Source organism: Paracraurococcus ruber, assembly GCF_004353985.1.
Taxonomy (GTDB): Bacteria; Pseudomonadota; Alphaproteobacteria; order Acetobacterales; family Acetobacteraceae; genus Paracraurococcus; species Paracraurococcus ruber.
Genome location: NZ_SMOA01000012.1, coordinates 1 through 57671 on the forward strand (window position 1 = coordinate 1; position 57671 = coordinate 57671).

Consider the following 57671-nt stretch of genomic DNA (forward strand, 5'->3'; position numbering starts at 1 on the left):
CCTGCTGCGGGCGCTGGGCATCGGCACCGCGGCCGCGGCGGCCGGCGCCGGCGGCGCCCTGGCCCAGCGCGCGGATGCCGTGCCGGCCCGCGATGCGCGGAAGGAGCGGGAGGCCGAGCGCGTCGCCGCGCGCTACCGCGAGACCGAGCATGTGCAGTCCTTCTATCGCACCAACGCCTACGAGCACTGACGCTCCAAGACCAAAGGGACCACGGGGATGCTGATCAAGCGCGCGGAGGCGCAGGCCGCAAGGCGGCGCCTGTCATCAACCTATGATGGATTGTCCGCCGGCGGCTTCGACCGCCGCGCCTTCCTGCGCAGCGCCGGGATCGGCGGCATGGGCCTGGCGACGCTGGGCACGCTGGCGCCCGGCCGGGCGCGGGCCAGCGGCGCCGCCACCGGCGTGCTGGACCATGCCAGGCCGGTCACCCGCGTGAAGAACATGTGCACCCATTGCTCGGTCGGGTGCAGCGTGATCGCCGAGGTGCAGGAGGGCGTGTGGGTCGGGCAGGAGCCGGCCTGGGAATCGCCCATCAACCGCGGCACGCATTGCGCCAAGGGCGCGGCGGTGCGCGAGCTGGTCCATGGCGACCGCCGGCTGAAATACCCGATGAAGCTGGTGAATGGGCAGTGGCAGCGGATCGGCTGGGACACCGCGCTCGACGAGATCGCGGCGAAGCTGGGCGAGATCCGCGGCCGCGCCGGCCCCGACAGCGTCTTCTGGCTGGGCAGCGCCAAATTCACCAACGAGGCGGCCTACCTGTACCGCAAGCTGGCGGCCTTCTGGGGCACCAACACGGTCGATCACCAGGCGCGCATCTGCCACTCCACGACGGTGGCGGGCGTCGCCAATACCTGGGGCTACGGCGCCCAGACGAATTCCTACAACGACATCCGCAATGCCAAGACCATGATCATCATGGGCGGCAACCCGGCGGAGGCGCATCCGGTCAGCCTGCAGCATGTGCTGTCCGGCAAGGAGATCCAGCGCGCCAACCTGATCGTCATCGACCCGCGCTTCACCCGCACCGCGGCGCACGCCACCGAATATGTGCGGCTGCGGCCGGGCACCGACATCCCGCTGATCTGGGGCATGCTCTGGCACATCTTCCAGAACGGGTGGGAGGACAGGGAATTCATCCGCCAGCGGGTCCACGGCATGGAGGAGATCCGCGCCGAAGTCGCCAAGTGGGTGCCTGACGAGGTGGAGCGCGTCACCGGCGTGCCCGGCGCGCAGCTTCGCCGCGTGGCGCAGATGTTCGCCACGCAGAAGCCGGCGACGCTGATCTGGTGCATGGGCGCGACGCAGAAGACCGTCGGCACCGCCAATGTCCGGGCCTATTCCATCCTGCTGCTGGCCACCGGCAATGTCGGCAGCGCCGGCACCGGCGCCAACATTTTCCGCGGCCACTGCAACGTGCAGGGCGCGACCGACATGGGCCTCGATGTCACCACGACCTCGGGCTACTACGGCCTGGACGAGAATGCCTGGCGGCACTGGGCGCGCGTCTGGGGCGTGGAGTACGAGTGGCTGCTGTCCCGCTTCGGGTCCAAGGCGCTGATGGAGATGCCCGGCATCCCCACCACGCGCTGGTTCGACGCGGTGCTGATGCCCGGCGAGGCCGAGAAGAAGGACAGCGACGGCCAGGCCTTCGTCGGCCAGCCGCACAGCCTGAAGGCCATGATGGTCTTCGGCCATGGCGGCAACACCGTCACCCGCATGCCGGAGATGGTGAAGGGCCTCGAGAAGCTGGAGTTGCTGGTCGTCGCCGACCCGCATCCCACCACCTTCTCCATGATCTCCGGCCGGCGCGACGGCACCTATCTGCTGCCGATCTGCACCAGCTTCGAGATGGACGGGTCGCGCACCGCCTCCAACCGCTCCCTCCAGTGGGGCGCCAAGGTGGTGGAGCCGATCTTCGAGAGCCGCAACGACTACGACGTCATCCACGCCCTCGCCCGTCGGCTCGGCTTCGCCGACCGGATGTTCCGCGACATCGAGGTAAAGGACGGGACGGTCGTCGCCGAGAGCGTGCTGCGGGAGATGAACCGCGGCCTCTGGAGCATCGGCTATACCGGCCAGTCGCCGGACCGCCTGAAGCTGCACATGGCCAACCAGCAGCATTTCGACCTGGTGACCCTGCGCGGCAAGCCGGGCACGCCGGTGGCAGGCGACTATTACGGCCTGCCCTGGCCCTGCTGGGGCACGCCGGAGATGAAGCATCCCGGCACGCACATCCTCTACGACACCTCCATGCACGTGAAGGAGGGCGGCGGCACCTTCCGCGCCCGCTTCGGCGTGGAGCGCAACGGCCAGACGCTGCTGGCCGAGGGCAGCTACAGCAAGGGGTCCGAGATCCAGGACGGCTACCCGGAATTCACCGTGGCCGTCCTCAAGCGGCTCGGCTGGTTCGACGACCTGACGGCGGCGGAGAAGGCGAGCCTGGAGCGGCATTTCGGCGCCAATATCGACCGCGCCGCCTGGCACACCGACCTGTCGGGCGGGATCATCCGCGTCGCCATGGAGCATGGCTGCGTGCCCTACGGCAATGCCAAGGCGCGGGCGGTGGCCTGGAACCTGCCGGACCCCGTGCCGGTGCATCGGGAGCCGATCTACACCGCCCGGCCCGACCTGATGGCCAAGTACCCCACCCTGCCGGACCGCCGCGGCTTCCGCATGCCGCATCTCGGCCAGTCCGTGCAGGCGCGCAGCGCGACGGTGGCGAAGGACTTCCCCATCATCCTGACCAGCGGCCGCCTGGTGGAATACGAGGGCGGCGGGGAGGAAACGCGGTCGAACAAGTGGCTGGCCGAGCTGCAGCAGGACATGTTCGTCGAGATCAACCCGGCGGATGCGGCCGAGCGCGGCATCCGGGATGGCGGCTGGGTCTGGGTGAGCGGGCCGGAAAGCCAGGCCCGCACCCGGGTGAAGGCGCTGGTGACGGAGCGCGTGGCGAAGGGCGTCGCCTTCATGCCCTTCCATTTCGGCGGCTGGATGCAGGGTGAGGATCGCCGCCGGCACTACCCCGCCGGCACCGACCCGATCGTGCTGGGCGAGAGCGTGAACACCGTGACCACCTATGGCTATGACCCCGTGACCTTCATGCAGGAGACCAAGGTCACCCTCTGCCAGATCCGGAGCGCCTGATCATGCCCCGCATGAAATTTCTCTGCGATTCTGATCGCTGCATCGAGTGCAACGCCTGCGTCACCGCCTGCAAGAACGAGCACGAGGTGCCCTGGGGCATCAACCGCCGGCGCGTCGTCACGCTGAACGACGGCAGGCCGGGGGAGCGCAGCATCTCCATGGCCTGCATGCACTGCACGGATGCGCCCTGCGCCGCGGTCTGCCCGGTGAGCTGCTTCTACACCACGGCCGATGCCATCGTGCTGCACGACAAGGACCTGTGCATCGGCTGCGGCTACTGCTTCTACGCCTGCCCCTTCGGCGCGCCGCAGTACCCGAAGGTCGGCAATTTCGGCGGCCGCGGGAAGATGGACAAGTGCACCTACTGCGCCGGCGGCCCGCAGCAGGACAATACCGGCGTCGAGTACATCCAGTACGGCAGCAACCGGATCGCCGAAGGCAAGCTGCCGCTCTGCGCCGAGATGTGCTCGACCAAGGCGCTGCTCGCCGGCGACGGCGACATCATCGCCAGCATCTACAAGGAACGGGTGCAGCGCCGCGGCTACGGCTCCGGCGCCTGGGGCTGGCGCACCGCCTACAAGGCGGATGTCACGGCATGATGCGCGCCCTGTTCGCGGCGCTGCTCGCGCTGCCGCTGCTGGCGGGCGGCGCCCTGGCGCAGCCCGCGCCCTCCGTACGCGGCGCGATCAGCGCGGAGGAGATGGAGCTGCAGCGCATGCTGCAGGGCGGTCGCATCGAAGGCCGCGTTTCCATCCCCGACCGCCAATCGGCCAGCCTGGTGCAGCCGGCCGGGAAGGAATGGCGGGATTTCCACAACCGGACGCTGGCCTGGGTGGGCGGCGTCGCCGTGCTCGGCATCCTCGCCGCGCTGGCCGGCTTCCTCGGCCTCAAGGGCCGCATCCGGATCGCCGGCGGCGCGTCCGGCCGGACGATCACGCGTTTCTCCCTGCTCGAGCGCGCGAACCACTGGATGGTGGCGTCGAGCTTCATCGTGCTGGGGCTGACCGGCCTCAACCTCACCTTCGGGCGGCACCTGCTGCTGCCGCTGTTGGGACCGGAAACCTTCACCGCCATCAGCATCGCCGGCAAATACGCCCACAACTACCTCGCCTTCCCCTTCACCCTCGGCATCGTCGTCATGCTGGTGCTGTGGGTGCGGGACAACATCCCGAATGCGCGGGACATCGACTGGCTGAGAAAGGGCGGCGGCTTCCTCGGCCTCGGCCATCCGGAAGCGGCGCGGTTCAATGCCGGGCAGAAGGTGGTGTTCTGGATCACCGTGCTGGGCGGCGGCGCCGTCGCCGTCTCCGGCTACGTGCTGATCTTCCCCTTCGCCGTCACCGACATCGCCGGGATGCAGCTGGCGCATATGGTGCACGGTATCATTGCGGTGCTGATGATCGCGGCCATGCTGGCGCATATCTATATCGGCTCCATCGGGATGGAAGGCGCCTTCGACGCCATGGGCTCCGGCCAGGTCGACTACAACTGGGCGAAGGAGCATCACGGCCTCTGGGTGCAGGACGTGGCGAAGGGCCACCGCGCCCCGCCGCCCGGGGATGCCCGCGCCTACGGCGCCGACTGATCCTGCCCGGGGGCCTTGGGTGCGGCGTGGCGGCGCGGGCGGCCACCGGCGTCCTTGAAGGCCCGGGGCAGGCCGAAGGCGGGATCGATCCGCCCTGCCGAGGCGGCGGTGGTGCCGCCCCGGCGCCACCTGCCCTATATCCCCTGCCATGAAGCTCATCGGCCTCGCGGGCTGGAGCGGGGCCGGCAAGACCACCCTGCTCACCCGCCTCCTCCCCTGCCTGGCGCGCCGCGGCATCGGCGTCTCCACCCTGAAGCACGCGCATCACCGCTTCGACGTGGACCAGCCGGGCAAGGATTCCTGGAAGCACCGGGAAGCCGGGGCGCAGCAGGTCCTCGTCGCCTCCGGCCAGCGCTGGGCGCTGATGACGGAACTCCGGGGGGCGCCGGAGCCGGACCTGCGCTTCCTGCTCGGGCGGATGTCGCCGGTGGACCTGGTGATCATCGAAGGCTTCAAGCGCGACACCCACCCGAAGATCGAGGTCCACCGCGCCGAGAACGGCAAGCCCTGGCTGCACCCGGAGGATCCGCAGATCATGGCCGTGGCCAGCGATGTCCGCCCGCAGGTCGACCTGCCATGGGCCAGGCTGGACGAGGCGGAGGCGGTGGCCGACCTCGTGCTGCGCTTCGCCGCCGATGCCGCGGCCTGGCGGGGCTAGCGCGGCATGGCCCAGCTTTCCGACGACTGCTTCGCCTTCGGCGGCCCGCTGCTCTCGGTGGAGGCCGCGGAGGCGCTGATCGCCGCGCGGGTCCCGGCGCCGGCGGGGGAGGACATGGTGGCGCTGGGCGCGGCGCTCGGGCGCGTCCTGGCGCGCGACCTGCCGGCGCCGCTGCCGCTGCCGCCCTTCTTCAACAGCGCGGTGGATGGCTATGCCTTCCGCCATGCCGACCTGATGGGGGAGGGGCCCACGCGACTCGTCCTGGCCGGCCGCGTCGCCGCCGGCCAGCCGGCCGCGCCCCTCGCCCCCGGCACGGCCGCCCGCATCTTCACCGGCGCCCCCATGCCGCCCGGCGCCGACACGGTGCTGATGCAGGAGGATGCGGCGCTGGCCGAGGGCGCCGTGCTGGTCCCGCCTGGCCTGAAGCCCGGCGCCAATGCTCGCCCGGCGGGGGAGGATGTGGCGCGGGGCGCCCTCGCCCTGCCCGCCGGCCGCCGCTTGCGGGCGCCGGAGATCGGCCTGGCCGCCGCACTCGGCTGCGCCAGCCTGCCGGTGCGGCCGCGCGTGCGGGTGGGCGTCTTCTCGACCGGGGATGAGCTCGCTTCCCCCGGCGCGGCGCTGGGGGCGGCGCAGACCTATGACAGCAACCGCTTCACCCTGCTGGCCCTGCTGGCGCGGCTGCCGGTGGAGCCGGTGGATCTCGGCATCCTGCCCGACCGGGCGGAGGCCTGCGCGGCGGCGCTGGCGTCGGCGGCCGGGGCGCATGACCTGCTGCTGACCTCGGGCGGCGTCAGCACGGGGGAGGAAGACCATGTCCGTGCCGCCATCGAGGCGGGCGGGCGGCTGGTCTTCTGGCGGCTGGCGGTGAAGCCCGGGCGGCCGGCGGCGCTGGGTGTCCTGCGGGGGGCCGGCGGGGCCAGCATCGGCGGCACGCCGGTGCTGGGGCTGCCGGGCAACCCGGTGGCGGCGGTGGTCACCTTCCTGCACCTGGCGCGGCCGCTGGTGCTGCGCCTGGCCGGCGCCCTGCCGGAGCCGCTGCTGCGCGTTCCCGCCGAATCCGGCTTCCGCTACCGCAAGAAGTCCGGGCGGCGGGAATACGTCCGGGTGCGGCTAGCGCCCGGCGCGACGCTGCCGGTGGCGGAGAAGTTCGAGCGCGAGGGGGCGGGGCTGCTGACCTCGCTGACGGAATGCGACGCCTTCGCGGAATTGCCGGAAGACGTGGTCACGGTGGCGCCGGGCGACCCGGTGCGGGTGCTGCCCTTCGCCGCGCTGTTCTGAGGGAGGCTCAGCCCGGCCTGGCGCAAGGCGCGAAGTCGCGCGCCAGCACCGTGTAGATCTCGCGCTTGAAGGCCACGGCCAGGCTCGGCAGCTCCTCCAGCCTGGCCCAGCGCCAGGCGTCGAATTCCGGGTGCGGGTCGAGGTCGAGGCGGATATCGCCGTCCTCCCCCAGGAAGCGCAGGGCGAACCAGCGCTGCTTCTGGCCGCGGTACTTCCCGCCCAGGGCCTTGCCCAGCAGCGACGGCGGCAGGTCGTAGTGCAGCCAGTCCGGATGCTCGGCGATGACCTCGGCCCGGGCGGTGCCGATTTCCTCCTCCAGCTCGCGGAAGATGGCGACGCGCGGATCCTCGCCGGCGTCGATGCCGCCCTGCGGCAGCTGCCAGCCGCCCGGGGCGCCTTCGGCATTCGGCAGGTCGGCGCGGCGGGCGACCAGCACTCGGCCTTCCCGGTTGAACAGGGCGGCGCCGACGCAAAGGCGATAGGGCAGGTCCATGGCAGGGCTCCGAGGCGATGCGCCGATTTACCCGCGGACGGGACGCCGGGCGATGCCGTCCTGTACGGGGTGCCAGACCTGGCCGAGCGGCCGGGTCATGCCCGGGAGCCTCGGTCATGACCCGCAGCGCCGAGCCATGGCGGCGCACAGGCGGCCTGGCGCCCGCGCACCGTCATGGCGCGCAGGGTTGCCGGGTTCCCTCGCGGCAAAGCCGTGATGGGACCCAGTGTGGCGGCTGCGCGCCAGGGCGCATCATCGTGCCGGCCCGCACCTGGGCCGACCGGCATAAGGCATTCGCCGACGCCATCTTGTTCGGTATTTGCATTGCATTACATGATTGAAATTCCTGGCCGGCGAGGAGGATAAGCTTGCGGCCAGAGCAAGCGCGCGCGACCGCATGAACCGCCTGGGGGCGGGATGCCGGTCCGGCGACGAGGACGCGCAGCGGAGTGGACGCGGAACGCATGGCGTCTTCCGCCGCGGCCAGACGATGATCCGAGGGAGGCAAGAATGACCCGAGTGCTGATCCGCAACGCGCAGGTCTTCGACGCGACCGGCCGCGCACCCTATCCGGCCGATGTCCTGGTGGAGGGAAACCGCATCAAGGCAGTGGCGACCGACCTGGGCGTGCTGGAGGCGCCGGAGGTGATCGACGGCGCCGGCATGACGCTGATGCCCGGCATGGTGGAAGGCCATTCCCACCCGACCTTCACCGGCGTGTCGGAGCCGGCGCAACTCGGCGAGATCCCGCCCGAGGAGCACCTGATCCTCACCATCAAGAACACGCGGCTGATGCTGGACCACGGCTTCACCGCGCTGTTCGAAGCGGCATCGGCCAAGCTTCGCCTCGGCGTCGTCACCCGCAACGCCATCAATGCCGGCGACTTCATCGGCCCGCGCATGCGCGCCGCCAGCCCCGAGATCACCACCACCGCCGGCCTGGGCGATGAGCGGCGGGTGCATATCTACCGCGAGAGCTTCGCGCTGATCGCCGACGGGCCGGAGGAGATGCGCAAGGTTGCCCGGCTGTGCATGCGCGAAGGCGTGGACAACCTGAAGATCAACGTCTCCGGCGACGATTTCGTCACGAACGCCCGCGCCGCCTGCACGCCGATGATGCGCGACGAGATCCGCACGGCGGTCGAGGTCGCGCATGAATTCGGCCGGATGGTGGTGGCGCACAGCCGCAGCGCCGAAAGCGTGAAGCGCTGCGTCGAGGCGGGGGTGGACTGCATCTACCACTGCGATCAGTCGGACGAGGAGGCGCTGGACCTGCTGGAGCGCAACAAGAACAGGCACTTCGTCGCGCCGGCCTTCGGTATCCTCTACAACCTCGTGCATGAGACGGAGAAGACCGGCGTGCCGCGGTCCTTCATCGAGGAACGCGGCTTTCGCAAGGCCTTCGACGTGTCCTGCGAGACCTACCATCAGATGCGCAAGCGCGGCATCCGCGTGGCGATCGGCGGCGACTACGGCTTCGCCTTCACCCCGCAGGGCCAGAATGCGCGGGACATCCACCATTTCGTCCGCTTCTTCGGCTATTCGCCGATCGAGGCGCTGCAATGCGCCACCACGGTCGGTGCCGACCTGATGGGGATGAAGCACGAGCTGGGGCTGGTGAAGGAAGGCTACCTGGCTGACCTGCTGCTGGTGCGCGGCGACCCGACGCAGGACGTGACCCTGCTGCAGCATCCGGACAACCTGGCCATGGTCATGACCGATGGCCGGCTGTGGAAGGATCCGCGCCGCGAGATCCGGCGCGAGAAGCTGCCGCTGGCGGCGGAATAGGTGTCAGTGCCCTGGGGGGCGCCCCCCGGGGCATGCGGACTTCGGTCGGGCGGCACGCCCGGCCACCCATGGCCGGGCATCGTCACCTGCCCGCCTGGGCCCGGCCGGCGAGGATGGCGCCCTACCGCGCGAAACGCGCGTTCAGCGTATCGAAGGCCTTCTGGAACACATCGTTGTGGACCAGGGGCATCAGCGCCGCATCGTCATGCGGTGCCGCATGCCAGTCGGCGGTCCAGACCGCGAAGGTGCGGTTACCGTCGACAATGGGATGGAGCGTCGGCCCGGCCGAATAGCGGGTCCAGGGCATGGGCGACATCGTGATCCGGTAGCGGAAGCTCATCGTCCGGTCGCAGAGCTGCGTGAGCTGCTCGTGCAGCCGCCCATCGCCGACATAGAAGTCGCGGGTCGCCCCCACCTCGTCGCTGCGTCGGCCATCCAGCATATGCATGCGCGTGATGTCCGGGTGCCAGCCGCCCATGCCGGCGAAGTCCCGCATCACCGCCCAGACCGCGGCCGGCGGCGCGGCGATGACGTCCGAGCAGAAGACCTTGGCCGGCGGGCCTTCCGGCCACAGCTCCCGCGGGGCCGCCATCACCGGGCCTGCCAGCCGCGTCGCCAGCGCGTCGAAGCCGGCCTTGAAGACGCCGTCGCGGAACAGCGGCGTCAGCTCCGCCTCCTGCCCCGGGTCGCAGTCATAGGTCGCCCACCATTCGGCGAAGGTCCGGTGGCCCTTCGTCACGGGCGTCAGCCGCAGCGTCGCCAGGTAGTTGCGCGCCGGGATCGGGCTGGTCTGGAAGTCGTAGGTGACGCTCATCGCCTGCTCGTCCAGCGCGAGCAGCTTCTCGCGGATATGCGCGCCGTCCTGCAGGTGGAAGCTGCGGACACAGCCGACGCTGTCCGGCGCGCGGCCTTCCTCGATCAGGCTGTCGCGGATGGCGGGATGCCAGGCGGGCAGCGCATTGAAGTCGCGGATCAGCGCCCAGACCAGGCCGGCCGGTGCGTCCAGGACGGTGCTGTAATAGGCCTTGTGCTGGCTCATCGTTCTCTCTCCCCTCAGAAGGCCAGCGCCTTGAAGCGGCGCGTCTGCTCCGTCAGCGCGATCTCGGTCGGCAACCGCTCCATGGACGAGGCGCCGTAGAAGCCGTGGCAGAGCCTGGCATGCTGGAGGACATAGGCCGCATCCTCCGGCATCGCGATCGGGCCGCCATGGCACAGCACGATGACGTCGCGCCGCACGCGCAGCGCCGCCTCCGCCCAGGCATCCATGTCGCGCACGCAGTCCGGCAGGGTGCGGGCGGTCTCGGCGCCGATGGCGCCGCCGGTGGTCAGGCCCATATGGCAGACGATGACGTCGGCCCCTGCCTCGGTCATTGCCACCGCCTCCGCCGCGCTGAAGACATAGGGCGTGGTCAGCATGTCCTTGGCGCGGGCGGCGCGGACCAGGTCCACTTCCAGCCCGTAGCCCATCCCCGTCTCCTCGAGATTGGCGCGGAAGACGCCGTCGATCAGCCCGACGGTCGGGAAATTCTGGATGCCGGAGAAGCCGAGCGCCTTCAACTCGTCCAGCAGCAGGTCCGGGATCATGAAGGGATCGGTGCCGTTTACGCCGGCCAGCACCGGCGTGCGCTTCACCACCGGCAGCACTTCCCGCGCCATCTCCTTCACGATCTCGTTCGCATTGCCATAGGCCAGCAGGCCGGCGAGCGAGCCGCGTCCGGCCATGCGGTAGCGGCCGGAATTGTAGATGACGATCAGGTCGATGCCGCCGGCCTCCTCGCATTTGGCGGAAAGCCCGGTGCCGGCGCCGCCGCCGATGATGGGCTGGCGGCGGTCGATCATGTCGCGGAAGCGGGCCAGGATGTCCTGGCGGGCGAAGCGGGGCATGGCAGGCCTTTCAGGCGGTGATGGCGCGGTACTGCTCGACCAGCGCCGCGGCGAAGGCGGGATCGTTCACGGCATGCGGCAGCTCGATCAGCTGGCGGTCCGGCGTGCGCACCAGGGTCGCGCGGATCGCCTCGAACAGCGCCGCATCGGCCTCCGGGTCGTGGAAGGGCGCGCCGGGCACGTCGATCGCGGAGACGCCGCCGAGCGGCAGCAGGAACCGGACCTTCCCCTCGCAGCGGTTCAGCCGCGTGGCGATCCATTCGCCGATCGCCTTGTTCTCGGCCGGCGTGGTGCGCATCAGCGTCACCTGCGGGTTGTGCACATACAGCTTGCGGCCGGCATACTTCGCCGGCACCGTTTCCTTCGCGCCGAAATTCACCATGTCGCAGGCGCCGACGCTGCCGACATAGGGCAGGCGGGTGCGGGCGATGGCGCCGAAACGGTCCTCGGTGCAGGGGAAGACGCCGCCCATCAGGAAGTCCGGCACCTCGGTCGTCGTCACGTCGATGATGCCGCGCAGCAGGCCGCTATCGGCCAGCTTCTCCAGGCTCTGCCCGCCTGTGCCGGTGGCGTGGAAGACCAGCACCTCGTTCTCCGCCTCCAGCGCCTCCCGCGCCATGGTGACGCAGGCGGTGGTGACGCCGAACATGGTCATGCCGATGGCCGGCCGGTCGCCACTGCCCGTCGGAACCGCCCAGCGCGCCATGCCGGCCGCGGCATGCGCGGCATTGCCCAGCACGCGGCGGGAGATGCCGTTGATGCCGGCGACATCCGTCACCGAATACATCATGCCGATGTCGGTCGGCCCGACATAGGGCGCGGTGTTGCCGGACGCCACGGTGGAGACCATCAGCTTCGGCACGCCGATCGGCAGGCTGCGCATCGCCTGGGTGACCAGTGCGGTGTTGCCCGACCCGCCGAGGCCGAGCACCGCGCCGATGTCGCGCCGCGTCGCCAGGAAGGCGGCCAGCGCCTCGGCCATCGCCGCTACCGCCGCGCCGCGATCCCCCTGGCCCAGCACGGCATCGGGCCCGCGTGGATGGTGGGCCGCCACCTCGGCCGCCGTCACATCCGGCGCCCGGCCGGCGGCGCGCGTGCCGACATCCACCAGCAACGCCGGCACGCCGGCGGCGCGGATCAGCCCCGCGGCATAGGCCAGCTCGGCTTCCTTGGTGTCGCAGGTGCCGATGACGTAGACGGTTCCCATGATCCCCTCCCTCAATGCTGCGCGCCCGTGCTCACGCCCAGGAAGCGGCGCTGCGCCGCCTCATCCGCCAGCAGGGCGCGGGACGGCATGGTGGCGGCGATGCGGCCATTCACCATGACCGCGACGGTCCCGCAGACATCGGTGGCGACGCCTAGGTTCTGCTCCACCAGCAGCAGCCCGATCCCCTCGCCCGGCAGGGCGCGCAGCACCTCCACCAGGTGGTCCACGATGACTGGGGCGAGGCCCTCGCTCGGCTCGTCCATGATGACCAGGCGCGGGTTGGTCAGCAGGGCGCGGCCGATCGCCAGCATCTGCTGCTCCCCGCCCGAAAGCTGCGTGCCGCCATTGCGGCGACGTTCCGCCAGGCGGGGGAAGGTCTCGTAGACCCGCTCGATGGTCCAGCGCGCGCCGCGGCCGCGCGAGACCAGGCGAAGGTGTTCGTCCACCGTCAGCGAGGGGAAAACGCGCCTTCCCTGCGGCACCAGCGCGATGCCGGCGCGCGCCACGCGATTGGCCGGCCGGCCCAGCATCTCCTCCCCGCCCAGGCGGACGCTGCCGCCGCTGGCCGGCAGCATGCCCATCACCGCCTGGCAGAGCGTGGTCTTGCCCATGCCGTTGCGGCCGATGACGGCGACCGGCTCCGCACCCAGCGACAGGCTGACGCCTTGCAGCACATGCGCCTGGCCGTAATGCACGTCGAGCCCGGTGATCTCCAGCATCAGTGGGACCTCCCGTGGCCCAGGTAGATCGCCTGCACCATCGGGTCGCTCTCGATCCGGTCGGGCGGGCCTTCCACCACCACCTGCCCGTCCTTCATCACCGTCACCAGGTCGGCGATGGGCAGGGCGATGTCCATGTCGTGCTCGATGACGATCAGCGTCAGGTCGCGCGGCAGGCTGCGCAGCAGCGCGACCAGTTCCGGCCGCTCCACCGGGGACAGGCCGGCCGCCGGCTCGTCCAGCATCAGCAGCCGCGGCTCGCAGGCCAGCGCCATCCCGACCTCGAGCTGGCGGCGCTGGCCATGCGACAGCGCCGCCACCGGCGTATCCAGCAGCGCGGCGATCCGCACCCGTTCCGCCAGAAGCTGCGCCGCGGCACGGTCGGCGGTGGGGGGCAGGCGCCAGGAAAAGCGGCCGGGCCGCGCGCCGCGCAGCGCGACCAGAAGGTTGTCCCGCACGCTCAGCCCGTTGAACAGCAGGGAGGTCTGGTAGGTCCGGCCGACGCCGCGCCGCGCCCGGTGGTGCGGGCGCAGCGCGGTGATGTCCTCGCCGAACAGCAGCACGCGCCCGGCGGTCGGGGGGAAGTCGCCGCAGATGAGGTTGAACAGCGTGGTCTTGCCCGCGCCGTTCGGACCCAGCACCGCCCGCCGCTCCCCGCGCGCCACGGCCAGCGACACGTCGCTGACCGCGGCCAGCGCGCCGAAGCGGCGGCCGACGCCCTGCAGCAGCAGGGCCGGCGTCTCCTCCCCCCCGGGCCGCATCAGGCGACGCAGCCGGTATTGTCGCGGCTGGGCGCGCCAAGCTGCAGGAACTGTGCTTCCGGCACGCCCAGCGTCTGGTTCACCGCATTGGTGCGGCCGAAGGTCACCGTCGCCGCCTGGCCGCCGCGCTCCTCGATCCGGTTCAGGAAGATGTCGCTGATGGCCTGGCGGTTGTGGTCCAGCTTCACCTGCGCGCCCATGGCGTTCTTGAATTCCAGCCGCACCAGCGCCTGCTGGAAGGCCTGCTGGTTGCCCGAGAGGTCGCCGCGGACCTGTTCCAGCGCCAGCAGCGCCGCCTGCTGCGCGGTGTAGAAGTTGAAGCCGTGGATGGACGGGCTGCGGAAGCCGCCCTCGTTCGACCAGCGGCGGCGGTAGCGCTCGACGAACTCGTTCCAGGTGGGGTCGTCATGCACGTCGGCGATAGGGCCGCCGCTGACCATGCCCAGCATCAGCCGCCGATGCGGGCCGCGGGCCGAGAGCATGGACTGGTCCGCCATGATCGACCCGCCGATCAGCGGCAGGCTGCCGCCGGCCTGGGCATATTGCGTCATGAAGGCCAGCCCGTCGGTGCCGCCATGGATCACCACCAGCGCGCCGGCAGTCCGCGGGATGCGGGCGATGATGGAGGAATAGTCGGTGGTGCCGAGCGGCGACCACAGATAGGTGGCGCGGCCGCCAGCGCGGCAGAACTCCATCGAGAAACCGAAGACCTGCGCATAGGGGAACGCGTAGTCGCCGGCGACGATCGCCACTTCCTGCACGTTGAGCGTCCGGCGGACATAGTTGCCGAGGCCCGCCATCCACTGCACGCCGTCCGTGTTGAAGCGGAAGAAGTTGGGCGACGGGTTGCGCAGCGTGGTGTCCGACGCGCCGGAGGACCCGTTGATGATCGTCTTGCCAGTCAGCGTGCGGGAATAGTCGCGCAGCGCGATGCCCTCGGCGCCCGACAGCGGGCCGAGGATGAAGTCGACATTGTCCTGCTCGATCAGCTTGCGCGCCCGGGCCAGCGCGACGTCGGCCTGGGCGTTGCTGCTTTCGCGCACCACCTCGATCCGCCGGCCGCCGGCCTGGTTGTTGTGCTGTTCCAGCAGCATCTGCATGCAGCGGAAGCCGTCCTGCCCGCCGGTGGCGAAGGGGCCTTCCAGCGTCGCCAGCCAGCCGATGCGGATCGGCGCGTTCTGGGCGATGGCGGGCGCCGCCAGGCCGGTGGCGGTCGCTGCGGCGGCGGCGCCGGCCCCCAGCAGCAGGCGACGGCGGTCGATGCGTGGCTCCATGATCTTGCCTCCCTTGTCGTTCAGGCGCCGTTGCCGGATGCGGGCGGCCCGGCGCTGGCCGCCCGCGAAGTCGCGATGCCGTCCGCGCGGCCCTGCGGCCGCGGCGCCAGCGCGTCGCGCAGGCGTCGCGCCATGCCCAGCACCCCGTCCGGGGAGGCGAGCACGATCGCCAGGAAGACCACGCCGACCAGGGTGTTGAAGCGGTCGCGGTCGTAGAGATCGGCCGCGAAGGTATCGAACAGCGTGAAGATCACCGCGCCGATGAAGGCGCCGACCGGGTGCCCAAGGCCGCCGATCACGCTCATGACCAGGATGTTCACCGTGGCGCCGAGCCCGATGGTGCCGGGGGAGATGCCGATATTGTAGAAGGTGACCAGGATGCCGCCGGCACCGGCGATGAAGCCGGCGACGCCGAAGGCGGCGATGCGGTGCAGCGGCGCGTCGTAGCCCAACGCGCTCACCCGGCGCGGATTGTCGCGCAGCGCCTGCAGCGCCAGGCCGAAGGGCGTGCGGACCAGGTAGAGCACCAGCGCATAGAGCAGCGCCGCGGTCGCCAGCGCCGTGTAGTAGAAGACGAAGGTGTCGCGGAAGGGCAGGCCCAGGATCTCGGGCCCGACCACGTTGCGGATCCCCTCATAACCGTTGAACCAGGCGATGTTGGCCTGGACGAAGAGGTGGACGCCGACGCCGAGCGACAGCGTGATCATCAGCAGGTAGATGCCCTGGGTGCGGACGGAGATCAGGCCGACCAGCAGCCCCATGGCGGTGGCGGCCAGCAGGCCGGTCGGGATCGCCAGCGCATAGGGCACGCCGCCGAGGATGGAGGGCACCGCCCCCGGCACCAGGATCGCCACGGCATAGCCCGCCGTCCCGGCGATCATCATCTGCGCCAGGCTGACGAAGCCGCCATAGGTCGCCAGGAAGGTCAGCGACATCGCCACGATGCCGTAGACGATGGCGCGGCCCAGGATGTTCGCGGTCCAGAAGGCCGGGATCGCCAGCGGCAGCAGCGCCAGCACGGCCAAAAGCGCGAGCGAGGCGGGAAGCGCCCAGCGGGCGGTGCCGGGCGTCATGCCGGCCGCCCCAGGATGCCTTGCGGCCGCAGCGCCAGCACGGCGGCCATGATGGCGAAGGTCAGGATGACGGAATAGGTCGGGAACAGGGCCTGCCCCACCTGCTCCGCCACGCCGACCAGGATGGCGCCGATGGCGGTGCCGGGGATGCTGCCCATGCCGCCGACGATGACGACGACCAGGGAGGTCAGCAGGAAGCGCGCATCGACGCCTTGCGCTACCGGCTGGGCGGTGGCGCCGATGACGCCGCCGAGCCCGGCGAGGCCGGCGCCGAGCGCGAAGACCGCCAGCGACACCAGCGGCACATTGACGCCGAGTGCGGTGAGCATCGCGCGGTCATCCACGCCGGCGCGGATCATCAGCCCCAGCCGGGTGCGCGCCAGGAGCAGCCAGAGCGCGAGGCCCACCATGACGGCAACGCCGATCTGGAACAGCCGGAAGGTCGGGTAGCGGCCGGCGATCGGCAATTCCGTGCTGCCGAAGATCGCATCCGGCGCGAAGAACTGGCGCGATGTGCCGCCGAACACCGCCAGCAGCTGGTCGGCGACGATGATGGAGATGCCGATGGTCACCAGGGCCTGGCGCAGTTCCTGCCCCTGCATCCAGCCGAGCAGCACCGCCTGCATCGCCACGCCGAAGACCGCGGCGGCGGCCACGCCGGCGGCGATGCCGGCATACCAGGCCCACCAGACATCCTGGTCGTAGAGCGGCTCGAACACCGCATAGCCGACATAGGCGCCGATCAGGTAGAGCGAGCCATGCGCCATGTTCACCGTGCGCATCAGCCCGAAGATGAGCGAGAAGCCGCAGGCGACGAGGAAGTAGAGCGCCGCGAGCGTCAGCCCGTTCAGCACGACCGTCAGCGCAAGGCTGCCTGTCACGACCCCCCCTTCCCGGCCTTTGCCCCGGAGGGGGTGGCCGGTCGTTGCATTAACCATTCTTCACCGAAATGGGCCGCTCGGATGCCGAATCCAGCCGATCCGAACGATGTTCGGGGTAATCTTGGGTAATGGCTGCCCATCTGCCCGACCTGGTCATCCGCGCCGGCCTGCTGCCGGGCGGCGCTGCCGCCACGCTGTTCTGTCCCGGCCTGGGCGGCCTGCCGCCGGCCCGGGCGGAGTTGCTGGCGGCTCTGCCGGTGGTGGACCTGAACGCGGCCCTGCTGGCGGCCCTGCCGCGGCGGCCCTGGCAGGCGCCGCCCGCCGGCGCCACGCTGTTCGCGGCGGATCCCTTCCTGCGGGTCGCCGACCTGCTGCCGCGGCTGCGCCAGGCCGGCATCCGCCGCGTGGCGAACTGGCCGACGGTACAGGTGCATGACGGCGGGGAGCTGGCGCGCGGGCTGCACAGCGCCGGCATCGGCCTGGAGGCCGAGTTGCGGATGCTGGCCGACCTCGCCGCCGGCGGGATCGAGCCGCTGGGCTATGCCGCCTCGGCCGAAGCCGGGCAGAGGATGCTGGCGGCGGGAATCCGGTCCCTGGTCCTGCATCCCGGCCCGGCGGTGGCGGATTGGCGGCAGCGCGCGGCGGCCGGCGCGGCGATGCTGGCGGCCGCGCAGGCCCTGGCGGCGGAAGGCGCCGTGCTGCGGCTGCACCGGCCGGCCGGCTATGGCGCGGAGCTGGATGCGGCGGCGGCCGCGGTGGCGGGCTGCGTCAGCCTCGGGTGACCCCCCCGCGGCGCGTTATCCGCTCCGCGGGGTCAGGCCAGCAGCCCCAGCCGGCGCATCCGGTTGTACAGCGTCTTGCGCGAGATCCCGAGGAAGGCTGCGGTCTCGCCGCGGCGGAAGCGGTGGCGGCGCAGCGCGTCCTGGATCCAGGCGCGTTCGTCCCGGCCCGCCTCCGCCGGGGCCGCGACGCTTGGCGCGAGCAGCGGGGCGAGGTCGGCCGCCTCGATCCGGCCGGCGCGGCAGGCGGTGGCGGCGCGTTCCAGCACGCTGCGCAATTCCCGCACATTGCCCGGCCAGGGATGCACCACCAGCGCGCGGAGCGCATCCGGTGCCAGGTCCGGCGTGCCCGGCAGCCGCCGCAGCACATGCCGGGCCAGGGCCACACAATCCTCCGGCCGTTCCCGCAGCGGCGGCACCGGGATGCGGCCGGCGAAGAGCAGCGCCCACAGATCCTCGCGGAACCGCCCCGCGGCCATCAGCCCCGCCAGATCCCGGGCGGAGGTGGCGATCAGCCGCGCGCGGGGCGGCGGCGCCTGCCGGCCGCGGCCCATCGCGCCGGCTTCCAGCCATCCGGCCAGGTCGAGCTGCGCGGGCAGCGGCAGCGCCTCCAGGTTCTCCAGCAGCACGGTGGTGCCCGGCTCGGCCAGCGCGCCGGCGCGGGCGCCGCCTTGGCCGAACAGCGTCGCGGCGGCGTCGCCGGTGCCGAGCGCGGCATCCACCAGGGTCAGGCCGCGCCGGCCGCTGGCGGCGTGCAGGGCCCGCGCCGCCGCAGTCTTGCCGGCGCCCGGCTCCCCGGTCAGCAGCAGCGGCAGGTCGGTGGCGGCCAGGCGGGCGATGCGGTCAGCGATGTCGGCCATCGCCTCGGACTGGAAGACCAGGCCGGCCAGCCGCGCCCGGCGGGCGGCGCCGCGCGCCTCGGCCTCCGCCGCATCGGCCAGCAGCGCGACGGTCTTGAAGGCGGAGGTGGATTGCGCGACCGACAGCTCGAGCGGCAGCCGGTCGAGCGTCGAGCCGCCGAGATAGCCATCCGCCCGGCTCTCCGCCCGCACCCGGTGCAGCTGGTCCGGGCTGACGATGGGCCCGCCTTCCACCAGGCAGAGCAGGCCGGGCGCCGCGGCCCGCACCTGCTGGAAGATGCGCCGGGCGCGGTCGGCCGCCTCCTCCAGCCGCAGGCTGGCCTGGGCGCCGCGGCTGCCGCCGGCATTCCAGCCGAAATTCAGGCACAGCATGTCGACGCCGGCCTCGACCAGCGCCTCCGCCTCCGCCCGCGTCTTGCCGTAGCCGAGGGTGGCGAGGCCGGCGCGGCGGGCGGCCCGGAGCAGCGCCACTTCCCGCGCGAAGCCCAGCCCGGCTTCCTCCAGCGCCTGGCGGAAGCGGCCGTCGTAATGGATGACGGTCGGGAAATTGGCGATCCCGGCATAGCCCGCCGCGCGCAGCGCCGGCAGGTCGCGCGCCATGTTCAACCGCGGGTCCTGCGCGCAGGCGCCGAACAGCACGGGGATGCCGACGCGGCCCAGGATCTCCCGCCGCGCGAAATCGTCGGTGAAGGCATTCGCGGCGCAAAGCGGCAGCATGGCGACGACCGAGGCCGCGCCCATCACCCGCAGCCGGCCGGCATTCAGCGCCAGCAGGAAGTCCGCCCCGCCGCGCTCCGCCGCCTGCGCCGTCATCCCGATGCCGATCGCGGCGCCGACCACCAGGCCGCCGCCGCGGCGCCGTGCCTCGGGCGCGAGGAAGGGCAGCCGGGGGATGGCGCCGGCGGCGGGGTCATCCGGGGCGGGAGAGGGCGTTCGGCGCCGCATGGCCTTCCATCGAGAGCGGTCCCGCCAGGGCGCCGCGGCCTGTGGTTTCGCCCGACCGGCGCCGGCACCCCGGCCCGGGCACCCTAGCACGCCGCCCGCCGTGGCGGTCGTTGACGGGCCGCCGCCGGGCGGCGAGGCTGCCCCAGGCCGGCCGATGGGCGGGACGGGGCAGCGCGGACATGGGCATGGGCCTGGTGCGGGTCGGGGTGGATGTCGGCGGCACCTTCACGGATGTCGTCCTCGCCCTGCCGGATGGGCGCATCCATGTGAACAAGACCACGACGACGCCCGCCGATCCGGGCGAGGGCGTGGTCGCCGGCATCCAGGCCGTGCTCGCCGCCGCGGCGCTCGATCCCGGCGCGGTGGCCGAGGTGGTGCACGGCACCACCGTCGCGTCCAACACCATCCTGCAGAAGGCGGGGGCGCGCACCGGGCTGCTGACGACGCGGGGCTTCCGCGACGTGCTGGAGATCGGCCGCATCCGCACGCCCGGCATGTTCGATCTCGCCTGGCGAAAGCCCGAGCCGCTGGTGCCCCGCCGCTGGCGGCTGGAGGTGGCGGAACGCATCGCCGCCGATGGCGAGGTCGTCGTCCCGCTGGAGGAGGACGCGGTGCGCGCCGCCGCGACGCGCTTCCTGGCGGAGCGGGTGGAGGCGGTCGCGATCTGCTTCCTCAACAGCTATGCCAACCCGGCGCATGAGCAACGCGCGGCGGCGCTGCTGCGGGCGGCGGCGCCCGCGCTGCTGGTCACCGCCTCCTGCGAGGTGCTGCCCGAGATCAAGGAATACGAGCGCACCAGCACCGCGGTGGTGAATGCCTATATCCTGCCGGCGATGCGCGGCTACCTGTCCCGCCTGCAGGACCGGCTGCGGATGATCGGCGTCGTGGCGCCGGTGCAGGTGATGGCGTCGAATGGCGGGATGATCGGCCTGGACGCGGCGCGCGACCGGCCGGTCTTCGCCGTGGGCTCCGGCCCCGCGGGCGGCGTCGCCGGCGCGGCGAGGCTGGGGCCGCCGCTCGGCGCGCCGGACCTCATCGTCTTCGACATGGGCGGCACCACCGCCAAGGCGGCGATCATCGAAGGCGGCCAGCCCGCCATCGTCACCGAATACGAGTTCCGCGACGGCATCAGCACCCCGTCCCGCTTCATCAAGGGCGCCGGCACCATGCTGAAGGTGCCGGCGATCGACATCGCCGAGGTCGGCTCGGGCGGCGGCTCGCTCGCCCGCATCGATGCCGGCGGCCTGCTGCTGGTGGGGCCGGAGAGCGCGGGCGGTGATCCCGGCCCGGCCTGCTACGGCCGCGGCAATGCCCGGCCGACCGTCACCGATGCCAATATGGTGCTCGGCTACCTCAACCCGGGCGCGCTCGCCGGCGGGTCCCTGCCGGTGGACCCCGAGCTGTCTCGCCGCGCGGTCGCGGAGCATGTGGCGCGGCCGCTCGGCCTGGGGGTGGAGGAGGCGGCACATGGCATCCGCCAGGTCGCCAACATCGCCATGGCGCGGGCGATCCGCGCGGTGACGGTGGAACGCGGCAAGGACCCGCGCGACATGGCGCTCATGGCCTTCGGCGGCGGCGGCCCGCTGCATGCGGTGGATGTCGCCCGCCTGCTGGGCATCCGTCGCGTGCTGGTCAGCCCGGTCTCCGGCGTCTTCTCCGCGGCCGGGATGCTGGCGGCCGAGGCGGTGCATGAATTCGTCCAGCCGCTGCTGCTGCCGCTCGCCGCCGTCTCGCCCGGCCTGGTGGGCGCCGCGACGGACCGGCTGGCCGGCCAGGGCCGGGCGGCGCTGGCGGTCGAGGGCTATGACGCGGCCGCCACGGTGCTGCGCTTCGCCGCCGACCTTCGCTATCTCGGCCAGTCCTCGCAGCTCACGATCCCACTGCCGGATGGCGCGTTCGGCGCCGAGGCGCTGCGCCGGGCCTATGAGGCGACCTATGGCGCCACCTTCGGCTATGTCGCGGCGGGCGAGGCGGTCGAGCTCGTCAATCTGCGGCTCTCCGCCATGGGCATGGCCGCCAGCCGGATCGATTTCGCCGCGCTTGCGCTGGACCCGCGCGCCCTGGCCGGCGCGGCGGGCGAGCGGCTGGTGAGCTTCGCCCGCGGCGCGCCGCCGGTGCCGACGCGGCTGCTGCCGCGCGCCGCGCTCGCGTCTGGGCCGGTCGTCGGGCCGGCCATCCTGGAAAGCTACGACACCACCATCGTCGTCCCGCCCGGCTGCACGGCGCAGGCCGCCGCCGCGGGCTGCGTCGCCATCAGGATGGAGCCTGCCGATGCCTGAGGCGCCGATGCCCCCGCAGGACCCGATCACCTTCGCCGTCGTCAAGAATGCGATGGACGCGATCGTGGACGAGGTCGCCTATACCGTCCTTCGCACCGCGCGGTCCGAGATCGTCAAGGACGTGATGGACTACTCGGCCGCCATCTGCGACGCGAAAGGCGAGATGGTGGCGCAGGCCAAGACCATCGCGCAGCACCTGGGCGCCATCCCGGAGGCGATGGCCGCGGTGCAGGCGCGCTGGGCCGGGCGGCTGGCCCCGGGCGACGCGGTGATCATGAACGACCCCTATTCGGGCGGCATGCACCTGCCGGACATCTTCATGATCCTGCCGGTCTTCGACGGCGATGCGGTGCTGGCCTGGGTGGTGGTCATCTGCCACCACACCGATGTCGGCGGCCGCGTGCCCGGCTCGAACGCCGCCGACAGCACGGAGATCTACCAGGAAGGCCTGCGCATCCCGCCCCTGCGGCTGTTCCAGGCCGGCCGCATGGATGAGGCGCTGGAGGCGCTGATCGGCCTGAATGTCCGGGTGCCCGACCGCGTGCTGGGCGACCTGCGGGCGCAATACGCCGCCTGCCAGGTGGGGGCGTGGGAGATCGGCCGGCTGGCGGCGCGCTACGGCGCGGCGGGGCTGCGCGGCCATTTCGCCGCACTGCTCGACTATGCCGAGCGCATGACCCGCGCCGAGATCGCCACCTGGCCGCAGGGCACCTGGCATTTCACCGACCATATCGACAGCGACGGCCTGTCCGACGACCCGGTGCCGCTGTCCGTCGCGGTGATGGTGCGGGGCGACGGGACGCTGCTGGTGGACTGGGCCGGTTCCTCGCCGCAGGTGCGGGCGGCGATCAATTCCACCCTGTCCTTCACCAAGTCCAACACCTTCCTGTCCGTCCGCTGCGCGTTGCGCGGCGACATCCCGAACAATGCCGGCGTCTTCCGCTGCGTCGAGGTGGTGGCGCCGGAGGGCAGCGTGCTCAACCCGCGTTCGCCCGCCTCCGTCGCGGCGCGGGCGCTGACCGGCTACCGCGTCATGGACACGATGTTCGGGGCGCTGGCGCAGATCGTGCCGCAGATCGTGCCGGCGGCGGGGGAGGGCGGGAACACCGTGGTCTGCCTCGGCGGCCGGCATTCGGACAACACGCCCTTCATCATCGTCGACATGATCAGCGGCTGCTGGGGCGGCAGGCCCGACCAGGACGGGATCGAGGCCATCACCAACCCGTCGCAGAACCTGTCGAACACCCCTGTGGAGGTGCTGGAGCGCCAGCACCCCGTGCGCATCGAGGAGTATGCGCTGGTGCCGGACAGCGGCGGCCCGGGCCGCTTCCGCGGCGGCCTCGGCCTTGCCCGCAGCTACCGCCTGCTGGCGGAGGAAGCGGTCCTGCAATTGCGGGCCGACCGGCTGCGCTTCCCGCCCTATGGCCTCGATGGCGGCCTGCCGGGCGGCGCCAGCGGCAATTGGCTGGACGGGCAGGCGCTCCCGGGCAAGGTGACGATGACCATGCGGCGTGGCCAGGTGCTCCGGCACCACCAGGCGGGCGGCGGCGGCCATGGCGGCCCGCTTGCCCGCGATCCGGCGGCGGTGGCGCGGGATGTCTGGAACGGCAAGGTCTCGGCCGCGGCGGCGCGGGCCCGCTACGGCGTCGCCCTGGCGGCCGATGGCCGCGTCGATGCGGCGGCGACCGCGGCGCTGCGCGCGGCGGCGGGGGGACGGGAATGAGCGACGCGATGGGCCTTCCGGCGCGGGCCGGCGCATGAGGCCGGGCCTGGATCGGCGCCGCCGCCTGCTGCTGGCCGCCGGGCTTGGCCTGTGGCCGCTCGCCGCGGCGGCGCAGGGCTTTCCGGACCGGCCGCTGCGCCTGGTCGTGCCCTTCCCGCCCGGCGGCGGCGTGGATGCGGTGGGGCGCATCCTGGCGGAGCCGCTGGGCGCCGCGCTCGGCCAGCCCGTCATCGTGGAGAACCGCGCCGGCGCCGGCGGCGCCATCGGCGTCGAGGCCGTGGCGAAGGCCACGCCGGACGGCCATACCCTGGCGATGATCAGCGCCGGCAACATGACCGCCGGTCCGGTCGTGCGGCCGACGCCCTATGACCCGCTGGCCATGGGCGTGGTCGGCATGGTCTCGCAGAGCCCGCTGTTGCTGGTGGCGCGCCCGACCCTGGCGGCGCGGGACCTGCCGGAGTTCATCGCGTTGCTGCGCAGCCGGCCGGATGCGGTGCGCTACGCCTCGGGCGGCGTCGGCACCGCGACGCAGCTGGTGGCGGAATTGCTCAACCTGCGGACCGGCGCGCGCATGGTGCATGTCCCCTATCGCGGCACCGCGCCGGCGCTGACCGACCTCATCGCCGGCAATGCGGACGTCTTCTTCAGCGACACCTCGGCCTGGCCGATGGTGCAGCAGGGCCAGCTCCGGCTGCTGGCGGTCAGCTCCGCCGCGGCCTGGGAGGTCTCGCCGGCGACGCCGCCCCTGGCCACCCAGGTCCCGGGCGTGGACGTGCTGAACTGGTACGGGATGACGGCGCCGCCCGGCACGCCGATGCCGGTCCGCGCAAGGCTGGCGGCGGAGCTGGCCCGCATCCTCGCCCGGCCCGAGGTGGCGGAGGCCTTCCGCCGCCTCGGCTTCGCGCCGGCACCGATGCCGCCCGAGCCCTTCGCCGCGCATGTCGCCGCCGAGCTCGCCACCTGGCGGCAGGTGGTGCAGGCCGCCAATATCCGCGCCGATTGAAGGTGGGAACGCCATGACCCAGCAGGCCCGCCTCGCCGTCGATATCGGCGGCACCTTCACCGACCTCGTGTTGGCGCTGCCCGGCGGCACGCTCTCGGCCAAGCTGCTGACCACGCCGCAGGCGCCGGAGCGCGCGGTGCTGGAAGGCGCCGCCGGCATCCTGGCGCGGGCCGGGATCGCGGCCGGCGACCTCGGCCTCGTCATCCACGGCACCACGCTGGCGACCAATGCGCTGATCGAGCGCAAGGGCGCCCGCACGGCGTTGGTGACCACCGACGGCTTCCGCGATTCGCTCGAGATCGCCTATGAGCACCGCTTCGAGCAGTACGACCTCTACATGGAACGGCCGGAGCCGCTGGTCGCGCGGCCCTGGCGGTTCGAGGTGCCGGAGCGCATGGCGGCCGATGGCAGCGTGCTGCTGCCGCTGGACGAAGCCGTGCTGCACCGCATCGGCGATGCGCTGCGCGGCGAGGGGATCGAGGCCCTCGCCGTCTCCTTCCTGCACAGCTACCAGAACCCGGCACATGAGCTGCGGGCGCGGGAGATCCTGCGGGACTACCTGCCGGCCGAGGTGATCGCATTGTCCGCCGAGGTCTGCCCGGAGATCCGGGAGTACGAGCGCACCTCCACCACCGTCGCCAATGCCTATGTGCTGCCGCTGATGGAGCGCTACCTTGGCCGGCTGGAGGATGGGCTGCGGGCGCTGGGCTGCACGGCGCCGCTGCTGCTGATGATGTCCTCCGGCGGCGTCACGACGGTGGAGACGGCGCGGCGCTTCCCGATCCGACTGGTGGAAAGCGGCCCGGCCGGCGGTGCCATCCTGGCGCAGCGCCTGGCGGCGGAGAACGGCATCGACCGCGCGCTGGCCTTCGACATGGGGGGCACCACCGCCAAGATCACGCTGATCGACGACTTCCGGCCGCAGCAGGCGCGGCATTTCGAGATCGCCCGCGCTGCCCGCTTCGTGAAGGGCAGCGGCATTCCGGTGCGCATCCCGGTGATCGACATGGTGGAGATCGGCGCCGGCGGCGGGTCCATCGCGCGGGTCGATGGCCTCGGCCGCATCACGGTCGGGCCGGACAGCGCCGGCTCCGTGCCCGGCCCGGCCTGCTATGGCCGCGGCGGCACGCTGCCGACGGTGACGGATGCCGACCTGGTGCTGGGCTGGATCGACCCGGCGCGCTTCGCCGGCGGGCAGATCGGCCTCGACCTCCCGGCGGCGCAGCGGGCGGTGGCGGAGACGATCGCCGCGCCGCTCGGCCTGGAGCCGGGGGCGGCGGCGCGCGGCATCACGGAGATCGTGACGGAGACCATGGCGAGCGCGGCGCGCGTCCATGCGGTGGAGAACGGCAAGGACACCGCCGGCCGCACGCTGATCGCCTTCGGCGGCGCCGCACCGCTGCATGCCGCGCGGCTGGCGCAGAAGCTGGGCATGGACCGGGTGCTGGTGCCGGTCGGCGCCGGCGTCGGTTCGGCGCATGGCTTCCTCGACGCGCCGATCGGCTATGAGGTCGTGCGCACCCGCCTGCTGCACCTGGCGGAGTTCGATGCCGCGTTGGTGAACGGATTGTACGACGCGATGCGGGCGGAGGCCGAGGCGGTGGTGCGGCTGGGCGCGCCCGGTGCGGCGCTGCGGGCGGAGCGCACGGGCTACATGCGCTACCGCGGCCAGGGGCATGAGGTGGCGGTGGCGCTGCCCGATGGCCCCTATGGCGCGGATGGCGCCGCGCGGCTGCTGGCCGCCTTCGAGGAGGCCTATCGCGCGCTCTATGGCCGCGTGATCCCGAAGCTGGAGGTCGAGGTGCTGACCTGGACGCTCTCGCTGGCCGAGGCGAAGGACCTGCCGGCGCGCATCCCCGACCCGCCGCCGCAACCCGCGCCGGCGCCGGCCGGCACGCGGCGGCTGGTGGACCCAGGCAGCGGCGAGGCGGTGGAGGCCGCGATCCATCCGCGCGCCGCCCTGCCGCGAGGCGCGCGCATCCAGGGGCCGGCCGTGATCGTCGAGGATGAGACGGCGACGCTGGTGCCGGCCGGCTTCCGGGCCGGGCCGAACGCCGCCGGCCACCTGCTGATCGAGAGGATCGCGCCATGACCGGCCCCACCCCCGCGACCCTTGACGAGATCGGGGTGCAGATCCTGTGGAACCGCCTTCTCTCGGTGGTGGAGGAGCAGGCGCAGACCCTGGTGCGCACCGCCTTCAGCACCGCGGCGCGGGAAGCCGGCGACATCTCCGCCGGCGTCTTCGACATGCGCGGGCGCATGCTGGCCCAGGCGGTCACCGGCACGCCCGGCCATGTGAATTCCATGGCTCGGTCGGTGGTGCATTTCCTCGATGCCTTCCCGCCCGACACGCTGCGGGACGGCGACGTGCTGATCACCAACGATCCCTGGAAGGGCACCGGCCATCTCTTCGACCTGACGGTGGTGACGCCCATCTTCCTGGACGGCGTGGCGGTCGCGCTCTTCGCCTCCACCACCCATGTCGTGGATATCGGCGGCCTCGGCGCCAGCGCGGAAGGGCGGCAGGTCCATCACGAAGGGCTCTACATCCCGCTCATGCACCTCGCGCGCGAGGGACGCATGAACGAGGACCTGCTAGGCATCGTCCGCGCCAATGTGCGGGAGCCGGTGCAGGTGGTGGGCGACATCTATGCGCTGGTCGCCTGCAACGAGAAGGGCGGGCAGCGCCTGCTGGAGATGCTGCGCGAATTCGGCCTGCGCGACCTGGACGCGCTGGGCGAGGCCATCGTCCAGCGCAGCCGCCGCGGCATGGCGGAGGTGATCGGCAGGCTGCCGCAGGGCACCTGGACCGCCAGCATGACGATCGACGGGTTCGAGGCGCCGGTGACGCTGGCCGCCACGCTGACCATCGCGGGCGACCGCGTGCTGGTGAACTACGCCGGCACCTCCGGCCTGTCGCGCTACGCCATCAACTGCCCGCTCTGCTACACCGAGGCCTATACCGCCTTCGGCCTGAAGGCGGCGCTGGCGCCCTGGATCCCCAACAATACCGGCACGCTGGATGCCTTCGTGGTGACGGCGCCGGAGAACAGCATCGTCAACGCGCCGCATCCGGCGGCGGTCTACGCCCGGTCCGTCATCGGCCACATGCTGCCGGATGTCGTCTATGGCTGCCTGGACCAGGCGCTGCCGGAGACCGTGCCGGCCGAGGGCACGTCGAGCCTCTGGAACCTCAGCCTGCTGGCCGGCCATGGGCTGACCGCGGCCGAGGGCTCGGCGGTGCGCAGCTTCAACGTCACCACCTTCCATTCCGGCGGCGCCGGCGCTCGGCCGCGGCAGGACGGGCTGTCGGCCACGCCCTTCCCCTCCGGCGTGCGCAACGTGCCGGTGGAGATCACCGAGGCGATCACGCCGCTGGTCATCTGGCGGAAGGAATTGCGCCAGGGTTCCGGCGGCGCCGGGCGGCAACGCGGCGGCCTCGGCCAGCGGATGGAGATCGCCAACCGCGACGGCGCCGCCTTCGGCCTGCAGGCGCGGTTCGAACGCGGGGAGTACCCGGCGCGCGGGAGGCATGGCGGCGGGCCGGGCGCGACCGGGCGGCTCTCGCTCGGCTCCGGCGCCGGGCTTAAGGTGAAGGGGCTGCAGGTGGTGCCGCCCGGCGACCGGCTGATCGTGGAGATGCCCGGCGGCGGCGGCCATGGCGACCCCTTCTCCCGCGACCCGGCGCTGGTGGCGCGGGATGTCCGCCACGGGCTGATCGCGCCCGAACAGGCTGCGGAAGCGTACGGCGTGGTGCTGGCCGCGACGGGGGAGCTGGACGCGGCGGCGACGGCTAGGCGGCGCGCGGGACGCTGACGCGGCGCATCGCTGCACGGCGCGCCGGGGGGCCTGGACGGGCGGGCCCTGGCCCGCAACCATGCGGCCGCCAACCAGGGGAGGGACGCCGGCATGGCGGCCAGCAGGGACGAGATCTTCGCCGGACTGCGCAAGATCGACACGCCGACCATCACCAACGTGGTGGCCACCTATCCGAAGAACCCGCTCTGCCTCGGGCTCTACAATCCCTGGACCGAGAACTGGTACACCGATACCTCGATCCGCTGCCTCTACCCGGAGATGGGGCCGGTCATCGGCCATGCCGTGACCTGCGTCTACGGCCTGCCGGACCCGAACTACAGCGGCCGGCTCAGCTTCATGGATGTGATCGACGCGCTCGATGCCATGCCGAAGCCGACCATCCTGGTCATCCAGCAGAAATGGCCGCCGGAGCTGATGTCCAAGGCCGGGCTGGCCGGCGAGATCATGGTCACCTCCATGATGTCGGTCGGCTGCATCGGCCTGCTGTCGAACGGGCCGTCGCGCGACGTGGATGAGATCCGCAAGCTCGGCTTCCAGCTGCTGCTGGGCGGCGTCACCGCCGGGCATGGCGAGATGGCGGTGCAGGCGGTGAACGTCCCGGTGTCGGTCGGCGGCATGGACGTGGCGCCGGGCGAGCTGATCCACATGGATGAGAACGGCGCGGTGAAATTCCCCGCCGACCGGGCGGCGCAGGTGCTGGAGAACGCCGACAAGATGCTGGCCGGCGAGGCCGAGCACCTGGCGCGGCTGCGCGCCGCGAAGACGGCGGCCGAGGTGCGGGCGGCCGGCGGGTCCTACTCGGCCAAGCCGAAGGCCTGACGCCGCCCGCGGCAGGGCTCCGCTTCGTGCCCGAAGCGCCGGGGTGCCGGGCTTCGGCTGCGACCCGCCGAGGATGCGCTGCGGCCGGCGGATGGCAGCACATCCGGCGCCGCCATGCGCGCAGCCTTCAAGCGCGCCGCCGGCCAACCGGGCAGGGTTGCCGCACGGCAACCCAGGACCGCCCGGATGCAGGACAGCCCCATCGACCCGGCCCGGCGCCGGGTCCTGACCACGCTCGGCGCCGCTTGCATCGCCGGCCGGTTCGGCGCCGCCGGCGGTGCGCGCGCCCAGGGGGCGGTGACCGCCTTCGTCACCCTCCGGCAGGTGGAGGCCGGGATGTTGCGCATCGGCTATGCCGAGGCGGGTCCGGCGGATGGCCCGGCCGTGCTCCTGCTGCATGGCTGGCCCTATGACATCCACACCTATGTCGAGGTCGCGCCGCTGTTGGCCGCCGCCGGCTTCCGGGTGATCGTGCCCTATCTGCGCGGCTATGGCACGACGCGCTTCCTGTCGGATGCGGCGCCGCGGAACGGCCAGCAATCGGCGCTGGCGCGTGACATGATCGCGCTGCTGGATGCGCTCGGCATCCGGCAGGCGGTGATCGGTGGCTGCGACTGGGGCGCGCGGACCGCCTGCATCCTGGCTGCGCTCTGGCCGGAGCGGTGCCGCGCGCTCGTCTCGGTCAGCGGCTACCTGATCGGCAGCCCGGAGGCCAACAGGGCGCCGCTACCGCCCCGGGCCGAGCTGGCCTGGTGGTACCAGTTCTACTTCGCCACCGAACGCGGCCGTGCCGGCTATGAGGCCAACCGCCGCGACTTCGCCCGGCTGATCTGGCAGACCGCATCGCCGCGCTGGCAATTCGACGACGCGACCTTCGAGCGCAGCGCGGCGGCCTTCGACAATCCCGACCATGTCGCCATCGTGATCCACAACTACCGCTGGCGGATCGGCCTCGCCGAGGGCGAGCGGGAGCTCGACCCGCTGGAGGCAAGGCTGGCGCGCTTCCCGGCGATCGGCGTGCCGACCATCACGCTGGAGGGCGATGCGAATGGCGCGCCGCATGCGGAGCCCGCCGCCTATGCCGGCCGCTTCACCGGGCGCTACGCGCACCGCACCCTCACCGGCGGGATCGGCCACAACCTGCCGCAGGAAGCGCCGCGCGCCTTCGCCGCGGCCATCATCGACGCGGCCGGTGGCTGAGGCAGGCCCGGGGGAGGACCCGATGCCGCGCCGCGGGATGCTGCCGGGGCTGCGCGCCGCCGGCGCCATGCCGGCTGGGCCGCCGTCTGTCCGCCGCGGTGCGGGCCAGGCCCGGGATGACGGCGCCGGGCGGATGCGCCGGCATCGAGGGCCGGCCCTACGCTTGCGGCGCGGCAGGCCCAAAGCCTCCGCTGGCACCAGCAGCCTGAGCGGTCCATTCACGCCGAGCGCCCGGACGGGCGGCGCGGCTTAGGCCGCACTGCCGAGCCTTGCGGCGCAACCCGCCCGGCGATCGAGGCGCCGCCGATCGGTCACGATCAACGGCCATCACGCGAGCAGACCCCGATCAGGTGGACTCACCTGATCGGGTGAGGATGCTCGTAGATTCAAATAACTGAGCCGGTTGCCGTGAGCCATGGCGAACGGAAACCGCTCAAGACTGCCGCCGCATCGATCCCCGGTCGGGGCTTGATGCCGCCATCACCAGGCGGCCGTCGCCGCGCGCGGTCCGCGCCGCCCATGGCAGGCGGCACGCAGGCCGATCCGCGATCCGCCCTACTCCAGGACGTAGCGCGCGGTCACCCGGTGGCCATCGCCGAGGGTGCCGTTGAAGACCACCCGCGCCCCGGCGGCGAGCGGCGCGGCCAGGGTGCCCACCAGCCGGTTCGGCTCGGCGGGCGTCAGCGTCACGCTGGCGGTCTGCCCGCCCGCCTGCACCGTGGCGCGGCCGGAGGCCCGCGCGCTGGGCGAGGGGCGGCCATCCTCGCCACTGAGGAACAGCGTCAGCGTGGTGCCCGCCAGCAGAAGCTCGATCGGGTGGCCGTCGGCGATGGCCACCAGGCCGCCATTCGGGCCGCGGCGGGCGGGCGTGCCCTGCGCCAGGGCAGGGCCGGCCGAGGTCGCCAGCAGGATCGCGGCGAGGCCGCGTCGGGTCGGGGTCATGGCATTCTCCTGTCTCGGTGCGGTTCAGAAGGTCTCGGCGGCGCGGCCGGCCGGCATCTCGCGCCGCGCGTCCAGCAGCCGTTCCAGCGCCGGCCGCCCGAAGCGGCGGAACAGCAGCGGGGTCAGCACGGCGTCGAGCAGCGTGGCGCTGACCAGCCCGCCGAAGATCGTCACGGCCACGGGGTGCAGGATCTCCCGCCCCGGCTCCCCGGCGCCCGAAAGCAGCGGGATCAGCGCCAGCCCGGCCGAAAGCGCGGTCATCAGCACCGGCGCCACCCGCTCCTCGCTGCCGCGCAGGATCAGCGGCCGGCCCCAGCGCTCGCCCTCGTGCAGGGCCAGGTTGAGGGTGTGGCTGACCTTCAGGATGCCGTTGCGGGCGGCGATGCCGGCCAGGGTGATGAAGCCCACCATGGAGGCGACCGAGAGCGGCAGCCCGGCGATCCACAGCGCCGCGACGCTGCCGATCAGCGCCAGCGGGATGTTGCCCATCACCACCAGCGCGAGGGCTGTCGAGCGGTAGCGCTGCCGCAGCACCACGAAGACCAGCGCCAGCGACACCAGCGAGAGCAGGCCGATGGTCCGCGCCGCTTCCTCCTGCGCGCGGAAATTCCCCTCCAGCACGGCGGCATAGCCGGTCGGCAGCGGCATCCCGGCGATGACGCGGCGGAGATCGCCGGCGATGGCCGCCATGTCGCGCTGCCCGTCGCCATTGCCGGAGACGGTGATGCGCCGCTGCCCGCCTTCCCGCAGCACCTGGTTGGGACCGTCCACCTCCTCGATGGTGGCGACCAGCCGCAGCGGCACATGGCCCTGCGGCGTGGCGACCAGCAGGGCGCCCAGCCCCTCCGTCGTGCGGTCCTGGTCGGACAGGCGCACCACCACGTCGAAGCGCCGCACCCCGTCCAGGATCTGGCTGACGACGCGGCCGTTCGACAGCCCTTCCAGCGCCGCGGTCAGCGCCGCCGGGCTCAGCCCGTACAGCGCCGCCTCGGCATAGTCCGGCACGACCCGAAGCTGGGGGATGCGCACCTGCCGTTCCACCTGCAGGTCCACGACGCCCGGGATGCCGGCCATCCGCGCCCGCAGCGCCTCCGCCAGGTGGCCGAGCGTGTCGAGGTCGGGGCCGAAGATCTTCACCGCCACCTCACCGCGGACACCCGAGAGGAGGAAGTCGAGCCGGTGCTGGATCGGCTGGCCGATATTGAGGTTCGCCGGCAGCGGGGCGAGGCGGGCGCGGATGTCGCCGAGGATCTCGGCGCGGCTGCGATCCGACCGGCGCAGCGCGACGTCGATCTCGTTCACATGCACGCCCTCGGCATGCTCGTCGAGCTCGGCGCGGCCGGTGCGGCGGCCGACCGAGGCGACTTCCGGCACGTCGAGCAGCAGCCGTTCGGCGACCGCGCCGAGGCGCGCGCTTTCGGCCAGCGAGATGCCGGGCCGGAAGGCAATGCCGACCAGCACCGTGCCCTCGTTGAACCCTGGCAGGAAGGCGCGCGGCAGCTGCGTCGCCCCCCAGGCCGCCGTGGCGAAGGCCAGGCCGATGCCGAGATAGACCCGGCGCGGGCGGTTCAGCGCGTGCAGCAGCGCCCAGCGGTTCAGCCGCTTGGCGGCGCGCAGGACGGGACCGTCATGCCGCCCCGCGGCGGGGCCGTCATGCCGCTCCGCGGCGGGGCCGTCATGCCGCTCCGCGGCGGGGCCGTCATGCCGCTCCGCGGCGGGGCCGTCATGCCGCCCCGCGGCGGGACCGTGGCGATGCGCGCGCATCGGCCGGTTGCCGAGCAGCCAGTAGGCCAGCACCGGCGTGAGCGTGACCGAGACGCCGAGGCTCGCCAGGATCGCCACGATGTAGGCGATGCCGAGCGGGGCGAAGAGCCGCCCCTCGATGCCCGGCAGGGCGAACAGCGGCAGGAAGACCAGGACGACGATGGCGGTGGCGTAGACGATGCCCGACCGCACTTCCTGGCTGGCGGCCGCCACCACCGCCAGCCGCGGGCGCGGCTCGGCCAGCGCCGCATTCTCCCGCAGCCGGCGCAGGATGTTCTCGACATCCACCACCGCGTCGTCCACCAGCTCGCCGATCGCGATCGCCAGGCCGCCGAGCGTCATGGTGTTGATGGTCAGGCCGAAGGCGTGGAAGACCACCACCGTCGCCAGCACGGAAACCGGGATGGCGACCAGCGAGATCGCGGTCGCCCGGACATTCAGCAGGAACAGGATCAGCACCACCGCGACCACCGCGGCGGCTTCCAGCAGCACCGTCTCCACGTTGCGGATGGCGGTGGCGATGAAGTCGGCCTGGCGGAACTGTACCTGCTTGGCGTCGAGGCCGCGCGGCAGCGCCGGCTGCATCCCGGCCAGCGCCTCCTCCACCGCCCGGGTCACGCCGATGGTGTCGGCGCCGGGCTGCTTCTGGACGGAGAAGATCACCGCCGGTTCGCCGCGGTAGCCGGCATCGCCGCGCCGCGGGCGGGCGGCGAATTCCACCGTCGCCACCTGGCGCAGCAGCACCGGCGTGGGATAGCCCGGGCGCTGCGCGACGGGGGTTTCGGCCAGGTCCTCCAGCCGCCGGGTCAGGCCGAGGTTGCGGATCAGGTATTCCCGCCCGCGCTGGTCGACGAAGCCGCCGCCCGTGTTGGTGCCGAAGCGGGCGACCGCGGCCTCCACCTGCGCGGCGGTGACGCCGAGGGCGAGCATGGCCGCCGGGTCGGGCGTGACCCGGTACTGCCGCACCTCGCCGCCGATCGGGATCACCTGCGCGACGCCGGGGATCGCCAGCAGCCGCGGGCGGATGGTGAAGTCCACCGTCTCCCGCACCGCCATCGGGGACAGGCCCTCGGCGCGCACCGCGACCAGCATGATCTCCCCCATGATGGAGGAGACCGGGCCCATCACCGGCACGACATTCGCCGGCAGCGCGGCGCGCAGCACGCCCAGCCGTTCCGTGACCAGCTGCCGCGCGCGGTACGGCTCGGCATCCCAGCCGAACTCCACCGTGACGACGGAAAGCGAGACGGCCGAGGCGGAGCGCACGCGCGCCACGCCCGGCATGCCGTTCATCGCCGTCTCGATCGGGAAGGTGACGAGCCGCTCGACCTCCTCCGGCGCCAGGCCTTCCGCTTCCGTCAGCAGGGTCACGGTCGGGCGGTTGAGGTCGGGGAAGACGTCCACCGGCACGCGCGGCAGCACCAGCGCGCCGTAGCCGACGAGGACGCAGGAGGCGATGAGGACCAGCAGGCGGTTGCGCAGGCTGGCGGAGACGAGGAACTGGAACATCGGCGCCGCCTCACCGCACCTGGTTCACGAGGCCGGCGCCCTGGACCACCACGCGCTCCCCGGCGCGCAGCCCGGCCACCACCAGCACCCGCGCGGCATCCAGCGGCTCCACCCGCACCGGCGCGGCGGCGAAGCTCTCGGGCCCGACATGCCGCCAGACCACCTGCTCCCCATTGCCGGCCCGCACCACCGCCGCGCGCGGCAGGATCAGGCCGTTCACCGGCTCGGCCAGCTCGGCCACCACGGTCACCGGCTGGCCGAGCGCGAGGCCGGGCGGCGGGTCCTCCACCCGGAACTGCACCAGGGTGGCGCCCTGCTGCACCGCCCGGCCGAAGCCCTGCAGCGCCAGCCGCATCGGCGCCCCGCCGCGCACCGCGGCGGTGGCGCCGCGGAATTCGCGCGCCGCATCGGCGCCGAAGACCAGCGCCTCGACCCAGAGGCCGGCGGGATCCACGACCTGGAACAGCACGTCCTGCGCGGCGACCACCTGGCCGGCGGCGGCGCGCGCGGTGGCGACGATGCCGTCCGCCGGCGCACGGATCACCTCCGGCGCGACGCGGCTCTGCGAGAGCAGGACGCGCCGGCGGCGCAGCCCGTCCAGCTCGATTTCCGTATCCGCCACCTGCACGCGCGTGCCGGCGCCGGAGGCGGCGAGGTTGCGGGCGCGGGCAAGCCGGGCCTCGGCGGCGGCGATCTGCTGCTCCAGGTCGCCGGATCGCTCGGCGATGGTGGTCTGGTCGGCGACCGGGATCGGCGGCTCGACGATCGCCAGCACCTGGCCGCGCCGCACCGCCTGGCCCAGCCGCGGCAGCCCGCCCTCCGGCGGCAGGATGCGGCCGCCGGCCAGGCTCTGCGCCAGGCCGCCGCGGTTGGGGTCGGCGACGATGCGCCCGACCAGCGTGACGGTGCGCGACGCCTCCGCCTCCCGCAGGATGCTCGTCCGCACCTCCAGCAGGCGCTGGCTGACCTTGGGCAGGAAGACGCCGCCGTCCGGCAGGCGGGACGGCGCGTCCACCGCCGTGGACGCGGCCGGGGCGTCGGCCTCGCCATGGTCGTGCCCGGGCCCCGCCCGGCCGGGCAGCGGCAGCAGGACCAGCGCGAGGACAGCGGCGACGGCCCGGCGCCGGCCTGGCGCGCGGCGGCGTCGGGGGCGGGCCAGCATCGTGCCGGCGAGCAGCCCGAGCAGGGCGCCGCCGCCGGCCACCAGCCAGGGCTGGTGCGCCATCCATTCGAGCGCGGCATGCCAGGGATCCGCGAAGGGGCCGGCATGCGGGTCCGGCAGCGGCAGCGCTGGCAGCGTGCCGGTCAGCAGGTCGTCGCCGGCCGGGCCGGCGGTGACCGAGACGACGAGGTCGAGCGGCTGCCCGGCGCGGGCGAGCAGCGGGCTGGTCAGCCGGTAGGTGCCGTCCGCCTCGGGCTCCGCCGCGACGGCGGGGCCATCGGCGATCGTGACCTCGAGCCGGGCATCGGCCACGGGCGCGTTGCCGTCGAACAGGTCGACCCAGATCCGCAGGCGGTCCGCCGCCTCCCGCACCGCGACGACCTCGTACAGGTCGGTATGGAGGGCGAGGCGGGGGCGGGCCGGCGCGGCAGCCGCCGGGGCGTTGTCATGGCCCGCATGGGCAAGGGCAGGCGCGGCCGGGGCCAGCAGGCAGCCGGCGGCAAGCGCGGCGCGCAGGGCGCGGAGGATGGGCATGGGGTGGTGTCCGATGGGCTCGGGGCATGGCGGGGACGCCGCGCCCGCCCGTCAGGACGGTCGCGGCCCGAGCAGGTCACGGGCCGGCATGGTGGCGCGGCGACGCGGACCCGCTCTGCGGACGAGGGCCTGGACCGGCTGACGCGCGGAGGGGCGGTCTGCGCGCGGCATGGCGCGCGCAGGCCGGCCCCCTGCGCCCTTGGCGAGGGAGGCCGGCGCATTGGGCCGGTGCCGGCCCGCCGCGATCCGCCCCGGGGAACGCCCCCGGCGGTCCTAGACGGCGGCTGCGCGCCTGGGGGGCCGCGTCGGCCCTTCGGGCCTGGCGAGATCGGGCTGCAGGCTATCGGCCGGACGCAGGATGCCGAGCGACCGGAAGGCCGGCTGCCGGATCGACCCGGCGGCCGCGGGCGTGGCCCGGACCAGATGGCAGGCGGCGCAGTGGGTGTCGGCCACAACGGCCTGGCCGCCGTCCTCCCCGCCGCCGGCCACCGGCGCGGCGAGCGTGGTGGCCGGCAGGGCGCCTGCATCGCCCGGCGCCTCGGCGGCATGCAGATGCTGGCCCAGCCCCGCCATCACCAGGATGGCCAGGACGGCGAGCAGGCGGGCCAGGCGGAGGCGGCGGAGGATGGCGAGCATCGGTCCCGGCCTTGTGCTGGGGGACCGTGGCCCGTGTCAACGGCGGCGTTGGGGCCGATGGACAGGGCCGCGCCCGGCGTCACTCGGCCGCGCGCGGCAGCGCCCGGGCGATCGCCGCCTCCAGCTGGTCCTGCCGGTAGGGCTTGGCGAGGCGCGGCACGCCGGCCGGGACCGCGCCCTCGGCCAGTTCGGCGAAGCCGGTCGCCAGCACCACGGGCAGGTCGGGGCGCAGGCCGCGCGCGGCCCGCGCCAGCTCCAGCCCGGTCATCCCGGGCATGGCGTAGTCGGTCGCCAGCAGGTCCACCTCGACGCCGCCGCGCAGCGCCGCCAGCGCCCGCTCGCCGCTCTCGGCCTCGACCACCGTGTGGCCGAGGTCGAGCAGCATGTCGGCGGTGCCGCTCAGCACCAGGGGGTCGTCGTCCACCAGCAGGATGCGGGCGGGGCGCGCCCTCTCCTGCCCGGCGGCGGCGGCCGGCGGCCCGGCGCCCGGCACCGCCGCGGCGGCGGCGACGGGGAGGATGATCTCCGCGGTGGTGCCGCGCCCGACCATGCTCGACAGCCGCAGGTCGCCGCCGAGCTGCCGCGCCACGCCATGCACCATGGACAGGCCGAGGCCGGTCCCCTGGCCGAGCGGCTTGGTCGAGAAGAAGGGCTCGACCGCGCGCGCCACCACCTCGGCGGGCATGCCCTCGCCCTCGTCCCGCACCGCCAGCGACAGGTAGTCGCCCGGGCGGAGCCGGGCCGGCCCGTCCCCCGGCGGCAGGCGGGCGATGGAGATCGTCAGCCGCCCGCCTTCCGGCATCGCGTCGCGCGCATTGACCGCCAGGTTGAGCAGGGCGAGCTCCAGCTGGTTCGCATCCGCCAGTGCGGCCGGCAGGTCCGCCGCCGCCTCCACCGCGATCGACACGCGCGGGCCGAGCGAGCGGCGCAGCAGCTGCCCCATGCTGTCGACGAGGAGGCGCAGATCGACCGGCTCCGGCCGCAATTCCTGCCGCCGGGCGAAGGCGAGCAGGCGCTGCGTCAGCGCCGCACCGCGCTGCGCGCCCATCATCGCGCCCTCGACCAGCCGCAGCGCCCGCGCATCCTCCGGCGGCAGCCGCTTGCGCAGCAGGGCGAGGTTGCCGAGCACGGCCATCAGCAGGTTGTTGAAGTCGTGCGCCACGCCGCCGGTCAGCTGGCCGATCGCCTCGACCTTCTGCGACTGCCGGAGCTGCTCCTCGACCCGGCCGCGCTCGGCCATCTGCTCGGTGAGCCGCGCATTCGCCTCGACCAGCGCCTGCGTCCGCTCGGCCACCCGCTCCTCCAGCCTTTCGTTGGCGCGGCGCAGCGCGTCCTCGGCGTGGCGGACCTCCTCCAGCCGGGCGCGCGCCTCGTACTGGCGGCGACGCCCGCGCAGCGCCGCGCGGGCGACGCTGACCAGGGTGGTCGGGTGGAAAGGCCGTTCGAGGAAGGAGGCGTTTCCCAGCACCTCCCACAGCCGGGCGGCCGCGGGATTGCGCTCGGGCCCGCTGCCGCGGCCGGTGAGCAGCAGGAAGGGCAGGTCGGACCAGGGCGGCTGCGCGGCGAGCCAGGCCGCGAGCGGCGCCAGGTCGGCATCGCGGAATGCCTCCTCCGCCACCACGGCAAGGCCGGCGCCGCGGTCGAGCCCGGCGACCAGCGCGCCGATGCCGCCGACCGCCTCGGCCGCCAGCCCGGCTTCCCGCAGCAGGGCGACGGCGAGCTTGGCGTCGCGGCCGCGCGGGGCCAGCACCAGCGCGCGTTCCGACAGGGCGCCGCCGCCGGTCACGACGCCGGATCCGGCAGCAGGGGGCCGCCTTCCCCGATGTAGGTGGGCACGCCGCGCAGCACGCCCTGGAAGGCCGCGAGCGGCGCGCCGATGGTGATGCCGCTCGCGCCGATGCGGAACTCCCGGATCGTGTCCTCATGCGGCCCGGCGCGCTTCTTGATGACCGAGATCGCCCGGCGTACCCGGCCCGCCGCTTCGAAGAAGCGCAGCATCACGACCGTGTCGGCGAGGTAGGTGACATCCACGGGGGACCGCATGTCCCCCACCAGCCCGTGCTGCACCACCGGCAGGAAGGTGGTGGTGCCCTGCCGGTTCAGGTACTGCAGCAGCTCGTGCACATGCAGCACCAGGTCGCGCTCCTCCGGCATCGCGGCCTGGTAGCCGTTCAGGCTGTCGATCACGACCGTGCTGATGCCGCGCGCCGCGACGCCTTCCCGCACCCGGTGGGCGAACTCGCCCGGCGAGAGCTCGGCGGCATCCACCTGCTCCACCAGCAGCGCGCCGGAGCCCTGCAACGCCGCCAGGTCGAAGCCGAGATCGCGGGCGCGGTTGAACAGCAGCCCCAGCTCCTCGTCGAAGACATAGAGCGCGGCCCGCTCCCCCCGCGCCGCCGTGGCGGCGACGAATTGCAGGGCCAGCAGCGACTTGCCCGACCCGGCGGGACCGATGAGCAGGGTGCTCGACCCGCGTTCGACCCCGCCGCCGAGGATCAGGTCGAGCTCCGCCACCCCGCTGCCCTGGCGCGTCCGCGCGAAATCGCGCCGGTACTCGGCGGCGACGAGGCGGGGGAAGACGCGCACGCCGCCGGTCTCGATGGCGAAGTCGTGGAAGCCGCCGCGGAACCGCTGCCCCCGATACTTCACCACCCGCAGGCGCCGCCGCTCCGCCCCGTAGGACGGCGCCAGCTCCTCCAGCCGGATCACGCCATGCGCGACGCTGTGGACCGTCTTGTCCTCGGCCTCGGTCGTCTGGTCGTCGAGCATCAGGACGGTCGCGCCATGCCGCGCGAAATAGTGCTTGAGCGCGAGGATCTGCCGCCGGTAGCGAAGCGAGGACTGGGCCAGCAGCCGGATCTCCGACAGGCTGTCGAGCACGATCCGTTCGGGGCGGGTGCGTTCGACGGCGTCGAAGATCTGCCGCGTGGTCTCGCCCAGCTCGAGGTCGGAGGAATAGAGCAGGCTCTGCTGCTGGTCGGCGTCGAGCAGGCTTTCGGGCGGCACCAGCTCGAACACCTCGATCGCCGGGCCCAGGGTCCAGCCATGCGATGCGGCGCCGTCCCGCAGCTCGGCATCGGATTCGGACAGCGTGACATACAGCCCGCGTTCGTCCTGCGCCGCCCCGTTGAGCAGGAATTGCAGCGCGAGCGTGGTCTTGCCGGTGCCCGGCGTACCTTCCAGCAAATAGACGCGGCCGCGCGCGAGCCCGCCCGCAAGCACGTCGTCGAGGCCGGCGACGCCGGTGCTGGCCTTGGCGGCAGGGGTGGCAATCGGCTCCGGCATGGGGGTCCTCAGCTGCGTGGCGCATCGGGGCGGAGGAGGGGGCGGCCGCCCCCGGCCCGACCGGGTCCCACCCGACCGCAGGCGCCCAGGCCCGGCGCGTCCGGCTGGGCGAACCCTGCGGCTGCGGTGCCCGCCCGCTCCGCCCGGACCAGCGCGGCCCGCCGGCAACCGTTCCCGGTCCCGGGGAAGGCGGGCCTGCGGGAGGCCGGGCGCGCTGCCGCGGCGGCCGCGTGCGACGCACCCGGCGATGCCGGTTCGATGGTGCGCGGGGGGCGGGACGTTCTGCGTCCGCCGGACAGCAAGGCCGACCTCATGCCGATGCGGTCCCGGAGAAGGCTAGCGGCGTGCCGGCCATGTCAACCTGCGGCAGCCTGGGCTGGCCGGAAGGTGATCGGGCGCGCGGGCAGCTGCGGCGGGCCTGGCCGGGCCCGGCGCCCGTCAGGTCAGCGCGGCAAGCCGCACGCCGCCGCGCCGCAGCAGCCACAGGATCAGCGCGATCGCCACGAAGCTGACCGCGATCAGCAGGGTGGCGATGGCCGTGATGGTCGGGTTCACCTGCAGCACCAGCTCGTTGAACATGCGCTTCGGCACCGTGTCGAAGCGGCCGGCGATGAAATGCGTGACGATCACCTCGTCGAAGCTGGTGATGAAGGCGAAGATCCAGGCGGCGAAGACGCTGGGCAGCAGGTTGGGCAGCAGCACCCGCCGCACCATGGTGGCGGTGGAGGCGCCGAGGCTGAGCGCCACCTGCTCGATCCGCGGGTCGAAGGACCGGATCGCCACCGACATCACCAGCACCACATAGGGCACGCCGAGGACGGTATGGGCGACGACCAGGCCGGGCATCGTGCCCAGCAGCCCGGCCTGGGCGAAGGCGATGTAGAGCGCAACCGCGACGATGACGCTGGGCACGACCAGCGGCGCGATGAAGATGCCTTCGATCAGCGGCCGGCCGCGGAAGGTCCCCCGTACCAGGCCATAAGCGGCGATGCCGCCGAGCAGCAGCGCGGCGGTGGAGGAGGCCAGGGCGACCAGGGCGGAGTTCACCAGCGCCGCCACCCAGCGGGCATCGCCGAAGAAGCTGTCGTACCACCGCAGCGACAACCCGGGCGGCGGGAATTCCAGCGAGCTGGCGCTGGAGAAGGACATCGGGATGACGACCGCGATCGGCAGGCACAGGAAGGCCAGCACCAGCACGCCATGCAGCGCCAGCAGCCGCCGGGTCACGACGTCGCCCCGCGCGCGCCGACCCAGCGGGACAGCGCGAAGCAGACCAGCGTGACGACCAGCAGGATGGTGGACAGCGCCGCCGCCGCCTCCCACCGCGCGAACTGGTTGATCAGCAGGTCCAGCGCATTGGCCACCATCGGCACCCGCCCGCCGCCCAGGATGGCTGGGGTGATGTAGAAGCCGAAGGTCAGGATGAAGACCAGGATGGCGCCGGCCGCCAGCGCCGGCAGGCTGAGCGGGAAGAAGACCCGGCGGAACACCGTGAACCGCGAGGCGCCGAGCGATTCCGCCGCCTGCAGCAGCCGCGGGTCGATCCGCAGCATGGCGGCGAACAATGGCAGCACCAGGAAGGGCAGCAGGACATTGGTGGTGCCGATGATCACCCCCGTCTCGTTGTACAGGAAGGCGACCGGCGCGGCGACGAGGCCGAGGTCGAGCAGCAGCCGGTTCACCAGCCCGGCATTCCCCAGCACCACGATCCAGGCATAGGTGCGCACCAGGATGCTGATCCAGAAGGGCAGCACCACCAGCGCCACGGCCAGCACCTGCCGCTGCGGCGGCAGTCCGCGCATCCAATAGGCCAGCGGGTAGCCCAGCAGCGCGCAGGCCACGGTGGTGACCAGCGCGATGCGGAAGGTGCGGCCGAGCACGCGGAGATAGACCGCGGTCTCCAGCAGCGCCTGGTAATGCTCCAGCGTCGGTTCCGGCGGCGGCCCCGGGTTGAGCACGCTGCGTGCCAGCATGAGGCCGATGGGCAGCACGAAGGCAGCCAGCATCAGCCCCAGCAGCGGCAGGACATAGCCGAGTTCGGCCGGCAGGCGGCGGCCGGCCATGCGCTACAGCCCCAGCTTGAACTCCTGCCAGCGCCGCTCCACCGCGTCGCGGTTCTGCGCCCACCAGGCGGGGTTGCCCAGTACCTGCACCGCCTTGTTCTCCCGCGTCGTCGGGAATTCGCCCAGCTTCGCCTGCGGCAGCAGCGCATCCAGCTGCGGGCTGGCGCCGGTGTAGGAAATGACCTCGGCCGCCTTGGCCTGGTTGGCGGCGACCGACATCTCGTGCAGCAGGCCCATGGCCGCCGCCTTTTCGGCGGGGCTGGCGCCCTTGGGCACGACGAAATAGGACAGGTCGAGCAGCCCCTGGGCATAGGTCAGCCCGATCCCCGCCTGCCCGGCCACGCGCCCCGAGTAGGAGGCCGCGTACTGCACCTCATTGTCCTTCAGCAGCTGCGGCGGCTGCGCGCCGGCCGCCCACCAGACGGCGACGCTGCCCTTGATGCGTTCCAGGCTGCGGAAGGCGCGGTTGAGGTCCAGCGGATACAGCTTGTCCGGCGCCACGCCATCGGCCAGCAGGGCCATGGGCAGCGCCAGGGTGAAATTGTCCGGCAGGGTGCGCTTGCCGGGGAATTCGCGGGCGTTCCAGAAATCCGCCCAGGACCGCAGCGGCTTCGCATCGGCGCGCCAGGCCATGAGCGTGGAGTAGTACTGGTAGCCGAAGGCATGCGGCAGCCGCGCCTCGTCGAACATCGGGTCGGGGGCGATCGCGGCCCAGTCCAGCGGCTCGATCATGCCGGCCGCCTGGGCGATGGCGGTGGACAGGCTGCCGAGTTCGAACAGCACGGCGGTGACGCTGCGCGATTCCACCATGGCGCGCAGCTTCCCAAGCTGGTTCGGATTCTCCCGCACCACGCGGATGCCGGTGCGCGCGGTGAAGGGGCGGACATAGCCGACCTCGATCGAATCGCCGGACAGGCCGCCGGCCTCCACCATGCGGATCTCGCGCGCCGCGCCCTGGGCGCGCAGCAGGCCGGGCGCCGCGACCAGCGCCGCGCCCTGGAGGATGGTCCGCCTGGTGGTCATCGCCTGGTCTCCTGGCCCTGGGGAGGATCGCGCCGCATTCCGGCACGGAAGCGGCGTTGGCGCAACGCGCCCCGGCATCAGCCGGGAATCATCCAGGCATCGGCGGCATCCCAGTCCAGCGCCACCGCATCGCCCGCGGCGAAGCCGCCGCGCCGGTCCACCGCCGCAGCCACCAGCGGCCCGGCCGCGCTGTCCAGGTGATAGCGGACGGACTGGCCCAGATAGATCACCTCCGCGACGCGCGCCGCCAGCCCGTCCGGGCCGGGCGGCGCCAGGCGCAGGCATTCGGGGCGGATCAGTGCCGTCACCGGGCGGCCGGGCGACTGCCCCGTGGTGTCGCAGCGCAGCCGCGTGCCGTCCGCCAGCAGCAGCGCGCCGGCGTCCTCGGCCACCCGGCCCTCGAACAGGTTGGCGGTGCCGAGGAAATCCGCCACGAAGCGGTTGCGCGGCCGGCGATAGGCCTCCTGCGGCGCGGCGATCTGCTGCACCCGCCCCTCGCTCAGCACCACGATCCGGTCGGAGAGCGACAGCGCCTCCTCCTGGTCATGCGTCACCAGCACGGTGGTGATGCCGAGGTCGCGCTGCAGCCGGCGCAGTTCGATCTGCACCTCCTCACGCAGCTTGCGGTCCAGCGCGCCCAGGGGTTCGTCCAGCAGCAGGATGTCCGGGCTGAAGACGATGGCGCGGGCCAGCGCGACGCGCTGCTGCTGGCCGCCCGAAAGCTGCGAGGGCTTGCGCCGCTCGAACCCCTCCAGCCGCACCCGCGCCAGCGCCTCCGCCACGCGCCGCCGCGCCTCCCCGGCTGCGACGCCGCGGACCGAGAGCGGGAAGGCGATGTTGTCGGCGACCGTCATGTGCGGGAACAGCGCATAGCTCTGGAACACCAGGCCGATGTTGCGCTGCGCCGCCGGCAGGTCGGTGACGTCGCGGCCGCCGATCAGGATGCGCCCGGCGGTCGGCCGGTTCAGCCCGGCCACCACCGTCAGCATGGTAGTCTTGCCCGACCCGCTGGGGCCGAGGATCGTCACGAACTCGCCCTGCGCGACCTCGAGCGAGACATCCTCCAGCGCCGCCACCGCGCCATAGCGGCGTGCCACGCCGTCCAGCCGGATGGACGACACCTAGGCGATGGCCCGCAGCCCGGCGTCCAGCGCCGCGCCGAATTCCTCCACCTCCGCCGCCGTCATCGGGGTGGACAGGGCGCCGGAGATGTTGGGCGTGGTCAGGATGCCATGCGCCAGCAGGAAGCCGAACAGCGCGGATTGCCGGGCGCTCTCGGCCTGCGTCGGATAGGCGTCGCGGTAGGTGCGGATCGGCCGGTCGTGCAGGTGCAGGCGGAACAGCGACCCCATGCCGGTGACCTGCCCCGGCACACCGGCGGCGGCGATGGCGGCCCGCATGCGGTCCCGCACCGCCTCGCCAAGCACATCCAGGTGCCGGTGCGCCGCGGCATCAAGCAGCCGCAGCGAGGCGATGCCGGCCGCCATGGTGATGGGATTGGCCGAGAAGGTGCCGCCATGCGGCACCACCGGGCGGCCCATGCTGGCATCGAACACCGCCATCGCATCCCTCGTGCCGGCCACCGCGCCCACCGGCTGGCCGCCGCCGATGATCTTGCCCAGCGTGGTGAAGTCCGGCTGCAGGCCGAACAGCGTCTGCGCCCCCTGCGGGTGCAGGCGGAAGCAGATGATCTCGTCGAGGATGAGCAGGATGCCGTGGCGCCGGCAGGCCGCCTGCAGCCCCTGCAGGTAGTCCGGCGTGCCCGGCACCATGCCGACGCGGGAGGGGATGGGGTCCAGCACCACGGCGGCCAGGTCGCGCGCATGGGCCTCGATCAGCGCCAGGCTCGCCGGCAGGTCGTTGAAGGGAAGCACCACTGTGTCGGCCAGCACGCCGGGCGGCGTGCCCTTGGTGTAGGCGTTGCGGGCCGGCGCGTCCGGCGCGCCCCAGTTCGCCGGGCCGCTGTCGTAGCTCACCTCCACATGGTCATAGGCGCCGTGGTAGCCGCCTTCCATCTTGGCGATCTTCGGCCGGCCGGTGGCGGCGCGGGCGGCCTTGATGGCGAACATCACCGCTTCCGACCCGCTGTTGCAGAAGCGGATCTGCGAGAGGCCGGGGACGCCGCGGCCGCAGATCGCCTCGGCCAATTCCACGTCGAGTTGCGTCGGCAGGCCGAAGGCCATGCCGCGCGCCGCCTGCGCCTGCACGGCGGCGACGATCGCCGGATGCGCATGGCCATGGATCAGCGAGAAGAAATTGTTGGAGAAGTCGAGGAAGACGCGGCCATCGGCATCGGTCACGCGGCAGCCCTGGCCGGAGACGGCATAGGGTGGGTGCGGTGGCCACCAGATGGTGACCCGCGTGGCGCCGCCCGGCATGATCCGGCGGGCCCGCTGATAGAGCCCCGCGGAGGCCGCCAGGGAGTTGCTGCCGATCTGCACGGCGGCGGTGTCGTCCATGCCGCGATCCCCCTTGCCGCCGCATTCCAGGGCGGCGTTCCGGGGCTTGTCAATGCCGGGGCCGCTGCCACGCCCGTGCGGTGCCTTGCGCCGCGCGATGCCGGCATGCGCAGAATGCCGCGGCCGATGCGCCGATCGCCGGCGGCAGGATGCCGACCGGATGCCGATCACCGGAAGGGAGACGGGCGATGACGTCCAGCGGAACGGACTGGCACTTCCTCGAGCTGACGGAGATCGGGCGCCGGATCCGCGCGCGGGAGATCTCGCCGGTCGAGGCAACCACCGCGCAGCTCGGCCGCATCGCCGCGCTGGACGGGCGGCTGCGGAGCTACGCCCATGTCATGGCCGACCAGGCAATGGCCCAGGCGCGCGCGGCGGAGGCGGCGATCGGCCGCGGCGATATCCGCGGCCCGCTGCATGGCGTGCCGATCGCGGTCAAGGATCTCTGCTGGACGCGGGATGCGCCGACGGCGGCCGGCATGCCCATCCACCGGAATTTCCGGCCGGAGGAGGATGCGACGGTGGTGCGGCGGCTGGCCGCCGCCGGCGCGGTCATCCTCGGCAAGCTGCAGCTCACCGAAGGCGCCTATGCCGACCACCATCCGGACGTGCCGGCACCGGTGAATCCCTGGGATGCGGCGACCTGGTCCGGCGCCTCCTCCTCCGGCTCCGGCGTCGCCACCGCGGCGGGGCTCTGCTACGGCTCGCTCGGCTCCGACACCGGCGGCTCCATCCGGTTCCCCAGTGCGGCGAACGGCGTCACCGGCCTCAAGCCCACATGGGGCCGGGTGAGCCGGTACGGCGTGTTCGAACTGGCGGCGACGCTGGACCATGTCGGGCCGATGGCGCGCAGCGCGGCCGATTGCGGCGCGATCCTCGGCGCCATCGCCGGCGCCGACCCGAAAGACCCGACCGCGAGCCTGGAGCCGATGCCCAACTACCTGGCCGGGCTGGGCCGCGGGCTGCGGGGCCTGCGCATCGGCGTGGCGGCGGACTTCAATGCCGGCGCCGATGCGGAGATGCTGCGGGCGACGGAGGAGGCGCTGCGCGTCGTCGCGGCGCTCGGCGGCGAGATCCGCGAGGTGCGGTTCCCCGCGGTGGACCAGGTGATCGAGGACTGGTTCCCGCTCTGCGCCGTCGAGACCGCGGTGGCGCACGAGGCCACCTATCCCGCCCGCAAGGCTGAATACGGCCCGGCCCTGTCGGCGCTGATCGAGCAGGGCCGCGGCGTCTCCGGCCTCGACTACCAGAAGATCGTGCTGCGGCGGCACGACTTCGCCGGCCGCGTGCGGGCCCTGTTCGAAGGCATCGACCTGCTGGTGGTGCCTGCGCAGGGCTTCGCATCCCCCACGGTCGCCGGAATGGCGACGCTGGGTCAGGATCCTGCGCTGATCGCCCGGCTGCTGCGCTTCACCTGCCCCTTCGACATGACCGGCAGCCCGACCATCACCCTGCCCTGCGGCTTCACCGAGCGTGGTACGCCGATCGCCTTCCAGTTCGTGTCCCGCCACTTCGAGGAGGATCTGCTGACACGGGCTGGCCATGCCTACCAGCAGGCGACGGACTGGCACCGCCGGCACCCAGCGCTGTAGGGGCCACGGCTGCCCGCGGCCCTGGCCCAGGCCGGGCTGCGACACCGGCCCTGCGGCGTCGGAGGCATTCGGCGGCGTCGTCCGGCCGGGCCGCCCGGTGCCCTGCCGTGCCCCGTGCCGGCGCGCGGCCGCGATCCCGGGGGCCGCCGGGCGAACCGGGACGCAGGCCGCCCGGGGGCGCGCCGCGCTCAATCCACCGTTGCGCCGGAGATCCGGACCAGCGTCGCGGTGCGGGTGATTTCCTGCGCCTGGAAGGCGGCGAATTCCTCGGCCGTGCTGCCCACCGCCTCGTAGCCCAGGCCGGCGACGCGGTCCCGCATGGCCGGCACCCGCATCGCCGCCTGGATCTCGGCCGACAGCCGGGCGATCACCGGCGGCGGCGTCCCCGCCGGCGCCAGCACGCCAAGCCAGCTGCGGAAGGTGAAGCCCGGCAGGGTCTCGGCGATGCTCGGCACCTCGGGCATCAGCGCCGACCGATCCGGGCTGGTCACGCCGATGGCCCGCAGCTGCCCGGCGCGGATCTGCTGGATCGCCTCGATGATCGGGGAGAACACCACATCGACCCGGCCGGCGATCAGGTCGGCATTGGCCGGCGCGCCGCCGCGGTAGTGCACGAGGGAGAACTTGACCTTGGCCGCTTCCTCGAACTGCGCGGCGGCGAAATGCTGCGAAGAGCCGGAGCCGCCCGTGCCGCAATTCAGCCCGCCGGGCCGCGCCCTGGACAGCGCGATCAGCTCCGCCATGGACTGCACCGGCGGCGAGGGATGCACCACCACCACGGTGGTGGAATAGACCATCAGCGAGATCGGCGCGAAGTCGCGGGCCACGTGGAAGGGCAGCGACCTGTACAGCGCCTGGTTCACCGCATGCGTGCCCATCGAGGCCATCACCAGCGTGTAGCCATCCGGCGCGCTGCGGGCCACCGCTTCGGAGGCGATGTTGCCGCCGGCGCCGGTGCGGTTCTCCACCAGCACGGTCTGCCCCAGCCCGGGCGAGATCGCCTGCGCCAGGATGCGTGCGGCGGTGTCGGTGCTGCCGCCGGCGGCGAAGCCAACCAGCAGGCGGATGGGCCGGTCCGGCGCCCAGGATGGCTGCCCCAAACCCTGGGCCCGGCCCGCACGGACTGGCAGCGACAGGCCGGCGAGCGCCGGCAGGATGGCACGACGTTGCATGCGTGGTTCCTCCCCGCGGGGCCTTGCCGCCCCGCCGGGCGAGGCTACCGCCCCCTGGCCGGCACCGGAACCATCGGCGCCGCCGCCCAGCCTGGCGTCCCGCCCGCCTCGCTCGGCGCCAGCCCCTGGGAGGATCCGGGTCCGGCGCCGCTGCCGGCGTCCCGCGTCCGCGCAGGCCCTGCCGCGATCCGTTCTAGAGAAGGACCAGGTCGGCCAGCGTGAGCGCCGGCCGGCCGGCGAGGACGGCCAGCACGACCCCTGCCTCGGGCCCCTGGCCATCCTGGTCCCAGAGCAGCGTGCCGCTGGTCCTCTGATAGACAAGCTGCGGGTCGCTGCCCGCCGCCTGCCCCTGGCCGAGCAACAGCCCACCCGGCCCCAGGCCGAAGCCGGCGGCCGACAGGCCGATCTGGTCCTGGCCCGGGGTGAAGTCCGAGATGCGGTCCGGGCCGTCGGACGGCGCGTCGAAGCGGAACAGGTCGCGGTCCGCGCCGCCGGTCAGGGTATCGCGGCCGGCGCCGCCCGCCAGCGTGTCCAGGCCGGCACCGCCTGTGAGAGCGTCGTTGCCGGCCAGGCCTTCCAGAAGATTGTCGCCGGCATTGCCGCGAAGCCGGTTGTCGAGCGCATTGCCCTGGCCGCGCAGCCCCTCGGTTCCCAGCAGGATCAGCGTCTCGACCTCCGGCGCCAGGGCCCAGTCGATGCGGGTGCTGACCTGGTCGATGCCTTCGCCGGGCTGCTCGACGACCTGGTCGCCGGGATCGTCCACGACATAGGAATCGTCGCCCGGGCCGCCGCGCATCGTATCGCTGCCCGTGCCGCCATTCAGCAGATCGCCGCCGCCGCCGCCATCCAGCGCGTCATCGCCCGGGCCGCCCGCCAGCACATCGTCGCCGCTGCCCGCGATGATGGAGTCGTCGCCGGTGCCGCCATTGGCCTGCACCCGCTCCGTCAGGAAGCCGAGATCGACCCGGTCGTCGCCGGGGCCGGTGAACACGGTGCCGCCGCCGCCCGCCGGGGCCGATTGCAGCACCGCCACCTGCGCGATGCCGGTGGCCACGCCGCCCGCGCCATCGGCGACGGTGTAGCTGAAGCCGCCGGTGCCGACGAAGCCGCGCGCCGGCGTGAACACGGCATTCCCGCCGGTGAGGGCGACCGTGCCCCCGACCGCGTTGCCCACCGCGGTCACCGACAGCGCATCGCCGTCCGGATCGCTGTCGTTGCCCAGCAGGCCGGTCAGCACCGGGATGACCAGCGCCCGGCCGGGCTGCGCCGTGAACGCATCCGCCACCGGCACGGGCGGGGCATTCGCCGCCTCGACCAGGATCGCGACGGTGGCGAAGCCGCTCACGGCCGTGCCGTCGGTGACGCGGTAGGTGAAGCTGTCGGCCCCGGTGAAGCCGGCAGCGGCGCGGTAGAGCAGGCTGCCATCCGGCTGCATCGAGACGGTGCCGCCGCCCGGCGGGGTGATGTCGGCGATGCGCAGCGCGTCGCCATCCGCGTCGCTGTCGTTCGCCAGCAACTGGCCGGCCTCGAGCCGGAGCGGCTGACCGGAGCGGGCCTGGAAGGGCCCGTCCGCGGCGGCAACCGGCAGGGCATTGCCCACCTTGACCAGGATCGTGCCTTCCACGGTCACGTAGCCATCGGTGAGGCGATAGCCGAAGCTGTCCGGCCCGGCATAGCCTGGCCGTGGCTGGTAGATGAGCTGGCTTCCGGCGAAGGTCACGGCGCCGTTGCGGGCGCCGACCGCCGCGACCACGGAGATGGCGTCGCCTTCGGCATCGCTGTCATTTGCCAGCAGCGTGGCGACATCGATGCCCAGGGGCTGGTCGGGAAGCGCCGCGAAGGGCCCGTCGGTGCCGGCGACCGGCGCGCTGTTGACCACGTTGAGCAGCACCCGCCCCTCGACCTCGACGGTGCCGTCGGTCACCAGGTAGCCGAAGCTGTCCGGCCCGGAATAGCCGGGCTTGGAACGGTAGACGAATTCCGTGCCGTCGAAGTCGACGGTTCCGTTCTCGGCGAAGACCACGCCGAAGATGCGCAGCGGATCGCGATCGGCGTCGCTGTCATTCGCCAGCAGGACGCCGGTGTCGATGCTGAGCGGCACGCCGGGGCGGATGTCGAAGGGCCCGTCGGTGCCGGCGACCGGCGCGCGGTTGACCACATCGACCAGCACCGTCCCATCCGAGATGACGAAGCCATCGCTGATCCGGTAGCCGAAGCTGTCGCGCCCCACAAAGCCCGGGTTCGACGTATAGGTGAAGACGCGGCCGTCGTAGGAGATCGTGCCGTTCTCCGCCCTGAGCGTGCCGACGACTTCGAAGCCATCGCCGTCGGCGTCGCCGTCGTTCTGCAGCAGGAGGCTCTGGTCGATGCTGAGCCGCACGCCTGGCCTGATCTGGTACGGCCCGTCCGTCACGGCGACCGGTGGATTGTTGACCACGTTGACGAGGATCGAGCCCTGCACCGTCTCGAAGCCGTCGGTGACCAGGTAGCCGAAGCTGTCGGGCCCGACATAGCCGGGGTTGGACTGGTAGACGAGGTTCTGGCCGTTGAAGGTGACGCTGCCGTGCTGGGCGGCGAGGCCGGCGATCACGCTCAGGCTGTCGCCATCGGCGTCGCTGTCATTGGCCAGCAGGATGCTTGTGTCGATGTTCAGTGGCACGCCGGGCCGGAGCACGCCAGGGCGGACATCGAAGGGACCGTCGGTGCCGGCGACCGGGGCGGCATTGACGACGTTGACCTCGATGGCGCCCTGCACCGTGACATAGCCGTCGGTGAGGAAATAGCCGAAGCTGTCCGGCCCGACATAGCCGGGCCGGGACTTGTAGACCAGGTTGTCGGGCCGGAAGGTGACATCGCCGTTCAGGGCGCCGAGGCCGCCGATGATCTCCAGGAAATCCCCGTCCGCGTCGCTGTCATTGGCCAGCAGGGCGCTGGGATCGATGTTCAGGGGCACGCCGGGCCGGATGTCGAAGGGCCCGTCCGTGCCGGCGACCGGGGTGGCGTTGACGACGTTGACCTCGACGGCGCCCTGCACCGTGACGAAGCCGTCGGTCAGCAGGTAGCCGAAGCTGTCCGGCCCGGCATAGCCCGGCGAGGACCGGTAGACGAGGTTGTCGGGCCGGAAGATGACGGCGCCATTCCGGGCGCCGAGGCCGCCGATGATGGTGAGGAAATCGTTGTCCGCGTCGCTGTCATTGGCCAGCAGGGCGCTGGGATCGATGTTCAGGGGTACGCCGGGCCGGATGTCGAAGGGTCCGTCCGTGCCGGCGACCGGGGCGGAATTGACCACGTTGACCAGGAACGTCCCCACGACATCCACGTAGCCGTCGGTGAGGAAGTAGCCGAAGCTGTCCGGCCCCGCGTAGTCCGCCGGCGCCCGATAGACGAACTGGACGCCGTCGAAGGTGACCTGGCCTTGCTGCGCGAAGACGACGCCGGAGATGCGCAGCGCGTCGCCGTCGGGGTCGCTGTCATTGAGGAGCAGGCCGGCGACGTCGACGCTGAGCGGCACCCGCGGCCGGACGTCGACCGGCCCGTCGATGCCCGCCACCGGTGGGGAATTCACCATGTCGAAGACGACGGTCGCCGTGCTGGACGCGATGCCGTCGCTGATGGTGTAGGTGAAGCTGTCGCGGCCGATGAACCCGGGCGCCGGCGCATAGACGACGCTGTCGCCGTTGAGCAGCACCGAACCGTTCACCGGCGTGGAGAGGGCGGTGATGGTCAGCGCGTCGCCATCGCCGTCGATGTCATTGCCCGTCAGGTCGGCCAGCGACAGGATGCGGCCGAGGCCGGGCCGCGTCACGAAGGCGTCGTCCAGCGCGACCGGCGCGGTGTTGGTGATGGCGATGCGCACCGTCCCCACCGCCGTCCTCGTGCCGTCGGTGACCTCGTAGGCGAAGCTGTCGGTGCCGACGAAGCCGGCGGCGGGGGTGAAGAAGATGCTGTTGCCGAGCAGCACCGCCGTGCCCGCCAGGGTGCCGGTGAACAGCCCGGTGATCGACAGCGTCCCGCCATCCGGGTCGCTGTCATTGACCAGCAGGTCGGCCACCGGGATCACCAGCAGCCGGTCATGCAGCAGGGTCAGCTGGTCGTCGCCGGCGACCGGCGGGCTGCCCGCCACGGCGAAGGACAGCAGCGCGCCGACCCGCGGCGTGTCCCGCTGCGCGCCCAGCAGGTCCGGCGCGTCTTGGATGAAGTAGTCGAAGGCGTAGCCGCCAGCATAGCCCGCCGCCGGCGTGAACTCGATGCGGTCGGCGAAATAGGCGATGCTGCCCAGGTTGCCGGGCGCCAGCAGCTGGTAGCCGGCCAGGATCAGCGGGTCGCCGTCCGGGTCGGTGTTGCCGCCGCCGCGGACCAAGTCGTCCAGCAGCACCGTCGTCGTCACGCCCGGCTGCACGGTGATGACCCTGTCGAAGACCTCCGGTGCCCGGTTGTCGACGCGGATCTGGACCGTGGCGGTAGACAGCCCGCCGAGTGCATCCGCCGCCTGGTACTGGAAGCTGATCAGGTCGGGCCCGCTATTGGCATGGGTGAAGCGGACCACCTGCGCCGGCAGGTCGAGGATGAAGGACCCGTTGGAGCGGTTCACCTGGGTCACGCCCGGTGCGATCTGGAAACCGCCGACCAGGCCGGTGACGGTCAGGTCCGGCGCGTCATTGGCCAGCAGGACCGAAAGGGGGATGATCTCGCCGCCGCCGATGGTGCCGCGCAGCAGGTCGTCGGCGGCGCCGGTCTGCGGCGCGGCCACCACCGTGACGATGCCGGTGCTGCCCTCCAGGCCATGCACCGGGTCGAAGGGCGTGTAGCGGAAGGTCAGCGTCGGGGTGAAGGGCGTGGCCAGCGTCACCAGGATCAGCCCACCGGCATAGCGGGCGGGGTCGTAGCCCGCGGCGGCGATGCCCGCCGCATCCGGCAGCACCTGGTAGGTCGCCGGCGCCGACCCGGTGTCGAAGCTGCCGAGGACGAGGGCGTCGCCCTCGGCATCGAAGTCGTTGGCCAGCAGGTCGGCGACGCTGATGGGGATGACGGTCGTGCCGGCGGCGGCCTCGACCGTGTCGCTCAGCGCGATGGTCGGCCGGTTGCCGCCGACCGGCAGCAGCTTGTCGAGCGTGGCCAAGGCCAGCGGCACGTCGCCCGCCTTCAGCGCCACGGCGCCGATCCCGAAGGCGACCTGCTCAATATCGCTGAACTCGGTATCCGTGAGCGCCACTGCGCCCACGACCCCGATGGCCCGGTAGACCCGCAGAGCGGAGTCGAAGAAGATGTCGTACTGGTCCGGACGGCCGGGCAGGACCAGCGTATCGATGCCGGGGCCGCCGGCGACGATGTCCGCCACGGTGGCGCCCGGCGCGCCGGGCTCGATCAGATCATCGCCGGGACCACCGAACAGGACATCGCCATCGGCGCCGCTGACCAGCACGTCGTTGCCGGTCGCCGGCCCGGTGCTCGCGAACAGCTCGTCCTCGTCGCCGGCCAGGTAGTCCGGGCCCGTCCCGCCGAGCAGGGTGTCGTTCCCGTCGCCGCCGATGATCGTGTTCAGGCTGGTGGTGGCCGCGGAGATGCTGTCGTCCCCGGGGCCGCCAGCGGCGGTGACGGAGAAACCGGAGGCCAGGATGGTGTCGTTGCCCTCCTCGCCGAACAGCACGTCGACGGCGCCGGTGCTGGGGCCGGGGCTGATGAGCCGGTCATCGCCGCCGCCGCCGCGGATTTCGTCGAGGATGTCCGAATCGCCGACCAGCGTATCGGGCCCGGGGGTGCCGTCGATCAGCCTTACCATGGCATGGGTCTCCTCTCCGGGGGCGGCTCAGGCATCGAAGGCCCGCAGCAGGGCGCCGCGCAGCGCCTGGTATTCGGTCTCCACCTGGCCGGGGAAGCGCCGGCCGTAGAAGTGGCGCGCGGTCTCGTAGAAGCCGTCCGGGCTGAAGCTGGGGCGCATCTGCCGCAGCACCGTGGCGGCGGCGCGGGCCTCGGACTCGCGGCCCTGCAGCCCCAGCGCGCTGGTCAGCGCGATCCAGCTCAGCGGGTAGCGGCCATACAGGCCGATCGAGCGGCGGCAGGCGCCCTCCATCGCCGGCAGGTCGCCCAGCCGGAAATGGCACCAATTGGCGTAGTGGTGCCACAGGAAGGCGCGCGGGTCGCGCGGGCTCAGCCGCACCGCCTCGTCCAGCAGGTCCAGGCTGCCGCGCGGATCCTCCCCGGCAGAACGGCGCACATGCGCCAGCATCGCCCGCCCGTTGGCGTCGTTCGGGTCGCGCGCCACCGCCAGTTCCAGCAGGCGCAGCGCCGCGTCGATGTCGGCGGCGCAGTAGATGGCGGATTCGGCGCAATGCACCAGGACGAAGGGGTTCTCGGGGTCCAGCGCCAGCGCCTCCTCCGCCCGCGCCCGCGCCAGGCGCTTCTCCGCCGGCGGGTCCGGCACGCTCTGCGACACCGCGCGCCACGCATGCACGGCGGAGAGCAGCGCCAGCGCCATGGCGTAGTGCGGGTCGCGCTCCAGCGCGCGGGAAAGCGGTTCCATCACGCGGTCCAGCGCCTCCGCATGGCGGCCGCGCAGCAGCACGGCATTGGCGCGCTGCAGCCAGGTCCAGGCATCCAGGTCGCGCGGCGGCTGGCGGACCGCGCGGGCGATCTCCTCCTGCAGCAGGCGGGGCTGCAGCCGGCTGGCGAGGCGGTGGACCACCCGGTCGCGCACCGCCATCAGGTCGTCCATCGGCCCGCCGCCGGTCTCGGCCCACAGATGCTGGCCCGTGCGGCCCTCGATCAGCCGCAGGTTCGCCTGCATGCGCCGGCCATCCTGCTCGACGCTGCCCTCCACCAGGTAGCGCACGCCGAGTTCGGCGGCGATCCGCCGCGCATCCACCGGCAGGCCGCGATAGGCCATGGCCGATTGCCGGGCGACCACGAAGAAGCCGGGCAGCCGGGCCAGGGCGTTGGTGATCTCCTCCGTCAGCCCTTCCGCCAGCACGTCGCGCGCCAGCGGGTCGTGCGACAGGTCGGCGAAGGGCAGCACCGCGATGGAAGGCCGGTCCGCCACCGGCGGCAGCGCCATGGCGCCCGGCGCCTGCGGCAGCGGCGCCAGGTCGGGGGCGCGGCGGATCCAGTCCAGCGTCACGCCGCCGGCCGGCGCGGCGGCTGGCAGCGGCGGGCGCGCCCCCAGCGCCACCGTGGCCGCATCCAGCAGCGCCCGCGTCTCCGGCATGGGATCCGTGCCGTGCCGGGACCGCAGCGCCTCCGCGCAGTCGCGGTACTGTTCCAGCACCCGCGGCAGGTCGCCGCGCTCGGCATGGTGCCGCATCAGGATGCGGTGCACCTCCTCGCTGGCCGGATCGAGCGCCAGCACCCGCCGCGCCAGGGCGGCGGAGCCGTCGCCGGCCCGCAGCAGGCCGAGCATGAGGTCGAGCGCCGCCTGCCGCAGGGCCGCGCGCTCGCGCATCAGCCAGTCGCCGAAGGGGTCGTCCGGTTCGCAGCGGACATCCTGCAGCAGGTCGCCGCGGTACAGCGCCACCGCGGCCGTGCCGCGGCCGGGATCGGCCAGGGTCTGCCGGAAGGCGACCACGTCGATGCCGGCATCGATCGGCAGGCCGAAGGGAAACTCCGCGCTCGCCGCGGCGGCCGGCGCCGGCCAGCCCAGGGCGCGGCGCAGCCGCAGCAATTCCTGCCGCAGGCTGCCGCGCCGCTGCCGCAGGCTGCGGCCCGGCCAGAGCAGGGCAGCGAGGTCATCGCGCGACCACGGGGCCTGCGGCGCGGCCAGGCAGGCCAGCAGGGCCACCGACCGCCGGCCGAGGCCGGCGACCGGGGCGCCGTCGGCCTGTCGCGCCTCGAAGGCGCCGAACAGGCGGATGGAGAGTTCCGGCCGGGTCCGCGCCGGCCCGGCATCCCGTCCATCGTCCACGCCAACCATCCTCGCGCTGCGGCGGTGCCGCACCTGGCACCCGGCCATCGCGGCAGGGCGCTCAGGCTCCCGCCCGACCGATCCTTCCCTGGCGGTTAGCGTATCTCATCCGGTTTCACGTGCCGGCGTCAAAACGGCATCAATCCGCCCAATCCCAGGTTTGACGCTGACCCTTGCCGCAGTCCCGTGGCGCGGCCGGGCGTCGTCCCCGCCCGGGTCGGGCGCGCCGTCAATGCAGCGTGGGCCGGCCGGCGGATCGGTGGTCCGGGTCCGGGTCCGGGCCGACCGGGGCCGGCGCGGCGATGCGGATGTCGCAGTCGCCGGCGGCGGCGGCCAGCCTCTCGGCCAGCGGCAGGGCCGGCATGACGCAGGGCGGCGCCAGCCAATCCGCCAGGACGTCCAGCGCGCCGAGGGCATCGTGGCGCTGCAGCGCCTCCAGCATGGCCAGCAGCAGCGCCTCGTCGCGGCCAAGCACCGGGCAGGCGCAGCAGCGGATGTCGAGCGGGCGCCGCATGCCGCGATGCATGGCATCCAGGAAGGTGTCGAAGGCCTGCACCGCCGCATCCGGCAATTCGCCCTGGCGGCAGACCTCGCGCCAATCGGGGGCATCGGCGGCGCCGGGCCGGCGGGCGGCGACCCAGCGGCGCAGGACCGCGACGCAGAACAGCGCCTCCGGTTCCAGGTCGCGGACCGGGCAGCCCCCCGACGCGTCCTCGCGGTGCAGGCAGGCGGTCATGCCGGCTCTCCGCTGGCGTCGCTGCGCCGCGCGCCTGGGGTCGAGGCGGCCGGCCGGTTGGCCGCCACCCGGGCATCGCCCGGGGGCGGGGCGGCCGGGGGATGCGGGATCGCGCCGCGCCGCGGCGGTGCGGCGCGCGGCGCCGGGCGATCCGCCGCCATGAGCGCGGCCAGGGTCGCGGGGCCGATGGAATGGTGTCGGAGCAAGGAAGCCTCCCGGATCAGTGGCGGGGCGGGTGGGCGGCCGGCCAGGGCGCGGCGGCCCCGTCCTCCGGCGCCATGCGGTCGGGCAGCAGGCGGGGCCGCAAGACGAAGCCGGCGGCCAGGAACAGGTCGCCCAGCCCCTGCAGCGGGCCGATGGCGAAGCGGGCACCCTGGTCGGACAGCCAGCCCTCCCGTAGGACCTGCCGCGCCAGACCGGTCTCCCGGCCCTGGGCGAGCCGTGCGGCATGCAGCAGGCGCTGCTCGTCCGGGCCCAGCCCCGGGCAACCGGGACAGCCGATCGCCAAGGGCCGCCGGGCGGTCCGGGCGATGACGCGCAGCAGCATGTCCAGCGACGCCGCGGCCGGGGGCAGGCCGGCGGCGGCGGCCATGGCGCCGAGGCGCGGCCACGGATCCGCCGCGCGCCGGGCATCCTCCACCCAGCCGCGCGTGGCGAGCAGCAGCAGGGTTTCCGCCGGCTCCAGCGCCGCGGCCGTGCTGGGATAGCCGTGCAGGAGGCGCGG

The 57671-nt window shown here is 73.0% G+C and carries 42 protein-coding genes (1 of these 42 running past the window's edge); 16 read left to right on the forward strand and 26 right to left on the reverse strand.

The genetic code is table 11. The features are described from left to right. The 6 genes from E2C05_RS04620 to E2C05_RS04645 form a co-directional block, all read left to right on the forward strand. Window positions 1-190: hypothetical protein (locus E2C05_RS04620; protein ID WP_205082723.1), on the forward strand; the 190-nt coding region annotated here is incomplete at its 5' end. Window positions 191-217: 27 nt separating this feature from the next. Beyond that, window positions 218-3148 (forward strand): formate dehydrogenase subunit alpha, encoded by a 2931-nt coding sequence (locus tag E2C05_RS04625; protein WP_133218434.1) that lies wholly within the window; start codon window positions 218-220, stop codon window positions 3146-3148. A 2-nt stretch (window positions 3149-3150) separates the two neighbouring features. Continuing rightward, window positions 3151-3747 (forward strand): formate dehydrogenase FDH3 subunit beta, encoded by a 597-nt coding sequence (fdh3B, locus tag E2C05_RS04630; RefSeq protein WP_133218435.1) that lies wholly within the window; start codon window positions 3151-3153, stop codon window positions 3745-3747. After that, window positions 3744-4733 (forward strand): formate dehydrogenase subunit gamma, encoded by a 990-nt coding sequence (locus E2C05_RS04635; protein ID WP_133218436.1) that lies wholly within the window; start codon window positions 3744-3746, stop codon window positions 4731-4733. Before fdh3B ends, E2C05_RS04635 begins: the two co-directional genes overlap by 4 nt. Window positions 4734-4881: 148 nt before the next feature. After that, window positions 4882-5391: a molybdopterin-guanine dinucleotide biosynthesis protein B gene (gene mobB / locus E2C05_RS04640; protein WP_133218437.1), complete on the forward strand. Its 510-nt coding sequence runs from the start codon at window positions 4882-4884 to the stop codon at window positions 5389-5391. Window positions 5392-5397: 6 nt separating this feature from the next. Further along, window positions 5398-6669, forward strand: a complete 1272-nt coding sequence (locus E2C05_RS04645; RefSeq protein ID WP_133218438.1) for a molybdopterin molybdotransferase MoeA — start codon at window positions 5398-5400, stop codon at window positions 6667-6669. Window positions 6670-6676: 7 nt separating this feature from the next. Here the strand turns inward: E2C05_RS04645 and E2C05_RS04650 are convergent, their stop codons facing one another. Further along, window positions 6677-7162 (reverse strand): RNA pyrophosphohydrolase, encoded by a 486-nt coding sequence (locus tag E2C05_RS04650; protein WP_133218439.1) that lies wholly within the window; start codon window positions 7160-7162, stop codon window positions 6677-6679. A 510-nt stretch (window positions 7163-7672) separates the two neighbouring features. On the opposite strand from E2C05_RS04650, the gene E2C05_RS04655 reads away from it, so the two are divergent. Then, entirely contained in the window at window positions 7673-8950 is a 1278-nt protein-coding gene (locus tag E2C05_RS04655) for a metal-dependent hydrolase family protein (RefSeq protein ID WP_133218440.1), read from the forward strand. 121 nt (window positions 8951-9071) lie between these two features. On the opposite strand, the gene E2C05_RS04660 is transcribed toward E2C05_RS04655, so the two are convergent. From E2C05_RS04660 to E2C05_RS04695, 8 genes are read right to left on the reverse strand one after another with little or no spacing between them, the layout of a single operon-like run. Continuing rightward, a complete protein-coding gene (locus E2C05_RS04660; RefSeq protein ID WP_133218441.1) occupies window positions 9072-9989 on the reverse strand; it encodes an SRPBCC family protein in 918 nt (305 codons plus the stop codon). Window positions 9990-10003: 14 nt separating this feature from the next. Beyond that, the gene (locus E2C05_RS04665; RefSeq protein ID WP_133218442.1) at window positions 10004-10834 is read right to left on the reverse strand and encodes a phosphoenolpyruvate hydrolase family protein; all 831 of its coding nucleotides are present in this window, start codon (window positions 10832-10834) and stop codon (window positions 10004-10006) included. A 10-nt stretch (window positions 10835-10844) separates the two neighbouring features. Next, complete coding sequence (locus E2C05_RS04670) at window positions 10845-12041, reverse strand: Tm-1-like ATP-binding domain-containing protein (protein ID WP_133218443.1); 1197 nt, start codon at window positions 12039-12041, stop codon at window positions 10845-10847. 11 nt (window positions 12042-12052) lie between these two features. After that, the gene (locus E2C05_RS04675) at window positions 12053-12760 is read right to left on the reverse strand and encodes an ABC transporter ATP-binding protein (RefSeq protein ID WP_133218444.1); all 708 of its coding nucleotides are present in this window, start codon (window positions 12758-12760) and stop codon (window positions 12053-12055) included. Continuing rightward, on the reverse strand, window positions 12760-13521 hold the full coding sequence (locus E2C05_RS04680) for an ABC transporter ATP-binding protein (protein WP_133218445.1): 762 nt from the start codon (window positions 13519-13521) through the stop codon (window positions 12760-12762). Before E2C05_RS04680 ends, E2C05_RS04675 begins: the two co-directional genes overlap by 1 nt. After that, window positions 13521-14795, reverse strand: coding sequence for an ABC transporter substrate-binding protein (locus tag E2C05_RS04685; RefSeq protein WP_133218446.1), 1275 nt, complete (start codon window positions 14793-14795; stop codon window positions 13521-13523). Before E2C05_RS04685 ends, E2C05_RS04680 begins: the two co-directional genes overlap by 1 nt. 20 nt (window positions 14796-14815) lie before the next feature. Beyond that, window positions 14816-15868 (reverse strand): branched-chain amino acid ABC transporter permease, encoded by a 1053-nt coding sequence (locus E2C05_RS04690; protein WP_133218447.1) that lies wholly within the window; start codon window positions 15866-15868, stop codon window positions 14816-14818. Next, the gene (locus E2C05_RS04695) at window positions 15865-16749 is read right to left on the reverse strand and encodes a branched-chain amino acid ABC transporter permease (RefSeq protein ID WP_240046568.1); all 885 of its coding nucleotides are present in this window, start codon (window positions 16747-16749) and stop codon (window positions 15865-15867) included. The genes E2C05_RS04690 and E2C05_RS04695 overlap by 4 nt, the downstream gene beginning before the upstream one ends. A gap of 128 nt (window positions 16750-16877) precedes the next feature. On the opposite strand from E2C05_RS04695, the gene E2C05_RS04700 reads away from it, so the two are divergent. After that, the gene (locus E2C05_RS04700; RefSeq protein WP_133218449.1) at window positions 16878-17531 is read left to right on the forward strand and encodes a phosphoenolpyruvate hydrolase family protein; all 654 of its coding nucleotides are present in this window, start codon (window positions 16878-16880) and stop codon (window positions 17529-17531) included. A 32-nt stretch (window positions 17532-17563) separates the two neighbouring features. Here the strand turns inward: E2C05_RS04700 and E2C05_RS04705 are convergent, their stop codons facing one another. Next, entirely contained in the window at window positions 17564-19333 is a 1770-nt protein-coding gene (locus tag E2C05_RS04705) for a phosphoenolpyruvate hydrolase family protein (protein ID WP_133218450.1), read from the reverse strand. 185 nt (window positions 19334-19518) lie between these two features. On the opposite strand from E2C05_RS04705, the gene E2C05_RS04710 reads away from it, so the two are divergent. From E2C05_RS04710 to E2C05_RS04740, 7 genes are all read left to right on the forward strand, one after another. Then, window positions 19519-21612 carry a hydantoinase/oxoprolinase family protein gene (locus tag E2C05_RS04710; protein ID WP_133218471.1) on the forward strand — a complete coding sequence of 698 codons (2094 nt, stop codon included), beginning with the start codon at window positions 19519-19521 and terminating at the stop codon, window positions 21610-21612. Continuing rightward, window positions 21605-23335, forward strand: coding sequence for a hydantoinase B/oxoprolinase family protein (locus tag E2C05_RS04715; RefSeq protein WP_200305275.1), 1731 nt, complete (start codon window positions 21605-21607; stop codon window positions 23333-23335). Before E2C05_RS04710 ends, E2C05_RS04715 begins: the two co-directional genes overlap by 8 nt. A 34-nt stretch (window positions 23336-23369) precedes the next feature. After that, window positions 23370-24338, forward strand: a complete 969-nt coding sequence (locus E2C05_RS04720) for a Bug family tripartite tricarboxylate transporter substrate binding protein (RefSeq protein WP_158291954.1) — start codon at window positions 23370-23372, stop codon at window positions 24336-24338. A 13-nt stretch (window positions 24339-24351) separates the two neighbouring features. Then, window positions 24352-26430 carry a hydantoinase/oxoprolinase family protein gene (locus tag E2C05_RS04725; protein WP_133218452.1) on the forward strand — a complete coding sequence of 693 codons (2079 nt, stop codon included), beginning with the start codon at window positions 24352-24354 and terminating at the stop codon, window positions 26428-26430. Further along, window positions 26427-28154 (forward strand): hydantoinase B/oxoprolinase family protein, encoded by a 1728-nt coding sequence (locus E2C05_RS04730; RefSeq protein WP_133218453.1) that lies wholly within the window; start codon window positions 26427-26429, stop codon window positions 28152-28154. The genes E2C05_RS04725 and E2C05_RS04730 overlap by 4 nt, the downstream gene beginning before the upstream one ends. Window positions 28155-28247: 93 nt before the next feature. Beyond that, complete coding sequence (locus E2C05_RS04735) at window positions 28248-28976, forward strand: RraA family protein (RefSeq protein WP_133218454.1); 729 nt, start codon at window positions 28248-28250, stop codon at window positions 28974-28976. Window positions 28977-29162: 186 nt separating this feature from the next. Beyond that, window positions 29163-30176 carry an alpha/beta fold hydrolase gene (locus E2C05_RS04740; protein WP_133218455.1) on the forward strand — a complete coding sequence of 338 codons (1014 nt, stop codon included), beginning with the start codon at window positions 29163-29165 and terminating at the stop codon, window positions 30174-30176. A 555-nt stretch (window positions 30177-30731) separates the two neighbouring features. Here the strand turns inward: E2C05_RS04740 and E2C05_RS04745 are convergent. The 11 genes from E2C05_RS04745 to E2C05_RS04795 form a co-directional block, all read right to left on the reverse strand. Continuing rightward, complete coding sequence (locus tag E2C05_RS04745) at window positions 30732-31118, reverse strand: hypothetical protein (protein WP_133218456.1); 387 nt, start codon at window positions 31116-31118, stop codon at window positions 30732-30734. Between the two features lie 24 nt (window positions 31119-31142). Continuing rightward, entirely contained in the window at window positions 31143-34391 is a 3249-nt protein-coding gene (locus E2C05_RS04750) for an efflux RND transporter permease subunit (protein ID WP_133218457.1), read from the reverse strand. Window positions 34392-34401: 10 nt separating this feature from the next. After that, on the reverse strand, window positions 34402-36087 hold the full coding sequence (locus E2C05_RS04755) for an efflux RND transporter periplasmic adaptor subunit (protein WP_133218458.1): 1686 nt from the start codon (window positions 36085-36087) through the stop codon (window positions 34402-34404). 273 nt (window positions 36088-36360) lie between these two features. Further along, window positions 36361-36723 carry a hypothetical protein gene (locus E2C05_RS04760; protein ID WP_133218459.1) on the reverse strand — a complete coding sequence of 121 codons (363 nt, stop codon included), beginning with the start codon at window positions 36721-36723 and terminating at the stop codon, window positions 36361-36363. Window positions 36724-36802: 79 nt separating this feature from the next. Beyond that, on the reverse strand, window positions 36803-38509 hold the full coding sequence (locus E2C05_RS04765) for an ATP-binding protein (protein ID WP_240046569.1): 1707 nt from the start codon (window positions 38507-38509) through the stop codon (window positions 36803-36805). Next, window positions 38506-40008: an ATPase domain-containing protein gene (locus E2C05_RS04770; RefSeq protein ID WP_133218460.1), complete on the reverse strand. Its 1503-nt coding sequence runs from the start codon at window positions 40006-40008 to the stop codon at window positions 38506-38508. The genes E2C05_RS04765 and E2C05_RS04770 overlap by 4 nt, the downstream gene beginning before the upstream one ends. Window positions 40009-40446: 438 nt before the next feature. Further along, the gene (locus tag E2C05_RS04775; protein WP_133218461.1) at window positions 40447-41235 is read right to left on the reverse strand and encodes an ABC transporter permease; all 789 of its coding nucleotides are present in this window, start codon (window positions 41233-41235) and stop codon (window positions 40447-40449) included. After that, window positions 41232-42071: an ABC transporter permease gene (locus E2C05_RS04780; RefSeq protein ID WP_133218462.1), complete on the reverse strand. Its 840-nt coding sequence runs from the start codon at window positions 42069-42071 to the stop codon at window positions 41232-41234. Before E2C05_RS04780 ends, E2C05_RS04775 begins: the two co-directional genes overlap by 4 nt. Before the next feature lie 3 nt (window positions 42072-42074). Then, window positions 42075-43094 (reverse strand): extracellular solute-binding protein, encoded by a 1020-nt coding sequence (locus E2C05_RS04785; protein ID WP_133218463.1) that lies wholly within the window; start codon window positions 43092-43094, stop codon window positions 42075-42077. Window positions 43095-43171: 77 nt separating this feature from the next. Then, window positions 43172-44191 carry an ABC transporter ATP-binding protein gene (locus E2C05_RS04790; RefSeq protein ID WP_240046570.1) on the reverse strand — a complete coding sequence of 340 codons (1020 nt, stop codon included), beginning with the start codon at window positions 44189-44191 and terminating at the stop codon, window positions 43172-43174. A gap of 24 nt (window positions 44192-44215) precedes the next feature. Next, window positions 44216-45553 (reverse strand): aspartate aminotransferase family protein, encoded by a 1338-nt coding sequence (locus E2C05_RS04795; RefSeq protein ID WP_200305536.1) that lies wholly within the window; start codon window positions 45551-45553, stop codon window positions 44216-44218. A gap of 188 nt (window positions 45554-45741) precedes the next feature. On the opposite strand from E2C05_RS04795, the gene E2C05_RS04800 reads away from it, so the two are divergent. Further along, the gene (locus tag E2C05_RS04800) at window positions 45742-47145 is read left to right on the forward strand and encodes an amidase (protein ID WP_133218465.1); all 1404 of its coding nucleotides are present in this window, start codon (window positions 45742-45744) and stop codon (window positions 47143-47145) included. A 188-nt stretch (window positions 47146-47333) separates the two neighbouring features. Here E2C05_RS04800 and E2C05_RS04805 read toward each other — a convergent pair whose 3' ends face one another. From E2C05_RS04805 to E2C05_RS04825, 5 genes are all read right to left on the reverse strand, one after another. Continuing rightward, window positions 47334-48317: a Bug family tripartite tricarboxylate transporter substrate binding protein gene (locus tag E2C05_RS04805; protein WP_158291955.1), complete on the reverse strand. Its 984-nt coding sequence runs from the start codon at window positions 48315-48317 to the stop codon at window positions 47334-47336. Between the two features lie 193 nt (window positions 48318-48510). Beyond that, entirely contained in the window at window positions 48511-54096 is a 5586-nt protein-coding gene (locus tag E2C05_RS04810) for an Ig-like domain-containing protein (protein WP_133218467.1), read from the reverse strand. A gap of 27 nt (window positions 54097-54123) precedes the next feature. Further along, on the reverse strand, window positions 54124-56211 hold the full coding sequence (locus E2C05_RS04815; protein WP_133218468.1) for a BTAD domain-containing putative transcriptional regulator: 2088 nt from the start codon (window positions 56209-56211) through the stop codon (window positions 54124-54126). Between the two features lie 229 nt (window positions 56212-56440). Then, a complete protein-coding gene (locus E2C05_RS04820) occupies window positions 56441-56947 on the reverse strand; it encodes a hypothetical protein (protein ID WP_133218469.1) in 507 nt (168 codons plus the stop codon). A gap of 220 nt (window positions 56948-57167) precedes the next feature. Continuing rightward, window positions 57168-57671, reverse strand: partial view of a hypothetical protein gene (locus E2C05_RS04825; protein WP_133218470.1) — the 3' portion only. The gene runs 42 nt beyond the window's last position; the window shows 504 of its 546 coding nt (coding positions 43-546); its start codon lies off the right edge, out of view; the stop codon is at window positions 57168-57170.

What these genes read in the sequence shown, in the direction of transcription:
- E2C05_RS04755 (WP_133218458.1), bottom strand. Translation starts at nt 36,087, where the DNA reads ATGCCCATCCTCCGCGCCCTGCGCGCCGCGCTTGCCGCCGGCTGCCTG.
- E2C05_RS04685 (WP_133218446.1), bottom strand. Translation starts at nt 14,795, where the DNA reads ATGGAGCCACGCATCGACCGCCGTCGCCTGCTGCTGGGGGCCGGCGCC.
- E2C05_RS04700 (WP_133218449.1), top strand. Translation starts at nt 16,878, where the DNA reads ATGGCTGCCCATCTGCCCGACCTGGTCATCCGCGCCGGCCTGCTGCCG.
- E2C05_RS04785 (WP_133218463.1), bottom strand. Translation starts at nt 43,094, where the DNA reads ATGACCACCAGGCGGACCATCCTCCAGGGCGCGGCGCTGGTCGCGGCG.
- E2C05_RS04820 (WP_133218469.1), bottom strand. Translation starts at nt 56,947, where the DNA reads ATGACCGCCTGCCTGCACCGCGAGGACGCGTCGGGGGGCTGCCCGGTC.
- E2C05_RS04735 (WP_133218454.1), top strand. Translation starts at nt 28,248, where the DNA reads ATGGCGGCCAGCAGGGACGAGATCTTCGCCGGACTGCGCAAGATCGAC.
- E2C05_RS04680 (WP_133218445.1), bottom strand. Translation starts at nt 13,521, where the DNA reads ATGCGGCCCGGGGGGGAGGAGACGCCGGCCCTGCTGCTGCAGGGCGTC.
- E2C05_RS04710 (WP_133218471.1), top strand. Translation starts at nt 19,519, where the DNA reads ATGGGCCTGGTGCGGGTCGGGGTGGATGTCGGCGGCACCTTCACGGAT.
- fdh3B (WP_133218435.1), top strand. Translation starts at nt 3,151, where the DNA reads ATGCCCCGCATGAAATTTCTCTGCGATTCTGATCGCTGCATCGAGTGC.
- E2C05_RS04650 (WP_133218439.1), bottom strand. Translation starts at nt 7,162, where the DNA reads ATGGACCTGCCCTATCGCCTTTGCGTCGGCGCCGCCCTGTTCAACCGG.
- E2C05_RS04745 (WP_133218456.1), bottom strand. Translation starts at nt 31,118, where the DNA reads ATGACCCCGACCCGACGCGGCCTCGCCGCGATCCTGCTGGCGACCTCG.
- E2C05_RS04780 (WP_133218462.1), bottom strand. Translation starts at nt 42,071, where the DNA reads ATGGCCGGCCGCCGCCTGCCGGCCGAACTCGGCTATGTCCTGCCGCTG.
- E2C05_RS04690 (WP_133218447.1), bottom strand. Translation starts at nt 15,868, where the DNA reads ATGACGCCCGGCACCGCCCGCTGGGCGCTTCCCGCCTCGCTCGCGCTT.
- E2C05_RS04665 (WP_133218442.1), bottom strand. Translation starts at nt 10,834, where the DNA reads ATGCCCCGCTTCGCCCGCCAGGACATCCTGGCCCGCTTCCGCGACATG.
- E2C05_RS04800 (WP_133218465.1), top strand. Translation starts at nt 45,742, where the DNA reads ATGACGTCCAGCGGAACGGACTGGCACTTCCTCGAGCTGACGGAGATC.
- mobB (WP_133218437.1), top strand. Translation starts at nt 4,882, where the DNA reads ATGAAGCTCATCGGCCTCGCGGGCTGGAGCGGGGCCGGCAAGACCACC.
- E2C05_RS04705 (WP_133218450.1), bottom strand. Translation starts at nt 19,333, where the DNA reads ATGCGGCGCCGAACGCCCTCTCCCGCCCCGGATGACCCCGCCGCCGGC.
- E2C05_RS04670 (WP_133218443.1), bottom strand. Translation starts at nt 12,041, where the DNA reads ATGGGAACCGTCTACGTCATCGGCACCTGCGACACCAAGGAAGCCGAG.
- E2C05_RS04675 (WP_133218444.1), bottom strand. Translation starts at nt 12,760, where the DNA reads ATGCTGGAGATCACCGGGCTCGACGTGCATTACGGCCAGGCGCATGTG.
- E2C05_RS04635 (WP_133218436.1), top strand. Translation starts at nt 3,744, where the DNA reads ATGATGCGCGCCCTGTTCGCGGCGCTGCTCGCGCTGCCGCTGCTGGCG.
- E2C05_RS04810 (WP_133218467.1), bottom strand. Translation starts at nt 54,096, where the DNA reads ATGGTAAGGCTGATCGACGGCACCCCCGGGCCCGATACGCTGGTCGGC.
- E2C05_RS04625 (WP_133218434.1), top strand. Translation starts at nt 218, where the DNA reads ATGCTGATCAAGCGCGCGGAGGCGCAGGCCGCAAGGCGGCGCCTGTCA.
- E2C05_RS04740 (WP_133218455.1), top strand. Translation starts at nt 29,163, where the DNA reads ATGCAGGACAGCCCCATCGACCCGGCCCGGCGCCGGGTCCTGACCACG.
- E2C05_RS04645 (WP_133218438.1), top strand. Translation starts at nt 5,398, where the DNA reads ATGGCCCAGCTTTCCGACGACTGCTTCGCCTTCGGCGGCCCGCTGCTC.
- E2C05_RS04660 (WP_133218441.1), bottom strand. Translation starts at nt 9,989, where the DNA reads ATGAGCCAGCACAAGGCCTATTACAGCACCGTCCTGGACGCACCGGCC.
- E2C05_RS04805 (WP_158291955.1), bottom strand. Translation starts at nt 48,317, where the DNA reads ATGCAACGTCGTGCCATCCTGCCGGCGCTCGCCGGCCTGTCGCTGCCA.
- E2C05_RS04725 (WP_133218452.1), top strand. Translation starts at nt 24,352, where the DNA reads ATGACCCAGCAGGCCCGCCTCGCCGTCGATATCGGCGGCACCTTCACC.
- E2C05_RS04730 (WP_133218453.1), top strand. Translation starts at nt 26,427, where the DNA reads ATGACCGGCCCCACCCCCGCGACCCTTGACGAGATCGGGGTGCAGATC.
- E2C05_RS04760 (WP_133218459.1), bottom strand. Translation starts at nt 36,723, where the DNA reads ATGCTCGCCATCCTCCGCCGCCTCCGCCTGGCCCGCCTGCTCGCCGTC.
- E2C05_RS04750 (WP_133218457.1), bottom strand. Translation starts at nt 34,391, where the DNA reads ATGTTCCAGTTCCTCGTCTCCGCCAGCCTGCGCAACCGCCTGCTGGTC.
- E2C05_RS04795 (WP_200305536.1), bottom strand. Translation starts at nt 45,553, where the DNA reads ATGGACGACACCGCCGCCGTGCAGATCGGCAGCAACTCCCTGGCGGCC.
- E2C05_RS04655 (WP_133218440.1), top strand. Translation starts at nt 7,673, where the DNA reads ATGACCCGAGTGCTGATCCGCAACGCGCAGGTCTTCGACGCGACCGGC.
- E2C05_RS04720 (WP_158291954.1), top strand. Translation starts at nt 23,370, where the DNA reads ATGAGGCCGGGCCTGGATCGGCGCCGCCGCCTGCTGCTGGCCGCCGGG.
- E2C05_RS04715 (WP_200305275.1), top strand. Translation starts at nt 21,605, where the DNA reads ATGCCTGAGGCGCCGATGCCCCCGCAGGACCCGATCACCTTCGCCGTC.
- E2C05_RS04770 (WP_133218460.1), bottom strand. Translation starts at nt 40,008, where the DNA reads ATGCCGGAGCCGATTGCCACCCCTGCCGCCAAGGCCAGCACCGGCGTC.